This is a genomic window from Aromatoleum sp. (assembly GCF_036675785.1).
Taxonomy (GTDB): domain Bacteria; phylum Pseudomonadota; class Gammaproteobacteria; order Burkholderiales; family Rhodocyclaceae; genus Aromatoleum.
Genome location: NZ_JAKFEF010000042.1, coordinates 1 through 53,086 on the forward strand (window position 1 = coordinate 1; position 53,086 = coordinate 53,086).

Here is a 53,086-nt window from a genome sequence, read left to right on the forward strand (position 1 = left end):
CGCGCGGCTGCGCGTCGCGGACACCCGCGCGGCGCCGCCGGGGCTCGAGGCGCTGCGCGCCGCGGCCCCGTCGGCCGAAGTCGTCGCGGGTCCGTTGTCCGACGCGCTGCTCGACGGCATCGATCTCGTCGCGCTCAGTCCCGGCATCGACTCGCGCATCGCGCTTCTCGCCGCAGCACGCCGGCGCGGCGTCACGATCGTCGGCGAGATGACGCTGTTCGCGGACGCGCTCAACGCGCTCGGCGTGCGCAAAAACACGTGCATCCTCGCGATCACCGGCACGAACGGAAAGACGACGACGACGACGCTTGCGGCTGCGCTGTGCAAAGCGGCCGGCGTGGACGCCGTTGCCGCCGGCAACATCAGCCCGGCTGCGCTGACGGTGCTGATGGACCGCCTCGACGGCGGAGGTCGCCTGCCCGAATGCTGGGTGCTCGAACTGTCGAGCTTCCAGCTCGAGACGGCCGGGGGTCTGGACGCCGACGCGGCGACCGTCCTCAACGTCACCGACGACCATCTCGACCGGTACGCCGATCTCACGGCTTATGCGGCGGTGAAGGCGCGGATCTTCGCCGGCGACGGCGTGCAGGTGCTCAACCGGCAGGATCATCGCGTCATGGCGATGCGGCTTCCCGGCCGGCAGGCGGTGTCCTTCGGGACCGACACGCCGCCGGGTCCGGATGATTTCGGCGTCGCCGCGGCCGAAGACGGCGTCTGGCTCGTACACGGGGACGAGCGCCTCGTGCGGATGGACGATTTGAAGATCGCCGGGCTGCACAACGCCGCGAATGCGCTCGCCGCGCTCGCGCTCGGAACGGCGATCGGTCTGCCGCGCGACGCGATGATCGCCGGCCTGAAGGCGTTCCGGGGCCTGCCGCACCGGGTCGAGCCGGTTGCTCGGCGCGCCGACGGAGTCGTGTTCTACGACGACTCGAAGGGCACGAACGTCGGTGCGACCCTCGCCGCGCTCGAAGGGCTCGGGCGGGCCGTCGTGCTGATCGCCGGCGGCGACGGCAAGGGGCAGGATTTCGCGCCGCTGCGCGACGCGGTTGCGCGTCATGCGCGCGCGGTAGTGCTGATCGGCCGTGACGCGCCGCTGATCGAAGCGGCGCTCGACGGCTCCGGCGTCCCGGTCGAGCGCGCCGCCGACATGGACGCGGCCGTTTCGCGGGCCGCCGTCAGCGCGCAACCCGGCGATGCCGTCCTGCTGTCGCCGGCCTGCGCAAGCCTCGACATGTTCCGCAACTACGCGCATCGGGCGGAAGTGTTCGTCGCCGCGGTGCGACGCGTGCCGGGAGTCGCGGCGGAATGAAGCTCGTCTCGACACTTTCCGGGCTGTTTGCGGCACGCGAGACGAACGGCGGCGTACAGACCAGCCGCGCGGTCGACCGGCTGACGCGTCCGTCCGAGGCGCTGCGCGAACTCGATCCATGGCTGATCTGGTCGTCGGCCGGCTTGCTGCTGATCGGCATGGTCATGGTCTATTCGTCGTCGATCGCGATGGCCGAGGGCAGCAAGTTCACCGGCTACCAGTCGCATTACTTCCTCACGCGCCACGCGCTCTTCCTCGCGGTCGGCGTCGGCGCCGGGCTCGTCGCGTTCCAGCTGTCGATGCGTCAGTGGCAGCGGTTCGCGCCGTGGCTCTTCCTCGCAGGAGTCGTGCTGCTCGCGGTCGTGCTGATCCCCGGCGTCGGGCGCGAAGTCAATGGCGCGCAGCGCTGGCTGCCGCTCGGCTTCGTCAACCTGCAGCCGTCCGAACTGATGAAGCTCTTCGTCGCGCTCTACGCGGCGGACTACACGGTGCGCAAGCTCCCCGACATGGGGAGCTTCCGGCGCGGCTTCCTGCCGATGGCGATCACGATCGTGCTCGTCGGCTTCCTGCTGCTGCGCGAGCCCGATTTCGGCGCCTTCGTCGTCATCACCGCGATCGCGTTCGGCGTGCTGTTTCTCGGCGGTATCAACGTCCGTGTGTTCGCGCTGCTCGCGCTCGTCGCGCTGATCGGCTTCGTGCTGCTCGTATGGCTGTCGCCTTACCGGCGCGACCGCCTGTTCGGCTTCATGGACCCGTGGCAGGACGCATTCGGCAAGGGCTACCAGCTGTCGCACGCGCTGATCGCGTTCGGCCGCGGCGAATGGGTCGGCGTCGGACTCGGCGCGAGCGTCGAAAAGCTCTTCTATCTGCCCGAAGCGCACACGGACTTCCTGCTCGCCGTCATCGCGGAGGAACTCGGCTTCGCCGGCGTGCTGCTCGTGATCGCGCTGTTCGCGATCCTGATCCATCGCGCGCTGATCATCGGCCGCGAGGCGGTGAAGCTCGAGCGTTACTTCCCGGGCCTCGTCGCGATGGGCATCGGCCTGTGGATCGGCGTGCAGTCCTTCATCAACATGGGCGTCAACATGGGCCTGCTGCCGACGAAGGGCCTGACCCTGCCGCTGATGAGCTTCGGCGGCTCCGGCATCGTCGCGAACTGCCTCGCGCTCGCGATCCTCCTGCGCATCGACTGGGAGAATCGCCAAGTCATGAGGGGGCGCTCATGACGACCCTGCTCGTGATGGCGGGCGGCACCGGCGGGCATATTTTCCCCGGGATCGCGGTTGCCGAAGAACTGCGCAAGCAGGGGTGGCGCATCGTCTGGATGGGCAACCCGGACGGGATGGAAGCGCGCCTCGTGCCGCAGCGCGGCTATGACGTCGCGTGGGTCCGGTTTGGCGCGCTGCGGGGCAAGGGCCTGCTGCGAAAGCTGCTGCTGCCGGTGAATCTGCTGCATGGGTTCTGGCAGGCGCTCGTCGAACTGCGCCGGATCCGGCCGGACGTCGTCCTCGGCATGGGCGGCTACGTGACCTTTCCGGGCGGCATGATGGCCGCGCTCCTCGGGCGACCGCTCGTGCTGCACGAACAGAACTCGGTGGCGGGGCTCGCGAACCGCGTCCTTGCGGGCGTAGCCGATCGCGTGCTGTCGGGGTTTCCGAAGACCTTGAAGAAGGCCGGCTGGGTCGGCAATCCGGTGCGGGCCGACATCGCCGCGGTCGCCGAACCCGCCGAGCGTTTCAAGGGGCGCAGCGGGCCGCTGAAGCTGCTGGTCGTCGGCGGGAGTCTCGGGGCCGCGGTGCTGAACGAAACCGTGCCGCAGGCGCTCGCGCGGATGCGGCCGCAGGCACGGCCGCGCGTCACGCATCAGGCGGGCGCGAAGCAGATCGATGCGCTGCGCGCCGCGTACGCGGCTGCGGGTGTGGAGGGCGAACTGGTGGCGTTCATCGACGACATGGCGTCGAAGTACGCCGAGGCCGATCTCATCGTCTGTCGCGCCGGGGCGCTGACGGTCGCGGAACTGGCGGCGGTCGGGGCGGCGAGCCTGCTGGTGCCGTTTCCGTACGCGGTCGATGACCACCAGACCGGCAACGCGCGCTTCCTCGCCGATCGCGGCGCCGCATATTTACTGCCGCAGCCGGAACTCGACGCCGAACGGCTCGCGGGCATTTTCGAGACTCTCGACCGCGCGCGGCTGCAGGACATGGCGACGAAAGCGCGCGCGCTGGCGAAGCCGCATGCCGCCGAGGCCGTCGCGCGCGTCTGCGAGGAACTCGCTTCCGGCACGAGGCCGGGGAGAAAACCGTGAAACACAAGGTCAAGCACATCCATTTCGTCGGCATCGGCGGCGCCGGCATGAGCGGGATCGCCGAAGTGCTGGTGAACCTCGGCTATACCGTCAGCGGTTCGGATCTCGGTGAGAACGCGGCGACGCGGCGGCTGCGGGCGCTGGGCGCGCGCGTCCTGACCGGCCACTCCGCTGAGAACATCCTCGACGCCGACGCCGTTGTGATCTCGACGGCGGTGCGCAACGACAACCCCGAGGTCGTCGCGGCCCGCGCGCGCCACGTCCCGATCGTGCCGCGCGCGCAGATGCTCGCCGAGCTGATGCGCCTGAAGCACGGGATCGCGATCGCGGGCACGCACGGCAAGACGACGACGACTTCGCTCGTCGCGAGCATCCTCGCGGAAGGCGGCATGGACCCGACTTTCGTGATCGGCGGCAAGCTCAACGCCGCGGGCGCGAATGCGCGGCTCGGCAAGGGCGACTTCCTCGTCGCCGAGGCGGACGAATCCGACGCGTCGTTCCTGCTGCTGACGCCGGTGATCTCAGTCGTGACGAACATCGACGCCGACCACATGGACACCTACGGCCACGACTTCGCGCGGCTCAAGCAGGCGTTCGTCGACTTCCTGCAGCACCTGCCGTTCTACGGCGTCGCCGTGCTGTGCGACGACGACCCGCACGTGCGCTCGATCATGCCGCTCGTGTCGAAGCAGATCGTTCGCTACGGCCTGTCGGAGAGCGCGACGATCCGGGCCGAGAACGTGCGCGCCGAAGGCGGACGCATGCTGTTCGAAGTCGTGCGCGTCAACGGGTCCGAAACCCGGCTCGCGATCGAACTGAACCTGCCCGGGATGCACAACGTGCTGAATGCGCTCGCCGCGATCGCGGTCGCGACCGAACTGCAGGCGCCGGATGACGCGATCGTGAAGGCCCTGGCGGAATTCCGCGGCGTCGGCCGCCGCTTCCAGCGCTATGGCGAAGTCGCGCTGCGCGACGAGCGCGGCGTCGAGCGGGGCAGCTTCACGCTGGTCGACGACTACGGCCACCATCCGGTCGAGATGGCGGCGACGCTCGCCGCCGCGCGCGGGGCCTTCCCCGGGCGCCGGCTGGTCCTCGCCTTCCAGCCGCACCGCTACACGCGCACGCGCGACTGTTTCGAGGACTTCGTCAAGGTGCTGTCGACGGTCGACGCGCTGTTGCTCGCGGAAGTCTATGCCGCGGGCGAAGCGCCGGTCGTCGCCGCCGACGGGCGTTCGCTCGCGCGCGCGATCCGCGTCGCCGGCAAGGTCGAGCCGGTGTTCGTCGAGGATATCGACGAGATGCCGGCGACGATCCTTGCGGCGGTCCAGGACGGCGACGTGGTGATCACGATGGGGGCCGGTTCGATCGGAGCCGTGCCCGGGAAATTGACGAGTGGCGAGGAGCCGGCGTGAGCGGCGCCGGGGTTGCGAACGGAATGACGATGAACCGCAAAGTGGGAAAGGTGGCGGTGCTGCTCGGCGGCACGTCGGCGGAACGCGACGTGTCGCTGATGTCGGGCAACGCGGTGCTCGCCGCGCTGCAGGCCGCCGGGGTCGACGCGCACGGATTCGACCCGGCGGAGCAGGATCTGCACGTGCTGAAGGAGCAGGGTTACGAGCGCGCCTTCATCGCGCTCCACGGTCGCGGCGGTGAGGACGGCACCGTTCAGGGCATGCTCGAACTGCTGAAGATTCCCTACACCGGCAGCGGCGTGATGGCGTCGGCGCTCGCGATGGACAAGTGGCGCACGAAGATGGTGTGGGCGGCGTGCGGGCTGCCGACGCCGCGCTACGCGATTCTGACTGCCGACACCGACTGGAATGCGGTCGTCGCCGACCTCGGGTTGCCGATCTTCGTCAAGCCGGTGCACGAGGGTTCGAGCATGGGTGCGACGAAGGTCGTCGAGGCCGGCCAGCTGAAGGCCGCGTGGGAGCTCGCCGCGCGCTTCGACGATCTCGTGATCGCCGAGGAATTCATCAGGGGCGCCGAACTGACGATTCCGTTCCTCGACGACCGCGCGCTGCCGGTGATCCGCATCGAGGCGCCGGGCGGCAAATACGATTACCAGAACAAGTACTTCACCGACGACACGCGCTACCTGTGCCCGAGCGGCCTGCCGGCCGAACAGGAGCAGGCGCTGCAGGCGCTCGTGATGAAGAGCGCGCAGGTCCTGGGCTGCCGCGGCTGGGGGCGCGCCGACCTGATGCTGACCGACGACGGCCTTCCGTACCTGCTCGAGATGAACACCTCGCCGGGCATGACCGGTCATTCGCTCGTGCCGATGGCGGCGAAGGTCGCCGGCATGGACTTCGCCAAGCTGTGCCTCGCGATCCTCGACGGTGCGCGCCTTGGCTGACTACCGCCCCCGCTCCGCGACCGCCGAAGGCGGATCCGACATCCGCCGGGCGCCGTCGCGCGCGCGCGAACGCGAGGGCCTGTGGCACAAGCCGGGGGTGCTGAATCTCGTCTCCGACCTGCTGATGCTCTTCGCGGCGGTCGCGCTCGGGTATGCGCTCGTCGTCTGGTTCATGTCGCGGTCGCTGTTTCCGCTGCGCGAAGTCGTCGTGCTGACGCCGACGGCGCAGGTCACGAGCTCGCAGCTCGAATACGCGGCGCGCACGGCGATCCGGGGGAACTTCTTCTCGGTCGACCTCGAAGCGGCGCGGGCGAAATTCGAGAAGCTGCCGTGGGTACGGCGCGCCGAGGTACGGCGGCGCTGGCCGGACGTCCTCGAACTGCGGCTCGAGGAGCATCAGGCGATGGCGTACTGGACGGTGTCCGACAGCGGCGAATCGCAGCTCGTGAATAAGCAGGGCGAAGTCTTCGTCGCGGCGAGCAACGCCGACATGCCTGCGTTCTCGGGCCCGCAGGGGTCGGCCGCTTACCTGCAGGCGAAATACCACGAGTTCAACCAGACGCTCGCGCCGCTCGGCGTCCGCCTCGTCGGTGTCGCATTGTCCGCGCGCGAAGCGTGGCAGCTGCAGCTCGCCGACGGCATGGTCATCGTCCTCGGCCGCGACCAGGAAAAGGCCCCGATCGACGAACGGCTCGAACGCTTCGTCTCGGCGTGGCCCCAGGCGCAGGAAAGCATCGGTGTACAGGTCGCGATGGCGGATCTGCGCTATCCGAGCGGATTCGCCCTCACTCCCGTGGCGGAAGAAAAAGGATCGAAAGGCAAGAAATGACGAAGGAATACAAGGACCTGATCGTCGGACTCGATATCGGCACCGCGAAGGTCACCTGCATGGCCGCCGAGGCGCGGCCCGACGGGCGCCTGAACGTGATCGGGCTCGGGACGCAGCCGACGAGCGGCCTCAAGCGCGGCGTCGTCGTAAACATCGAGGCGACCGTGGACGCGATCTCGCGCGTCATCCAGGAAGTCGAGCTGATGGCCGAATGCAAGATCCGCGACGTCTACACCGGGATCGCCGGCAGCCACATCAAGAGTTTCAACTCCAACGGCATGGTCGCGATCAAGGACAAGGAGGTCACGCCGATGGACGTCGAGCGCGTGATCGAGGTCGCGCGCGCGATGCCGATTCCGGCCGAACAGCAGATCCTCCACATCCTGACGCAGGAATTCATCATCGACGGCCAGGGCGGCGTGCGCGAGCCGATCGGCATGAGCGGCGTGAAGCTCGAGGTCAAGGTGCACATCGTCACCGGCGCGGTGTCGGCGGCGCAGAACGTCATCAAGTGCGTGCGCCGCTGCGGGCTCGAAGTGATGGACCTGATCCTGCAGCCGCTCGCATCGAGCTACGCGGTGCTGACCGAGGACGAGAAGGACCTCGGCGTGTGCCTCGTCGATATCGGCGGCGGCACGACGGACATCGCGGTGTTCACGCACGGCGCGATCCGGCACACCGCGGTGCTGCCCGTCGCCGGCGACCAGATCACCAACGACATCGCGATGGCGCTGCGCACGCCGACGTCCGAGGCCGAGGAAATCAAGATCCGCCACGGCGTCGCGATGCACACGCTCGCCGATCCCGAAGAAATGATCGAGGTGCCCGGCGTCGGCGACCGGCCGCCGCGTCCGCTGTCGCGGCAGCGGCTCGCGGACGTCATCGAGCCGCGCGTCTCCGAGCTCTTCGAACTCGTGCAGGCCGAGCTGCGCCGCAGCGGCTACGAGGAGCTGCTGTCGTCGGGCATCGTGCTGACCGGCGGCTCGTCGGTGATGGCCGGCATGGTCGAGCTGGGCGAGGAAGTGTTCCACATGCCGGTGCGCGTCGGGTCGCCGCAGTACGCGGGCGGACTGGCAGATGTCGTGTGCCACCCGCGCTACGCGACGGCGATGGGGCTCGTGTTGGAGGGGTATGCGCAACGCCGGCGCGGGATTCTCGCGCGGGAGACGCGCAGCGTCCGGCAGATGTTCGGGCGCATGAAATCGTGGTTCGAGAAGAATTTCTGACAGGGCGGACGAGTGGTCCGAAAAATTTGAAATGAGTACCTGGGGCGGGCCCGCATTTAGTAATAAGATGCGCGGTTTCTACTAGATATGTGCCCGGTCGGGGATTCAGGTCGCAACAGCAGTATTACAGGAGGCGCGGCAAATGTTTGAAATCGTTGAGAAGGAGCAGACCGGCACGATCATCAAGGTGGTCGGCGTCGGCGGGGCCGGCGGCAATGCCGTCGATCACATGATTCGCGAGGGCGTGCACGGCGTCGAATTCATCGTCGCGAACACCGACGCGCAGGCGCTCAAGCGCTGCCTCGCGCCGAACAAGATCCAGCTCGGCAGCTCCGGCCTTGGTGCCGGCTCGAAGCCCGAAGCCGGCCGCGCCGCGGCGCAGGATTCGCGCGACGCGATCGCCGCCGCGCTCGACGGTGCGCACATGTGCTTCATCACCGGCGGCATGGGCGGCGGCACCGGCACCGGCGCGGCGCCGGTGGTCGCCGAGATCGCGCGCGAGATGGGCATCCTGACCGTCGCGGTGGTCACGAAGCCGTTCGACTTCGAGAACCGCCTGCGCGTTGCCGAGAGCGGCGTCGAGGAACTGACCCGCCACGTCGACTCGCTGATCATCGTTCTCAACGACAAACTGCTCGAAGTCTATGGCGACGACGCCGGCTTCGAGGACTGCTTCCGCTCGGCCGACAACGTGCTGCGCAGCGCCGTCGGCGGCATCGCCGAAATCATCAACGTGCCCGGCCTCGTCAACGTCGACTTCCAGGACGTCCGCACCGCGATGGGCGAGATGGGCCGCGCGATGATGGGTTCGGCCGAAGCGTCGGGTATGGACCGCGCACGGATCGCCGCCGAGCAGGCCGCGGTGAGCCCGCTGCTCGAAGGCACCGAACTGTCGGGCGCGCGCTGCGTGCTAATCAACATCACCGCGAGCCGCTCGCTGAAGATGTCGGAGGTGCGCGACGCGGTGAAGACCGTGCAGGCCTTCGCCGCGCCGGAAGCCTTCGTCAAGTACGGCACGGTGTTCGACGAGTCGATGGAAGACACCGTCCGCGTGACCGTCGTCGCGACCGGTCTGGGCGCGCCGCGCTCGGCGCGTCAACCGGTGATGCAGATCGTGCAGGGCACCGGCACATACGGGCCGGCGATGGGCACGATGAATACCGCGAACCTCGACGTCCCCGCGGTAATCCGCAGTGGCCGCCGCACGACGGTCGAAGCGATGAGCGCGAACGGCATGGGCACCTACGACATCCCGGCGTTCCTGCGCAAGCAGGCCGACTGAGTCGGCCGGCCCTCGCGCCCACGGGCGCCTCGATGCGGATCGCTGCCTCCGGTCCGCACCGGGCGCCCGTCGTCATTTCCCCCGGCGTCGTGCTGCCGGCGCAACGCAGTGTTGCGCTTTGAGCTGCAACGGACGGCGATCCGGCAGGTCGAACCGGCGTGATAAACTGCTGGCGTGAAACAGGAAATTAACAAATGATGCGGCAGCGAACCCTCAAATCGATCGTCAAGGCTACCGGCGTCGGACTGCACGGCGGACGCAAGGTCCAGCTCGTGCTGCGCCCCGCGGCGCCGAACACCGGGATCGTCTTCCATCGCGTCGACGTGACCCCGCCGATCGACCTGCCTGCCGATCCGTACGCGGTCTGCGACACCCGGATGTGCTCGGGACTCGAGCGCGACGGCGCGAAAGTCGGCACCGTCGAGCACCTGATGTCGGCACTGGCCGGTCTGGGTATCGACAATCTCCATGTCGACGTCGACGCCCCCGAGATTCCGATCCTCGACGGCAGCGCCGGGCCGTTCGTCTTCCTGCTGCAGTCGGCCGGCATCGAGGAACAGAAGGCGCCGAAGCGCTTCCTGCGCGTGAAGAAGGCCGTCGAATACCGCGAAGACGACAAGTGGGTCCGGCTCGAACCATACGACGGCTTCCGCCTCACCTTCTCGATCGTCTTCAATCACCCCGCGATCGACAAGACGTCGACGAGCGTGACCGTGGATTTTGCCGAGCAGTCATACGTGCGGGACGTCGCCCGCGCACGGACTTTCGGCTTCATGCAGGATGTCGACATGATGCGCGCCAACGGCCTCGCGCTCGGCGGCAGTCTGGACAACGCGATCGTGATGGACGAATACCGCGTGCTGAACGCCGACGGGCTGCGCTACGTCGATGAGTTCGTCAAGCACAAGGTGCTCGATGCGATCGGCGACCTCTACCTGTGCGGTCACCCGCTGCTCGCGGCCTACAGCGCACACAAGTCCGGTCACGCGCTGAACAACCAGATCCTTCGGGTGCTGCTCGAGGATCGTTCGGCGTGGGAGATCGTCACGTTCGAAAAGACGGCCTCGACGCCCCCGGCAGTGACCCATCAGTTCGAACTGGTGCCCGCAGGCTGAGCGGGCCAATGCTCGTCATCCGGCTGTTCGGCGTCCTCGCGCTGATCGGAATCGGCGGTTCGCTGATCGCCTGGATGCTTACAGGCAACCTGCGCTATCGCCTGTGGGCGTGGAATTTCTTCCGCGCCGGGCTGATCGTCGTGTTCGTGTTTCTCGCACTGTTGGCGCTGGAGCGGGTCTTTCTTCCGCTCGCGTGAGCGTTTCAGCCGGCGCGACTGCGCGCGATCAACCGTTCGAGCGATTCGCGCAGCGGTGAATCCGCCGGCAACGACTCCGAAAAATCGGCAAGACTGCGGCGCCCGGCGTCCGACAGCTTCCGCTCGGGCGGCGGGCGCAGCGCGTCCTGCTGCTCGATGATCCTGACCTTGACCTGCACGCTCTTGACCGGCAGTCCGGCGGCGGCAAACTGCTCCGCCAGCGTCGGCGCGATCTGCTTCAGTCGCGCGGCGACGGCGCCGCCGTCGGCGAGCAGCACGAGCATGTCCCCCTTCAGGTTCGCGACCGAGCACGCGGCCGCGAGCGACGGCGGCACGTGCTGTTCGAGCACCGTCTGCAGCCGCCGCAGGCGGGCGGCATGGTCGCGAAGCCGCGCGAGCGCGTCGCCGCTGCCGAGAAAACGGTGGATCAACTGAGTCATCGATGGGTGTCCATATCGCCGCCGATGGTAGGGACCGCGCGGCCCCGGCGCAAGCGTTCATAAGGCACACGCCGCTTGACGTAGCGCACCGTCCGCAACCGGCCCGGATACGACCCCCATGCTAAACTGCTGCCTTTGCCGAATCGACCCACCGACACCCCATGATCTCCGGCCTTCTCAAGAAAATCTTCGGCAGTCGCAATGACCGCCTGATTCGCCAGTATTCGCAGACCGTCCGCGCGATCAACGCGCGTGAGCCGGAGATCTCGGCGCTCTCCGACGAGGCCCTGAAGGCGAAAACCACGGAGTTCAGGCAGCGTGTGGAGAACGGCGAGTCGCTCGACAGCCTTCTGCCGGAGGCCTTCGCGGTCGTGCGCGAAGCCGGCAAGCGCGTGCACGGCATGCGGCATTTCGATGTGCAGCTGATCGGCGGCATGGTGCTGCACAACGGCAAGATTTCCGAGATGCGGACCGGTGAAGGCAAGACGCTCGTCGCGACGCTGCCCGCTTATCTGAATGCACTCACCGGCAAGGGTGTCCACGTCATCACGGTGAACGACTACCTCGCGAGCCGCGACGCGGACTGGATGGGACGGATCTACGGCTTCCTCGGCCTGACGACGGGCTGCAACCTGTCGCGCATGGCGCACGCGGAGAAGCAGGCCGCGTACGCGGCCGACATCACGTACGGCACGAACAACGAGTTCGGCTTCGACTATCTGCGCGACAACATGGTGTATTCGGTCGGCGAACGGGTACAGCGCGGGCTGAACTTCGCGATCGTCGACGAGGTGGATTCGATCCTGATCGACGAGGCGCGCACGCCGCTCATCATTTCCGGTCAAGCCGAAGATCACACGGAGCTCTACCTCAAGTTGAATCAGGTCCCGTCGACGCTGACGCAGCAGGAAGGCGAGGGCGACGACGTAACGAAACCGGGCGACTACACGCTCGATCTGAAGGCGCGGCAGGTGCTGCTGACGGAGCAGGGGCACGAAAACGCCGAGCAGATCCTGACCCGCATGGGCCTGCTCGCCGAGGGCACGAGCCTCTACGACCCGGGCAACATCCTGCTGGTGCATCACCTGTACGCCGCGCTGCGGGCGCACGCCCTGTATCACCGCGACCAGCACTACGTCGTGCAGAACAACGAAGTCGTGATCGTCGATGAATTCACCGGCCGCCTGATGGCCGGGCGCCGCTGGTCGGACGGCCTGCACCAAGCGGTCGAGGCAAAGGAAGGCGTGCGCATCCAGGCGGAGAACCAGACGCTCGCGTCGATCACCTTCCAGAATTACTTCCGCATGTACGGCAAGCTCGCCGGCATGACAGGGACGGCCGACACCGAAGCATTCGAGTTCCACTCGATCTACGGCCTCGAAACCGTCGTCGTGCCGACCAATCGGGCGATGGTCCGCAAGGACGAGAACGACAAGGTCTATCGCACCGCGCAGGAGAAGTGGGACGCGGTGATCGCCGACATCCGCGGCTGCGTCGAGCGCGGTCAGCCGGTGCTGGTCGGCACGACGTCGATCGAGATCAACGAGTTCCTGTCGGGCGAGCTGAACCGCGTTAAGCTGCCGCACCAGGTCCTGAACGCGAAGCAGCACGAGCACGAAGCCGAAATCGTCGCGCAGGCCGGCCGCCCGGGCGTCATCACGATCGCGACGAACATGGCCGGCCGCGGCACCGACATCGTGCTCGGCGGCAGCATCGAACGGCAGATCGCGGCGATTCGTGCGGACGCGGCGCACGGCGACGAGCAGAAGGAATCGCGCATCGCGGCGATGCGCGACGACTGGAAGAAGGTGCACGAGCAGGTGCTCGCCGCGGGCGGCCTGCATATCATCGGCACCGAACGACACGAGTCCCGCCGCATCGACAACCAGCTGCGCGGCCGCGCCGGCCGCCAGGGCGACCCGGGCAGCTCGCGCTTCTACCTGTCGCTCGAAGACCCGCTGATGAAGATCTTCGCCGGCGAGCGCCTGAATGCGATCATGGTGCGGCTGAAGATGCCCGAGGGCGAGGCGATCGAGCACGCGATGGTGACGCGTTCGCTCGAATCCGCGCAGCGCAAGGTCGAGCAGCGCAACTTCGACATCCGCAAGCAGCTGCTCGAATACGACGACGTCGCCAACGACCAGCGCAAGGTGATCTACCAGCAGCGCAACGAGCTGCTCGCCACCGACGACATCTCCGAGACGATCCGCGCGATGCGCCAGGGGGTGCTGCACGACACCTTCCGGATTCACGTTCCGGCCGAGACCGTCGAGGAGCAGTGGGACGTCCCGGCGCTCGAACAGGCGCTGGCCGCGGAGGTCCAGCTGCGCGTGCCCGTCGGCCAGTGGATCAAGGAGGAGCCCAACCTCGACGACGAGACGATCCTCAAGCGGATTCTCGAAGCCGGCGAGGAGGCGTACGCGACGAAGGTCGCGCAAGTCGACGCGGCCGCGTGGCATCAGTTCGAGCGCAACGTGATGCTGCAGAGCCTCGACACGCACTGGCGCGAGCACCTTGCGGCGCTCGACCACCTGCGGCAGGGTATTCACTTGCGCGGCTACGCGCAGAAGAACCCGAAGCAGGAATACAAGCGCGAAGCGTTCGAACTCTTCGAAACCCTGCTCGACACGGTGCGGGCGGATGTTTCGAAACTGCTGATGACGGTCCAGGTGCGCACGGAGTCGCAACTCGAAGAAGTCGAGACGCCGCCGGAGCTCGACAACGTGCAGTATCAGCATGCGGACTACGATGAGGCGCTCGGGGGGGGCGACGGTCGCGCCGCCGTCGCCGTCGCGCCGACCCATGTCGGCCCGAAAGTCGGTCGCAACGACCCGTGCCCGTGCGGATCGGGCAAGAAGTACAAGCATTGCCATGGCAAGCTGAGCTGACACGTCATGATGAACGCAGCGGGGCGGCACGGCCGTCCGGATGGCCGACACGGCGCCGCTCCCCGAGGCGACAGTTCCGGGTTCGAGCATGGCGAAAGGCGCTGACGAGGTTCCGCACAAGCCGGGCCCGGCGCTGTACCCGGAACTCTCGCTCGGCGTACCGGAGGGGGCGCTGCCGGCCGGCCGGCGCGAGAAGCGGACACTCGCGCATTGGGTCACCCATATCCGCGAGCAGGAAATGCCTGCGCTCGGCGCGACCGTCGCGCTGATCCACGCGGTGGCCGACGACGAAAAGGCTTCGACGAACCGCCTCGCGCAAGTCATCCTGCAGGATGCGGCGATGACGGCGAAAGTGCTCAAGCTCGCGAACAGCGCGCTGTACAACCCCTCACGCCAGTCGGTAAGCACGATTAGCCGGGCGATCGTGGTCCTCGGATTCAACGCCGTGGTCGAAATCGCGGTCGCGATCCGGCTCGTCGACGCGCTGCTCGCCGGAGGCGTCCGCAAGCGCGTGATCGAGGAGATGGCACGCGGCTTTCACGCCGCCGTCCAGGCCCGGTCGCTCGCCGGAATGCGTCGGGACGGGCGGAGCGAAGAAGTGTTCATCGCCGCGCTGCTGTCGCGGGTGGGCGACATGGCGTTCTGGTGTTTCGGCGGCGGCGCCGCGCAGCGTCTCGACGAGGTTCTGAACGCGGGTGGCCAGACGGTGGACGAAGCACAGATGAGCGTGCTCGGCTTTCGTCTGCGCCAGCTCACCGCGGGCCTCGCGCGTGAGTGGAAACTGGGGCCGTTGCTACTGTCTGTCGTCGAGGGCGGCGGTCGCGGCGGGTCGGAGCAGGCGATCGTCTTCGGCCAACGACTGGCGATCGAAGTCGAGAGCGGTTGGGATGCGCCCGGAACGCGCAAGCTGATCGAGGAAATGTCCTCGTTCGCCGGCGCGTCGCCGGAGGCGTTGCGCGAGACGCTCGCCGAGAACGGCATGGAGGCCGCGCGGATCGTCAGCTATTTCGGCGCGCCCGAGGTCGCGCACCGTATCCCGCAGGCGGGGCCGGTCGCGGCAGAAGAGCCGGTCGCGGCCGAAGACGCGTTGGCGCCCGATCCGCATCTGCAACTCAGGATCCTGCGCGAAATTTCCGGGCGGATCGCCGCCGGGGCGAACCTCAACGAGATCCTGAACCTCGTCCTCGAAGGCATTTACCGCGGAGTCGGTTTCGACCGGGTCCTGTTCGCGCTGTTGTCCCGGAACCGTCTGCAGCTGATCGGCAAGACAGCGCTCGGCGCCGGCGCCGAAGCGCTGCGCCAGCGCTTCATCTTTTCGCTCGACGACACGCCCGGCGACCTGTTCAACGAGTTCTTTCACAATCCTCGCGCGCTGTGCCTCGGCCCGGGGCAAAGTCCTGCGACGCTCCGCGTCGATCGATTGCAACTCGTCACGACCACCACCCTTGCCTGCATCGCCCCGATCCAGGTCCAGGGGCGCGCGATCGGCATGTTCTACGCCGACCGGCTGAACCCCGGGGGCAGTCTCGATGACGAAACCTTCGAAGCTTTTCAGTTGTTCGCACAGCAGGTCTCGCTCGCCGTGACCGCAGCGGCTTCGACGCGACAAACCTAGTAAGACGTTGCCGCCGCGGGGCGGCGCCATGAATCGACCTTCCCAATCCGGGGTTTCCGCGAAACCTCGACCAGAACATGGAGAACTGCCGTGCCCGTCAATCTGCCCGCCTTGCAGGCTGCCGACCTCCTCCCGGTCCCGGGCGTCCGCCTCGGGGTCGCCGAAGCCGGAATCCGGAAAGCGAACCGACGCGACCTCACGCTGATCGAACTCGCTGCCGGCAGCCGGGCGGCGGGCGTCTTCACGCTCAACCGTTTCTGCGCGGCGCCCGTGCAGTTGTGCAAGCAGCACCTTCCGGGCGGCGGGATCCGTGCGCTGGTGATCAATACCGGCGTCGCGAACGCGGGCACCGGCGAGCAGGGCCTCGCGAACGCGCACTCGACGTGTGTCGAGGTCGGGCGCCTGCTGGGCATCGCCCCGGCGCAGGTGCTGCCGTTCTCCACCGGCGTGATCCTCGAGCCGCTGCCGGTCGACCGGCTCGTCGCCGGGCTGCCCGCGGCGCTGGCGGACTTGCGCGGCGACGGCTGGTTCGACGCGGCGCACGCGATCATGACGACCGACACCGCGCCGAAGGCGGTGTCGCGCCAGATCCGGATCGGTGGGCGCACGGTGACCTTGACCGGCATCAGCAAGGGCGCCGGCATGATCAAGCCGAACATGGCAACCATGCTCGGTTTTCTCGCGTGCGACGCTTCGGTCGCCCAGCCGCTGCTCGATTCGCTCGCGAAAGAGGCCGCAGAGGTGTCGTTCAACAGCATCACGATCGACGGCGATACCTCGACCAACGACTCGTTCATCCTCATCGCGACGGGCCAGGCCGGCAACGACGAAATCGCCGACCCGCTCGGTCCGGATTTCCACACGCTGCGCGAAGCAGTCATCGACGTATCGATCCGGCTCGCCCAGGCCATCGTGCGCGACGGCGAGGGCGCGACGAAGTTCATCACGATCGCTGTCGAAGGCGGAGCGGACCGCGACGAGTGCCGCAAAGTGGCCTACGCGATCGGGCAATCGCCGCTCGTCAAGACGGCGTTCTTCGCGTCCGACCCCAACCTCGGCCGGATCCTCGCGGCGATCGGCTATGCGGGCATCACCGATCTCGACGTGGACGGCTTGCGCGTCTGGCTCGGCACGGCGAACGAGGAAGTGTTGGTTGCCGAACGGGGCGGGCGCGCGGCGACCTATCGCGAGGAGGACGGCGCGCGCGTCATGAAGGAGGCCGAAATCACGATTCGCGTCGATCTGGCACGCGGCCAGGCCGGCGCGATCGTCTGGACCTGCGACTTCTCGTACGACTACGTGAAGATCAACGCGGATTATCGCAGCTAGGCAAAGAAGCTCGCCGGTTCCGCGGCTTGCGAAACTCCGGGGCGAGGCGGAATTCCCGCAAATGCCGCGCCTGTTACAGCCGGGTGAGGTCGAGCATCTTCCGGTCGCCGAGCCAGGCCCGCTCGAATTTGCGACGGATCACGCGGCTGCTCGCCGCGTCGCCCTGCTGCTCGTAGCTCTTCATCAGCGCGAATAGCGCCCAGCCGTTATTCGACGCGCGGGCGAGGCTCGAACGCAGCACGAGCTCCGCGCGCTCGGGCTCGCCGGCGAGCAGCAGCGCAGCACCGAGCGACTGCCGCGTCGGGTAGTACCAGTATGGCGGCTCGGTGTAGGCGAGCGAATCCTCGAGTCTCACCGCTTCCTCGAAATGCCCGACGGCTTTGCGGTGGTCCCCTGCCGCCTGAGCCATCCGGCCGCGGACGACCTCCTCGGCGAGCTGCAGGATGTCCTTTGCCGGCACGCCGCCGGCAACGAGATCGGGGAACTCGTTGGAGCCGTTCAGATTCGCGATCGCACCCGCTTCGGCGTCGGCTCGCTCCCGCTCGCCGGCGCGCGCGAACCCGACGCCGCGCGCGTAATGCCACATCGCCTTGACGAACGGCAGTTCGGTGCCGGGGTCGGGCAGCGCGAGGATCGTCTGCGGCGGGCTGAACTGTGCGTGGGCGAAGTATGGCGCGACCTTGATCGGCTGGACCCACGACACCTGCGCCGCCGCTGCAGCCGACACGATCCGGTCGAGCTTCTCGGCCGCGGCGAGCGCGCTCTCCGCGTCGCCCGCCATCTGGGCCGACACCATCAGCGAATGCACGTTGTGCGGGTAGTAGGCCATCGGATAAATGCCGACTGGTGCGGCGCGTGCGATGTAGGCCTCGTCCACGCGCACCGCCTTGCGATTCGCCTCGACGGCTTCCTTGTACATGCCGACACGGAAGTACGTATGGAACGGCATATGGACGACATGGCCCGCACCCGGCATCAGATTGCCGAGGCGCTTCGCGTACGGCACCGCGCGAGCCGGATCGCTCGATGCTTCGGTCATGTGGATGTAGAAGTGGATGGCGCCGGCGTGGTTCGGCTGCTTCTCGAGCGAGCGCTCCAGCAGCGCGAGGATCGTCGCCGTCTCGCCTTTCGGCGTATGGCCGCCGGCTTCCCAGTGATCCCACGGCTGCAAGTCCATCAGCGCCTCAGCCGTCAGCGCGGCGATGTCGATATCCGCCGGGTAGGCCGCCGCGACCCGCTTCATCGCCTGGGCATATGCCCTGTCGAGCTCGGCACGCTCGGGCGGCGCCCCGCCGGTCGCCCCGGCAGGCGGCGCGGCGTAGCGTTGGGCGAGCGCCTCGATCAGCGCGCGTTCCTTCGGCTCCGTCTTCGCCGCAAGCGCCTGGGCGCGCGTCATCGCCTCGAACGCCGGAGCCATCGCCTGCGCAGTCATCGGAGCATTGATGTTCGGCCCCTGCACGAGCGCCTCGCCCCAGTAGCACATCGCGCAGTCGGGATCGAGGGTGCGCGCCTTGCGGAACGCCCGCAGCGCCTCGCCGTGGTTGAACCCGTAGCTCAGGCGAAGGCCCTGGTTGAAATACTGCTGCGCTTGTCGCACGGATGTCGTAATCGGAAAGTGCAGCGTGCCGAGGTCCTTTCGGAGCTCCGGGTTGGCGTCGGCCGGCTGGGCGGTCGAGGCCTCCGCGACCGCGCGGCTGAACGGGCCCACTTCGGTCTTCGGGGGCGGCGCGACGGCCGGCGACTGCGCGGCGGCGAGGCGGAAGAATGGCGACCAGGCGTAGCGGACGCCGCCCATCGCGGTGCAAACCGACGCGTCGAGCGCCGCACGCTGCGGGTCGGTCCTTTCGCTGTAATAGCCGTCGAACGCGGCGGCGCCGATGCCGATCAGCGCCGTGGCGATTACGCTGCGAGAGAACATGGCTCCTCGTCCAGAAAGGCAGGGAAGGCCGAGCTCACCGCCGTGTGGAAATGCGCTCGAAGCGTTGCCGCTCAAGACCATGACTTTGCGGCCGGTTTTCAACATAGACCATGCTCGCCCGACTGCCAGGTGCTTTTTTCGTGCCCTCGGCCGAGTCTCCTTGTCTCGCCGCGCGCGGCCCGGATTTGCTCATATCGGTTATCAATCGGAACTCATGCTTGGTTTCCGACTCTCCGCTCCTTCGGCACGGCATGCCCGCCATGCCCGTGCCCGGGGGCGCGGCCCGTCGCGACGGGCGCGATATAATGACACCAGCAAATAACGGGCAGGGAGAAGTCGTGAGCAACTTTCCATTCTTGCATCAGGCGGGAGCCCGGGGCGGACTCGAGCCGCTGTTCGATGCGATGCTCGAAGGCGTGATCGTGCGCGACGGAGAAGGGCGGCTCCTTGCGTCCAACTCGGCGGCTCACCGCATTCTTGGGCTGCCGCGCGGGGTGCTGCAGCAACACGACATCCAAAGTCTGCCGGTGAGCTACCTGCGCGAGGACGGGTCGCCCTTCCCGGCGCATCTGCATCCGGCCCTCGTCACGCTTCGCTCGGGGCAACCCCAGCGCAAGGTCGTGATGGGCGTCGTGCAAGGCGACCGGGAGCCGGTGTGGGTTCTCGTGAATAGCCAGCCGATGCGGGACGCGTCGGGCCGCATCGAGGCCGTCGTGACGACCTTTGCCGACATCACCGGAATGAAGCACGCCGAGTCCGCGCTGCGCGCGACGGAAGCCCGCGGCCGCACGCTCGCCGAGGCAATCGCGCAGTCGGGCAGCGCCGTCATCATCACCGACCGCGACGGCTGCATCGAGTACGTGAATCCCGCGTGTTGCGCGGCGTACGGATACTCGGAGCAAGAACTCATCGGTGCGTCGCCGAGACTTTTCAAGTCCGGTGAAACGCCGACGGAGGTCTACGCGGCGCTGTGGAGCACGATCCTCGCCGGACAATCATGGCGCGGCGAATTGTCCAATCGCAGCCGTGACGGCCGTTTGATCCGGGAGACGGTCTCGGTGTCGCCGGTGCGGGATGAGCGCGGTGTCGTGCGGCACTTCGTCGCGGTGAAGGAGGACATCACCCAATTGCGCGAAGACGAACGGCGACGCCACGAGTTGTTCGAGCGTGTCGCGCGGCTTGAGCGGGTCGAACTCGTCAGCACCCTGACGAGCGGAATCGCGCATGATTTCAACAACATCCTCGCAGCCATTCTCGGTTATTCGCAACTCGCCGAAACCCAGATCAGGGCGGACGGGCGCCTGCCCCAGGTCGCGCGCCACCTCGAGGAAATCCGCACCGCCGGACAGCGCGCGCGCGAGCTCATCCAGCAGTTGCCCGGGTTCAGGCAGACGGGATCCTCTTCCGGTCGGTCCACGCGTCTCGACGGCCTTGCCCGCGAAGTCGCCGGCCTGCTGCGGGCGACGTTGCCCGATACGGTCGCGCTCGTCACGGACATCGATCCGGCGCTGCCGTCGTTATCCGTCGACCCCGGCCACGTCCATCAGCTTCTTATGAATCTTCTCGTCAATGCGAGGGATGCGATCAACGGATCCGGCACCGTTCGCCTTTCGGCCCGCCGCGAATCCGTGACGGCGCTTGCCGCCTGCGATTCGTGCCGATGCGAATTGGCGGGCGACTGGGTGGCGATCTCGGTGAGCGACGACGGACCCGGAATCGCCCCGGAACTGCGGGCGAGGCTTTTCGAGCCGTTTTTCACGACGAAGAATATCGGGCAGGGCACGGGAATCGGGCTCTCGGTCGTGCACAGCGTCGCGCATCTCTACCAAGGACATGTTCGCGTCGTTTCGGCGCCGGGAGCGGGTTGCGAGATTCGGGTGCTGCTCCCGGCGTCGATCCTGGTCGGGGAATCGGTCGCGGGCACGCGGGAAATGTACGAGGGCGCGGACCTCGGCCGACCTGCCGGGGCGGATGCCGATTGCGGTGCGCGGTGGACGTTCCTCAGTGCAGGACCCGCGGCATCGCGAGCATGAAAGCGGGAATTTCGGCTTCGAAGCGGTGCCCGTCGTCGGCTGACATTTCATAGCTGCCATGCATCGTCCCAACCGGCGTTTCGATCACCGAGCCGCTCGAATAGGTGAACTGCTGGCCCGGCGCGAGTGTCGGCTGTTCGCCGATCACGCCCAGCCCGCGGACTTCCTGCGTCTTGCCGGTACCGTCGGTGATGATCCAGTGACGGCTGATCAGCTGGGCGGCCACGGTGCCGACGTTCGTGATCGTGATGTGATAGGCAAAGACGTAGCGGTCGTCTTCGGGAGCCGACTGGCCGGCAACGAACTCGGCCGTGGCCTCGACCTTGATGCGGTATTTTTCCGATTCAGTCATGAGTTCTCTCTGACGCAGGTTGAGGTCCTGCTGCGGCGACGCAGGCCCGTCGGCTATTCGAACAGGCCACGGTAGCGCGGACGCTCGGCGGGTGGTCCGGAGAGGTAAAATAGCACTTTTGCCGGAAATCCCGTTATGTCCGTTTCGTCCCTCATGGCCCTTTCCCCCCTCGACGGCCGCTACCACGGCAAGGTCGCGGGTCTGCGCGACCATTTTTCCGAGCACGGCCTGATTCGCAACCGCGTCAGGGTGGAAATCGCTTGGCTGAAGGCGCTCGCGGCGGAGCCCGGACTCGTCGAGGTCGCACCGTTCTCGGCCGCGACCGTCGCGGAGCTCGATTCCGTCGTTGCGAAGTTTTCGCCAGCCGACAGCGATGCGGTGAAAGCGATCGAGGCGACGACGAATCACGACGTCAAGGCGATGGAGTACTGGCTCAAGGAGCGGCTGGGACACAACGCGGAAGTGACGAAGGTGTCCGAGTTCATCCATTTCGCCTGCACCTCCGAAGACATCAACAACACGTCGCACGCGCTGATGCTGCGCGAGGGGCGGGATGCGGTGCTGCTGCCGGCGCTCGACGCGGTCATCGCGCGCTTTCGCGAGCTCGCGCATCAGCTCGCCGACCTGCCGATGTTGTCGCGCACGCATGGCCAGCCGGCGAGTCCGACGACGCTCGGCAAGGAGATGGCGAACATCGCCGCACGCCTCGTCCGCACGCGCGCGGCGATCGCGCGGGTCTCGCTGACGGCGAAATTCAACGGCGCCGTCGGCAACTACAACGCCCACCTGTCCGCGTGGCCGGCTTTCGACTGGGAAGGATTCAACCGCGCGTTCATCGAATCGCTCGGCCTCGAATTCAACCCGTACACGATTCAGATCGAGCCGCACGACGCGATGGCCGAACTGTTCGATGCGATGGCACGGACGAACACGATCCTGATCGACGCCTGCCGCGACCTCTGGATGTACATCTCGTTCGGCTATTTCAAGCAGAAGCTGAAGGAAGGTGAGGTCGGCTCGTCGACGATGCCGCACAAGGTCAATCCCATCGACTTCGAGAATGCCGAAGGCAACTTCGGGATCGCGAACGGCGTGCTGCGTCATTTCTCCGAAAAGCTGCCGATCTCGCGGATGCAGCGCGACCTCACCGACTCGACCGTCCTGCGCAACATGGGCGTCGGCTTCGGTCACACCTTGCTCGCGCTCGACTCCTGCCTGCGCGGACTGAACAAGCTCGAAGCCGACCCGGCCCGCGTCGCGACCGATCTCGATGGCGCGTGGGAAGTGCTTGCCGAGCCGGTGCAGACCGTGATGCGCCGCTTCGGCATCGAGAACCCCTACGAGCAGTTGAAGGCGATGACGCGCGGCAAGGGCATCACTCGCGAGGCGTTGCAGGATTTTGTCCGCACGCTCGCGATTCCCGCAGCGGACCGCGAACGCCTGCTCGCGATGACGCCGGCGAGCTATATCGGCAAGGCGGTCGAGCTCGCGAAACGCATTTGACGCGCCGAACGTTGTCGACGGAACGCCGCCCGCGCGTGGCGTTTCCACTCGGAGGGAAAGAACGGAAATGGCATTCGCCGACAATCTCAAGCAACTGCCGAAAGTGTCGCATCTGGCCGCGCTGAACCTGCTTGACGCGAACGAGGCGATCGTCGCGTCGATCGAGAACAAGCCGGGGCAGGCCGGTTCGCTCGTCGTCTATAACCACCTAGCGCAGCTGTACGGCGCGATCGGGCCGGAGGCGGCGAAAAAGGGGCTCGAGCTGTACGCCGAGCACGTCGACGCTGCGCGGGCGAATCCGGGCAAACACCCGAACATCGACCGGCTGATCGGCCTCATCGAACGACGCGAGACCTTGCGTGTGAAACAGGTGTTTGAAGTCTAGGCGAGATCCAGTATTCGACTTGACACTCCGGCGCGCGGGTAGCCGGTGATCACCCCCCGCCGAGCCCGAAGAAGTCCCGGATGCCGAGCATGCCGATCTGGAAACCGATCGCGACGAGGATCAGGCCCATGAAGCGCGTGAAGATCCGTTCGACGCGCGGGGTCACGAGACGCTGGCGCGACAGCGCGAGATGCAGTGTCGCCCACAGCACGAGCGCCGATCCGGCCGCGGCGATCAGCGCGATCACCGGCAGGTACAGGCGCGAAGGGTAGGTCACCGACAGCGTGATCGCCGTCGTGATTGCGCCCGGTCCGGCGACGAGCGGCATCGCGAACGGGACGAAGATCCGGTCGCGCGGATCCTCGGGCGACGCTGCATCCTGCTGGATCATGCTCGGGCTGCCGCGCAGCATCTCGAGCCCGACGAGGATGATGACGAGGCCGCCGGCGGTGCGAAAGGCGTCGAGCGAGATGCCGAAGAGTTCGAGAACGTAGCGCCCGCCGAGCGCGGCACCGGCGAGGATCGCGAACACGGCGAGGCCCGCATGGCGGGCGGCGCGGCGCTTGCCGTCGAGCGGCAGGCCCGCGACGATGCCGAGGAACAGCGGTGCGGCGACGATCGGATTGGTGATCGCGAGCAGACTGACGAAGGCCTGCAGGAACTCGTTCATCGCCGGCGGGCGTCAGACGACCGCCTCTTCCTTTTCCTTTTTCGGCTTGACGAACTGCTCGCGCGAGACGCCGAGCCACATCACCAGCGGGCTCGCGACGAGCACCGACGAGTAAATGCCGAACAGGATGCCGATCGTCAGCGCCATCGCGAAGTAGTGCAGCGTGGCGCCGCCGAACAGCAGCATCGCGAGCACCATCATCTGCGTACTGCCGTGGGTGATCACCGTCCGCGAGATCGTCGAGGTGATCGCGTGGTTCAGCACTTCGGGCGTTGACAGGTTGCGACGCTTCCTGAACGTTTCGCGCACGCGGTCGAACACGACGACGGACTCGTTCACCGAGTAGCCGAGCACCGCAAGGACCGCCGCGAGCACCGGCAGCGAAAACTCCCACTGGAAGAACGCGAAGAAGCCGAGAATGATGACCACGTCGTGAAGGTTGGCGATAATCGCCGACACCGCGAAGCGCCATTCGAAGCGCAGCGCCAGGTAGACGACGATGCCGAAGATCACCAGCAGCAAGGCCATCGCGCCGTCGGTCGCCAGCTCCTTGCCGACCTGCGGGCCGACGAACTCGACGCGCCGCAATTCGGGCGTCGGGCCGGCGACCGATTGCAGCGTCGCCATCGTCCGCTCCGACACTCGCCCGGAGTCGAGTTCTTCACGGTTGGGCAGGCGGATCAGCACGTCGCGTGCGCTGCCGAAATTTTGCACCTGCGCGTCGGGGTAGCCGCCGTCGGCGAGCGCATTGCGGATCGGTTCGAGTTGCGGCGCTTCCGAGTACGTGACTTCGACGAGCGTGCCGCCGGTGAATTCGACCGACAGGTGCAGGCCGCGCGTCGCGAGAAAGAACACCGCGAGCACGAAGGTGACGAGCGAAATGATGTTGAAGGTCAGCGCGTGCCGCATGAACGGGATGTCGCGCTTGATGCGGAAAAATTCCATGTCTCAGGCCTTTTGTTGCGTGAGCGGCAGCGCGCGGCGCTGCCGAATACGTTCGTGGTCGTTCAGTTGCCCGGCTTCCAGATCGTCCCGATCGACAGCGAGGCGACCTTGCGCCGGCGGCCGTAGATGAAGTTCACGAGCATCCGGGAGATCAGGATCGCGCTGAACATCGACGTGAGGATGCCGAGGCAATGCACGACGGCGAAGCCGCGAACCGGCCCCGAGCCGAAGACGAGCAGCGCGATGCCGGCGATCAGGGTCGTGATGTTCGAGTCGAGAATGGTGTCGAACGCGCGCTCGTAGCCGGCGTGGATCGCCGCTTGCGGCGTCATGCCGTTGCGCAGTTCTTCGCGGATCCGCTCGTTGATCAGCACGTTCGCGTCGATCGCCATGCCGAGGGTCAGCGCCATCGCCGCGATGCCGGGCAAGGTCAGCGTCGCCTGAAGCAGCGACAACAGGGCGACGAGCAGGAGCAGGTTCGCGGCGAGCGCGATCACCGACACGAGGCCGAATAGCGCGTAGTACGCGATCATGAATACCGCGATCGCGATGAAGCCCCACAGCGTCGAGTTGAAGCCCTTCGCGATGTTGTCGGCGCCCAGGCTCGGCCCGACGGTCCGTTCCTCGATGATCTCCATCGGCGCGGCGAGGCTGCCCGCGCGCAGCAGCAGCGCGACGTCGTTCGCCTCGGCGGTCGTCATGCGGCCGGAAATCTGCACGCGCCCGCCGCCGATCTCGCTGCGGATCACCGGCGCGGTGACGACTTCGCCCTTTCCTTTCTCGATCAGCAGGATCGCCATGCGCTTGCCGACGTTCTCGCGCGTCACGTCGCGGAAGATGCGGCTGCCGGCGGCGTCGAGCGTCAGGTGCACGGCCGGTTCGTTGGTCTGGCCGTCGAAGCCGGGTTGCGCGTCGGTGAGGCGGTCGCCGGTCAGCACGACCTGCGAGCGCACGAGCAGCGGCGCGCCGCCGCGCTCGGTGTAAAGCTCGGTGCCGAACGGCACGTTGCCGGCGAGGGCGGCTTCGAGGGCGCCGGGGGTGTCATCGACCATCCGCACTTCGAGCGTCGCGGTGCGGCCGAGGATGTCCTTGGCTTTCGCGACGTCCTGGACGCCGGGCAGCTGCACGACGATGCGGTCGAGCCCCTGCTGCTGGATCACCGGTTCGGCGACGCCGAGTTCGTTGATCCGGTTGTGCAGCGTCGTGATGTTCTGTTTGATCGCGAAGTCGCGGATGCGCTGCTGGGCGACTGGCGTCAGCGTCGCGATGAGTTTCAGGTCTTCCGCGCCGTCGTCGCGGTCGGTGAGCTGGAGGTCGCTCGTGCTCGCGGTGATCGCGTTGCGTGCGGCCTCGCGCTGCGCGGCGTCGCGGAAGCGCAGCTGCACGGCGTTGCCTTCGCGCGTGATGCCGGCGTGGCGCACGTCCTTGTCACGCAGCAGCGTGCGCAGGTCGCCCGCGGTCGAGTCGAGGCGCTTCGTGATCGCGCCGGGCATGTCGACTTCGAGCAGGAAATGCACGCCGCCGCGAAGGTCGAGGCCGAGGTACATCGGCAGCGCGTGGATCGCGGTGAGCCACGTCGGCGAGGCCGGCAGCAGGTTCAGCGCGACGATGTACGAGGGGTCGGACGGGTCGGGGTTGAACCGCTTCTCGATGACGTCCTTCGCGCGCAACTGCGCATCGGGCGACTCGAAGCGCACCCGGATGCTGTTCTGGTCGACGAAAAGCCCGGAGTACGGGACCTGTTCCGACGCGAGCGCCTGTTCGACCGTTCCCGTCAGCGCCGGGCCGAGCTTTACGGTCGCCTTGCCGCTCGAGATCTGGACCGCGGGTACTTCGCCGTAGAAATTGGGAAGGGTGTAGATCAGGCCGAAGAACAGGACCAGACCGATGAGGATGTTCTTCCAGAGCGGATAGCGGTTCATGACTCGCGCGGGGTGAAAGGTGGGAGTGCGGCAGGACGCTCGCGGCGGAGGTCGGGCCTCCGGCCGCGCACCCCGGTCTCAGAGCGTTTTCAGCGTGCCCTTCGGGAGCACGGTCGCGACGGCCTGGACTTGAACGACGATGTTGACGTTGTCGGCGACTTCGACGTGCAGGTAGTTCTCGCCGATCTGCGTCACGCGGCCGGCGATCCCGCCTTGCGTGACGACCTCGTCACCCTTCGCGATCGCAGCGACCATCGCCTTGTGTTCTTTCGCGCGCTTCATCTGCGGGCGGATCATCAGGAACCACAGCACGATGAACATCAGGATCAGCGGCAGCATGCCCATCAGGCCGCCGGTCGGGTCGGCCGCGGCCTGGGCGTAAGCGTTGGAAATGAACACGTCAAACTCCGGTTGGTTGCATAAGGCGGCCGATTATAGCAGCAGCAAAAGTCGCGCTTGGCGCGCGGGAAAAGGGGGCGGGCCGGGGATCAGACCGTGCCGGTCGCGCGTTCGGCGGCGAAACGCGTGACATATTGCGCGAATTCGCCCGCGGCGATCGCCGCGCGCAGCTCCGCGGTCAGCGTCTGGTAGTAGCGCAGATTGTGGATCGTGTTGAGCATGCTGCCGAGAATTTCCCCGGCGCGATGCAGGTGGTGCAGATACGACCGGCTGAAGTTGCGGCACGTATAGCAGTCGCACGACGGGTCGAGCGGGCGCGTGTCCTGCTTGTGGCTCGCGTTCTTGATCTTGATGTCGCCGAAGCGCGTGAACAGCCAGCCGTTCCTCGCGTTGCGCGTCGGCATCACGCAGTCGAACATGTCGATGCCGGCGGCGACGCCGGCCACGATGTCTTCCGGCGTCCCGACGCCCATCAGGTAGCGCGGCTTGTCGGCCGGCAGGCGCGGCGCGGTGTGCGCGAGAATGCGCGCCATGTCTTCCTTCGGCTCGCCGACGGACAAGCCGCCGATCGCGTAGCCGGAGAAGCCGATGTCGGCGAGCGCCGCAAGGGACTCGTCGCGCAGGTCCTCGAACATGCCGCCCTGGACGATGCCGAACAGCGCGTTCGGATTCCCGACGCGGTCGAACTCGTCGCGCGAGCGCCGCGCCCAGCGCAGGCTGAGCTGCATCGACTTCTCCGCCTCGTCGTGCGTCGCCGGGTGGGGCGTGCACTCGTCGAAGATCATCACGACGTCGGAGTTCAGCACGGTCTGGATCCGCATCGACTCTTCCGGCGTCAGGAAGAGTTTGGCGCCGTCGATCGGCGACGCGAACTTCACGCCCTCCTCGGTGATCTTGCGCAGCGCGCCGAGGCTGAACACCTGGAAGCCGCCGGAGTCGGTGAGGATCGGCTGGTCCCAGCCCATGAAGCGGTGCAGGCCGCCGTGCGCGGCGATGACGTCGAGCCCCGGGCGCAGCCACAGGTGGAAGGTGTTACCGAGGCAGATCTGGGCGCCGACGTCCGCGAGCGCGGCAGGCGTCATCGCCTTCACGGTGCCGTAAGTGCCGACCGGCATGAAGGCCGGCGTTTCGACGGTGCCGTGCGCGAGGGTCAGGCGGCCGCGGCGCGCGCGCTCGTCCCGGGTGATCAGGTCAAATTGCATCGTGGCGATGGGTGACGAACATCGCGTCCCCGTAGCTGAAGAAGCGGTAGGAATGGGCGACCGCATGAGCGTAGGCGCGGCGCGTCGTTTCGATGCCGGCGAATGCCGATACCAGCATCAGCAGCGTCGACTTCGGCAGATGGAAGTTCGTGATCAGCGCGTCGACGACCCGGAAGTGATAGCCGGGCAGGATGAAGAGTTCCGTTTCGCCCGCGCCCGCGTCGAGCGCGCCGTCCTGCGCGGCCCCTTCGAGCGCGCGCAGGCTTGTCGTCCCGACCGCGATCACGCGCCCGCCGGCGGCGCGTGTCGCAGCGATCGCCTCGACGGTCTCCCGGGGAATGACGAAACGTTCGCGATGCATGCGGTGTTCGCCGAGATCGTTGACGCGGACCGGCTGGAAAGTGCCCGCGCCGACGTGCAGCGTGAGCCACGCGCCGCGCACCCCTTTTTTTGCCAGTTCGGCGAGCATCCACTGGTCGAAATGGAGGCCCGCCGTCGGGGCCGCGACCGATCCCGGCTCCCGCGCGTAGACCGTCTGGTAGCGCGACTCGTCGTGCGTATCGGCCGCGCGCTCGATGTACGGTGGCAGCGGGAGCTTGCCGTGCCGTTCGAGGAGATCGAGCAGCTCGTCCGAATCCGGGAAGCGCAGGTGGAAAAATTCGCCGACGCGGCCGAGCACCGTGACGTCGAATGCGTCGGCGAGGCGCAGTCGCGCGCCCGTGCGCGGCGACTTGCTCGCGCGAACCTGCGCGAGCGCCTCATGCGGGCCGATCGCGCGTTCGATGAGGACTTCGACACGGCCGCCGGTTTCCTTTTCGCCATAGAGCCGCGCGTGGATGACGCGCGTGTCGTTGAACACGAGGAGGTCGCCGGGGCGTACGAGGTCGGGCAGATCGGTAAATCGGCGGTCGTCCAGTTCTTCGCCCTCCACCACCAGCAGGCGGCTGCCGCATCGCTCGGGGAGGGGGGCCTGCGCGATCAGTTCGGGTGGGAGCGGGTAATCGAAATCGTCGAGAGTCAAAGACATGCGCTTGCTGCGTGCGGGGATATTCGTGGATAATGCGGCGCTTCCCAGCCGGGATGGCGGAATCGGTAGACGCAGCGGACTCAAAATCCGCCGGTGGTGACACTGTGAGGGTTCGAGTCCCTCTCCCGGCACCAGTCAGGAAGAGCCTGAACGCGCGATAAAGCCGCGGATTCTATCAGAGTTCGCGCGCCGTCGAGATCGTGTCGGCATTGTCGTCGGCGATTCTGCGCGCGGCAGCGATTCCGGTTTTGTCGCTTGGCCTTCGCGACGGTCGGGATATTTTTTCCGCATCCTGCCGCGTGCCGGCGATGCCGCCTTCATCCGTCAACGCCCCGCGGCCCGGTTGAGACCGGAGCGGCTGATCGCGAGCGTCGCGGGATGCGAGATGCGGCGCTCGACCGATATCGCGTAGTATGCCTCCCGGACGCCGTCGGCTTCGCCGAGGCGACGAACGCCGTGCTGATGGCAGATTTCGTCCGCGATCAGCGTCGTCGCCGGAAACACCCCGACGCCGCGCTCCCCGAACGCCTTCATCAGCGCACTGTCGTCGAATTCGCCGACGATCCGCGGCGCGACGCGCTGCGCTTCGAACCATTGCAACAGCGGGCGGCGCACCGCCGCGTCGGCGCCGGGGATCAGCATCGGCGCGCGATCGAGGCAGGCGGGAAACTGCGGGCCAAGGCTAGCGGCGAGCGCGGGTGCGGCGAAGAAGCTGATCGTCGATTCGCCGAGTTTGTGGCTATAGCCGCGCACGTCCATCCGGTCCGGCATGGGGCTGTCCGCGAGGACGACGTCGAGCTTGTGGATCGCGAGTTCGCCGAGCAAGCGCTCGAGCTTGTTCTCGCGACAGACGATACGGACCGCCTCGGGCAGGTCCATCGACGGCGCGAGCAGCACCGATGCGATCGCCTTCGGCACGACGTCGGCAATGCCGACACGGAACGGAATCGCGCGTCCCGCGGCGCGGCTCCTCAGCGCCTCCTCGAGTTCGCTGCCGACGCGGAAGATCTCCTCGGCGTAGTCGAGCACCATTTGCCCGGTTTCGGTCAGCACGAGGCCGCGGCCGCGGCGATGGAAGAGCGTCGTGCCGAGGCTCGCTTCGAGCGCGCCGATCTGTCCGCTTAAGGTCTGCGGCGCGAGGCCGGAGCGCTCGCTCGCGCGCACGATGCCGCCTGCCCGCGCGACGCTCCAGAAGTGATGCAGCTGCTTGTAGTTCAGCATCGATGCGTCTTCACAGTACGATAAAATCGGACAAACATTCAGTTGAACCCGTATTTTATCGAAGTGTCAGAGCCTTAGCATTCGGGACATTCGCTTGCGTCCGGCATTCAACGAAGGATAGGGTTTAACCCGGGCGCCGAACTGAAGTGCGGCATCGGATTCGCGGCGGAACGCACCGCGCGGATGCCGGTCGGTGGACGGGGCGCGACGCAGTGGCTCGGCGCCGAGATCGATGATCTCGGTGATCGCAGCGGTGCGAGACGTGCGATTTATTCGAGTAATCGTGACAACAGGAGGTAGACGTTCCATGGAAAACCGAATCGGAACGATGACCCGTTCGGAGGCTTCGGTCCTCTCGACGAACCGGGTGATTCGCAACACTTACATATTGCTGTCGCTGACGCTGGCGTTCTCCGCGGTCAGCGCCGGCGCGTCGATGGCGCTCGGGCTGCCGCATCCGGGCCTGATCATCACGCTGGTCGGCTACTTCGGCCTGCTGTTCCTGACGACTAAATTCCGCGACAGCGGGCTCGGGATCCTGTTCGTGTTCGCGCTCACCGGCTTCATGGGCTACACGCTCGGACCGATCCTGTCGGCGTATCTCGCGCTGCCGAATGGCTCCGCGATCGTGATGCAGGCGATGGGCGGCACCGCGGCGATCTTCCTCGGCCTGTCCGCGTACGCGCTGACCAGCCGCCGGAACTTCTCGTTCATGGGCGGCTTCCTGATGGTCGGCATCCTCGTCGCCTTCCTCGCCGGGCTCGGCGCGATCTTCTTCGAGATGCCGGGCCTGTCGCTGGCGGTGTCGGCGATGTTCGTGTTGCTGATGTCGGGCCTGATCCTCTACGAGACCAGCAACATCATCCACGGCGGCGAGACGAACTACGTGATGGCGACGGTGACGCTGTTCGTGTCGCTCTTCAATCTCTTCACGAGCCTGCTGCACCTGCTGGGCTTCGCCAACAACGAGTGACGCAGCGCCGCCAGGCGCTCGACCAGACGGGGCGGTTCGCGAAAGCGGGCCGCCCCGTTTGTTTGATGGAGCGGAAACAGCGGCAGAAGCCGGGGGGGGGGCCGCGGGGTCACCGGCAGGTGTGTCCCGCAACGGGGACAGGCGTCGGACGCGGACGGCGAATCGCGCGGCGTCGCGCGGAGCGATCACGGTCCCGGGTGTCGGGAAGGGCGCCACGCCGATCGCGAGCGGGGCGCGAGTTCCCTCGTCACGCGAGCGGGGCCCGGATCCTCACGAGCAACTTCCTCGCCTCGTCCAGGAACAGCGCGCTCGAGGCCACCAGCGCGCATTTCGCCCAGTCGATTCCGCTGAGGTGCGTCGTCCCGAAGATCGCCTGTGCGGGCGGCCAGTGGACGACGACGATCTGCAGCGCGAGCACGGCGCCGAGCGCGAGCCACAGCCGGCCGTTGCGCAGGAACAGCGGATTGAACGCGCTGCCGTACTCGCTGCGGGCGTTGAAGACGTTGAAGAACTGGAACAGCACGAAGGTCGTGAAGGCGACGGTCAGCGCGTGCGTCCGCCCGTTCTCGAGCAGGGCCGAGTGGAACAGCCACAGCGTGCCGACCATCATCGTCGCGCCGTAGAGCGACAGCCGGGCGAGCCGCGCCGGCGTCAGGATCTGGGCGTCCTGCGGGCGCGGCGGCGCGTTCATGATGCCGGTGCGCGGCGGTTCGACGCCGAGCGTCATCGCCGGCGGCCCGTCCATGATGATGTTGATCCACAGCAACTGGATCGCGGTGAAGGGCGAGGGCAGGCCGGTCAGGGTCGCCGCGAGCACGGTCAGGATCGCGCCGATGTTCGTCGACAGCTGGAAACGGACGAACTTGATGATGTTGTCGAAGATCACCCGGCCTTCCTCGACCGCGCGGACGATCGTCGCGAAGTTGTCGTCGGTCAGCACCATCGTCGCGGCTTCGCGCGTCACCGCCGTGCCGGCGATGCCCATCGCGACGCCGATGTCGGCGGCCTTCAGTGCGGGCGCGTCGTTGACCCCGTCGCCGGTCATCGCGACGATGTGGCCGGCGGACTTCAGCGCCTTGACGATCCTGACCTTGTGCGCGGGCGACACGCGCGCGAAGACCGTCAGCGCATCGACGCGCGCCGCGAGTTCGTCGTCGCTCAACGCATCGAGCTCCGCGCCGCTGACAACGCCGCCGGCGAGGCCCAGTTCGCGCGCAATCGCCCCCGCCGTGGCCTTGTGGTCGCCGGTGATCATCTTGACGCGGATGCCGGCCCGGGCGCAGCGCTCGATCGCCTCCGCGGCTTCGGGGCGCGGGGGATCCATCAGGCCGGCGAGGCCGAGGAAAGTCCAGTCCCCGGCCCACTGCCAGAGGTCGCCGTGCGCGTCGAATTCGTCCGCGGAGACCATTCGTCGTGCGACAGCGAGCACGCGCAGCGCCTGTCCCGCGAGATGTTCGTTTTCCGCGGCGAGCCGCGCGTGCGCGCCGGCGTCGAGCGGTGCCGCTTCGCCGTGTTCGTCGAGCCACTGTGACGAGCGCGCGACGAGCACATCGGGCGCGCCCTTGACGAACATCGCGATTCCGTCCTCGACGCGATGGAAGGTCGCCATGAACTTGTGGCCCGAGTCGAACGGGATCTCCGCGACGCGGGGCGCGGCGGCCTGTTCGGTCGGCGGATCGACGCCGCCCTTTTGCGCGAGCACCCACAACGCCCCTTCGGTGGGGTCGCCGACGAGTTCGCCTTCGCATACCTGCGAGTCGCTGCACAGCGCCATCGGCAGGAGCAGCGGAGCGAGCGTCCGGGGCTGGTCGACCGTGACCGCACCGTCGGGCCGATAACCCTCTCCCTGCACCGAGAAGCGGGCGCCGGCGAACCAACCGGCGCGCGCGGTCATCTGGTTCAGCGTCAGCGTGCCGGTCTTGTCGGAGCAGATCACCGTGGTGCACCCCAGCGTCTCGACGGCCGACAGTTTCTTCAGGATCGCGCGGTTCTGCGCCATGCGGCGCATGCCGATCGCGAGCGTCACGGTGACAACCGCGGCGAGGCCTTCGGGGATCGCCGCGACGGCGAGTGCGACCGCGCTCATCGCCGCTTCGGTCCAGGGGTGGCCGCGCATCGAGTCGAGCGCGAAAATCACCGTCACGACGACGCCGGCGATCGCCGCGAGTTTCTTGCCGAGCGTGTCGAGTTGGCGCTGCAGCGGCGTTTCGCCGTCGTTGCCGCTCGCGATCATCCCGGCGAGCCGCCCCATTTCGGTCTGCATGCCGGTCGCGACGACGATCATTTCGGCGCGGCCGCGCGTGACGACGGTGTTCATGTACAGCAGGTTCACGCGGTCGCCGAGCGGGAGGTCCGGCTCGTCGAGCGCGTCGCTGCGCTTGACGACGGTCTGGGATTCGCCCGTCAGCGCCGCTTCCTCGACTTCGAGGTTGTGGGCGGTGATCACCCGGCCGTCGGCCGGGATGCGGTCGCCGGCTTCGAGCAGCACGACATCGCCGGGAACGAGGCCAGTGGCGTCCACTTCGTTCAGCCGGCCGTCGCGCCGCACCCGCGCGCGCGCCGCGAGCATCTCCTTCAGCGCCGCGAGCGTCCGTTCCGCGCGGTGTTCCTGGTAGAAGCCGAGCGTGGCGTTCAGCACCACGACGACGAGGATGACGATCGCGTCCTTGAATTCACCGACCGCCCATGCGAGCGCGGCGGCGAACAGCAGCACGATGACGAGGAAATTCCCGAACTGGTCGGCGAACTTCAGCCACGCCGGGCGCGGCTTCGCTTCCGCGAGGCGGTTTTCGCCGTGGCGGCGGAGACGGTCTGCGACCTCGGTCGCGGACAGCCCGCCGGCCGGGTCGAGCCTGAGCGCTGCGGCCGTGGCACGCGGGGTCAGGGTGTGCCAGTCGCGGGTTTCAGGATCGATCATGAAGCAGGGGGCCCCAAGGTGGGGTTTTCATGAAAGCCGGCCTCGAACGGGCCCGGCTCGGGCGTCAGTCTGGGCGGGAGGGGTCCGGAGAGTCGACGGGCGGCGCTTCGAGGGGCTTCGCGATCCGCGTCGCGAGCACCTTGTCGATGCGCTTGCCGTCGAGGTCCACGACTTCGAGGCGCCATTCGTCCCACTGCGACACGTCTCCGGTGTGCGGCAGGCGTCCGAGCAGCCACATCACCATGCCGCTTAGCGTGTGGTAGCGGCCGCGGTCTTCCTCGGGCACGCTCTTCAGTTCGAGGCGGTCCTTCAGTTCGGGGATCGGAATCATGCCGTCGAGCAGCCACGAGCCGTCCTCGCGCTGCACGGCCCAGGCTTCCTCGAGGCCGTGCGGCTGAAACTCGCCGGTCACGGCTTCGAGCACGTCCTGCAGCGTGACCATGCCCTGGATTTCGCCGTATTCGTCGATGACGAACACCATGTGCGTGCTGGATGCGCGGAACTGGTCGAGCAACTCCATGCCAGTCAGCGATTCGGGTACATACACCGGCGGCTGCAGCTGCCGTGTGAGGTCGGCCTGGCCGCCTCTGAGCGTCTGGTTGAAGAGCTGCTTCGACGAGATGATGCCGAGGATGTCGTCGAGGCCGCCGCGACAGACCGGGAAGCGCGAGTGGTCGGATTCGGCCATCCGCGCGAGGTTTTCGTCGAGCGGGCGATTGACGTCGAGCCACACGAGGTCCGAGCGCGGCACCATCAGCGAGCCGATCTGGCGGTCGTCGAGGCGGAACACGTTGCGCACCATCTCGTGCTCGCTCTTCTCGATGATGCCGGCCTCCGAGCCTTCTTCGAGCAAGGCGTGGATTTCTTCCTCGGTCACGCTCGGCCCGCCTTCGTCCCGCTTGCCGAGGAGGCGCAGCAGCAGAGCGGTGGACCACGTGAGCAGCCGGACGAACGGCCGCGACGCGGCCGCCAACGCTTTCATCGGGCGCGCGACCAGCAGCGCGATGCCTTCGGGACTGATCTGGCCGATGCGTTTCGGCACCAGTTCGCCGACGACGATCGACACATAGGTGATGACGACGACGACGAGCACGGTCGCGCCGAACTCGCTCGACTGCTGCTCGAGGCCGAGTTCCTGCAGCCACGTCGCCAGCGGTGCGGCGAGCGCGGCTTCCCCGACGATGCCGTTCAGGATGCCGATCGACGTGATGCCGATCTGGATCGTCGACAGGAAGCGCGTCGGCTCTTCGCCGAGCTCGATCGCGACCTTCGCCGCCGCATCGCCCTCTTCGGCAAGGCGGGCGAGCCGGCCGCGCCGCGCGGTGATGAGCGCTATTTCAGACATCGCGAAGGCCCCGTTCAGCAGGATCAGCGCGATCAGAATCAGTATTTCCATTATTTCGGGAGATCCGGAACGGTCATCGACGGGCCGTGCCGCAGCAAGGGGCACGCCGCGCGTCCGCGACGCGGCAAAGCGCGGGGGAGAAGGTCGACGCGGCGGCGGGCGTGGCGCAGCCGGCCGGTGTGCGTGCCGGAACGGCGCGTGGGTTCAGGGAATCGGCGCGCGCGTTGTCGCGACCGTAATGTGCGGATAGTTGTGATGTGCGGGCAGTCGTGCCATGACGCCGCCGGGCGACCTGACGGCCACCGGCCATCCGGAGGGGAGCCGCCCGAGAGGGGAGTTCCGTCCGCGTACAACATCGGCCGCGCGCTTCGCGGGCGGTTCCGCTTCGCGCCGCGGGAATGCGCGGTTCGTCGCGACCGGCCGCGGGATATGTATTGCGACTACCCATGGTGCGGGGACGGATGGTTCCCCGCGACTCCTTGCTGTTGTTCCGACCTGGCGCATGATGCCTTATCGCCGGCGCGCATGTCACCCTTCCCGCCGGGCGAGGACGACCGCGGATCGACATTGGAACGCTTCCTCGCGTCGCGATCCGTCCGTTCCCGAAAGGCGGCGTACCGCGTGCGGGGCGCCGGAAAATGTACGCAAGTGCGTGATGCACGACGGTTTTTCGAGCGGAGGCGTTACAATACCGCACATTTTTTTTGGGACCGGGTGGATGAAGACCACTTTTCTCGATTTCGAACAGCCCGTCGCCGATCTGGAAGCGAAGATCGAGAAGCTGCGCTTCGTGCAGGACGACTCTGCCGTCGATATCTCGGAGGAGATTTCGCGGCTGGAGTCGAAGAGCCAGTCGCTGACGAAGGATCTGTACGGGAAGCTGACGCCGTGGCAGATCGCGCAGGTCGCTCGCCATCCGCAGCGGCCATACACGCTCGATTACGCTCGCTTGATCTTCACCGACTTCGTCGAACTGCACGGCGACCGCGCGTACGCCGACGACCAGGCGATCGTTGGCGGCATGGCGCGCTTCAACGGCCAGAGCTGCGTCGTCATCGGACACCAGAAGGGCCGCGATACCAAGGAAAAGATCCTGCGCAACTTCGGCATGCCGCGCCCCGAAGGCTATCGCAAGGCCCTGCGGCTGATGCGGCTCGCGGAAAAGTTCGGTCTGCCGGTGTTCACGTTCGTCGACACGCCGGGCGCCTATCCGGGCATCGGCGCCGAGGAGCGCGGCCAGTCCGAGGCGATCGGGCACAACCTCTACGTGATGGCGGAGCTCAAGGTGCCGATCATCTCGACGGTCATCGGCGAAGGCGGCTCGGGCGGCGCGCTCGCGATCGCGGTCGGCGACCAGGTGATGATGCTGCAGTATTCGACGTACTCGGTGATTTCGCCCGAAGGCTGCGCATCGATTCTGTGGAAGAGCGCCGAGAAGGCGCCGGAAGCGGCGGAAACGATGGGGATCACCGCGGCGCGGCTGAAGTCGCTCGGGCTGATCGACAAGCTCGTCAACGAACCGCTCGGCGGCGCCCACCGCGACCACCGCGCGATGGGGCAGAACCTCAAGCGGGCGTTGCAGGACGCGCTGCGCCAGGTTTCCGATCTTTCTCCGGCCGAACTTGTCGAGAAGCGTTTCGAGCGCCTGATGAGCTATGGCCGGTACAAGGAACAGAACGCCGCCTGACGCGCGGCTGACCGAGGCCGTCGCGCACGTCCTGCAGACGGCAGGCGTCGCGCCGCGGCAAACGCTCTGCGTCGCCTTCAGCGGCGGCGTCGATTCCACGGTCCTGCTCCATCTGCTTGCCGGCTTGCGCGGCCGTTTCGGTTTCGAACTCGCCGCCGCGCATGTCCACCACGGGCTGAGCACCAACGCCGACGCGTGGCTCGCCTGCTGTGCGCGGCAGTGCGCGGCGCTCGGCGTGCCTTTCCATCCGTTCCATGTCGCGGTTCCGCGCGATCACCCCGCCGGCCTCGAAGCGGCGGCGCGCGAGCTTCGCCACGCGGCGCTGTCCCGCGTCGCGTGCGAGTGGCTGGTGTTCGGTCATCATCTGGACGACCAGGCCGAGACGATGCTCTTCCGCCTGCTGCGCGGCACCGGCTTGCGCGGCGCGGGGGCGATGCGGGCGATCGACGGCGGCACGCCCGGCTGGCTGCGGCCGCTGCTCGGCGTGCGCCGCTCGGACATCGTCCGCTTCGCGCAGGCGGCGTTGCTCGATTGGGTCGAGGACGAAAGCAACGCCGACCCCGGTTTCGCGCGCAATTTCCTGCGGCACCGCGTCCTGCCGCTGGCCGCTGAAGCCTTTCCCGGCGCCGTGCCGGCGCTCGCGCGCGCGGCCGATCATTTCCGCGAGGCGGGCGAGCTGCTCGACGATCTGGCCGCGCTCGACGCGGCGGCCTGCGGCGAGGACTCGCTCGTGCGCGAGCGCGTCCTCGATCTCCCCGACGCGCGCCTGCGCAACCTGCTGCGCTACCGGATCCGGAGCATGGGATACGACGCGCCTCCCCGTGCGCGCCTCGTCGAAGCGGTGCGACAGCTTCGCGACGCGGGCGAGCGACCGCTCTTTCTGCCGTTGGGGGCGCTGAACTGCTGCGCGTACCGGGGCGAGGTGTGGCTGGAGGCGGGGTTCGACGGGGGCGCGGCAGAGCCCGTCGCATGGCGAGGCGAGCGGAGCCTGTCGTGGGGAAGCGGGGAAGTGCGCTTCGAGCCGGCGATCGGCGCGGGCATCGGCCGGGCGGCGCTCGAAGCGCGCGAGGCCGTGCTGATGCCGCGCTGGCCGGGTCTCACGCTGCGCGAGGCCGTGGAGCGGCCGCGCCGCACGTTCAAGAATCTTTGCCAGGAGGCCGGCATTCCCGCGTGGTTGCGACCGCGTCTGCCGGTGCTGCGCGTCGGCGGCGAAGCGGCGTGGATCGCGGAAATCGGCGTCGCGGCGGAGTTCCGCTGCGCGCCGGGCGAAGAGGGGGTGCTGCCGGCGTGGCGCCGGCGGGAGCGGCCGCGGAAAGGGCGGAAAGGATGAGCGCGCCGCGAGTGGGCGTGAGCTTCAGCCCGCGGGTTTCCCGCCGAGCAGATTGATCATCTGCGCGAGTTCGACCGCGGAGCGGACTTGCATCTTGTCGAACACTTTCGACCGGTGGGCCTCGACGGTGCGCATCGAAATGTTCAGTTCGTCGGCGATCACCTTGTTGTATTTGCCGGCGAGGATCTGGTCCATCACTTCCCGTTCGCGCGCGGTCAGCAGCGCGAGACGCGCCTCGATCGTCTCCCGGCTCGCCGCCGCCAACTGGCGTTCGGCGTCGGTTTCGAGCGCGCGCAGCACGACGTCCACGAGGTCGCTGTCGTTGAACGGCTTCTCGATGAAATCGAACGCGCCCTTCTTCAGCGCGGCGACCGCCATCGGCACGTCGCCGTGGCCGGTGATGAACACGACCGGCAGCTGGTTCCCGCGCGCGCGCAGGATGTCGAAGCATTCGAGCCCGCTCATCCCCTCCATCCGGATGTCGAGCACCGCGCAGCCGTGCCAGTCCGGCTGCACCGCGGCGAGGAAGCTTTCGGCACTGGCCCACGTGGAGCACGCGACGTTGCGCGTCTTGAACAGCCACTGCAGGGCGTCGCGGATGGCTTCGTCGTCATCGATGATGTGGGCACAGACCTGACTCATTGGGTTTCCACGGGTAGCGACAAGATGAAGATGGTACCGCCCTCGGGATTGCTTTCGAAACCCAGGCGGCCGTGATGGAGTTCGGCGATCGAGCGACAGATGTTCAGGCCCATGCCCATGCCTTCGGCCTTCGTCGTGAAGAAGGGCTCGAACAGGCGTCGCGCGGTTTCCGGGTCGATGCCGAGTCCGCGGTCGGCGACGCGCACGACGAGATTGCCGCCTTCCTCGCGCGTGCTGATCGCGACCGTGCGGCGCCCGGCGGGGTTGTCGCGCATCGCGTCCATGCCGTTGCGCAGCAGATTGACGACGACTTGCTCGATCATCACCGGGTCGGCCGCGGTCTCGGGCAGGTTCGGCGCGAGGTCGGTTTCGATCCGCATCCCGCGGCTGCGCGCGTCGGCCTCGATCAGTTCGACCGCGTCGCGGATCACCTCGTTGAGGTCGAGCGCCTTGCGCTTCGGCTTCGAGCGGCGCACGAAGTCATGCACGCGGCGGATGATCTCGCCGGCGCGACTCGCCTGGCGGCCGAGCTTGCGATGGGTATCCCGCAGCTCCTCGCGATCGATGTCCGGTTGTTCGAGGCGGTTCAGGCAGCCGGTGTTGTAGCTTGCGATCGCGGCGAGCGGCTGGTTCAGTTCGTGCGCGAGCGTCGAGGCCATCTCGCCCATCGTGATCAGGCGCGAGGTCGCCTGCAGCCGTTCTTCCTGCCGCTGGGCGAGTTCGCGCGCGCGCTTCTGCTCGGTGATGTCGAGCATCGAGCCCATCCAGCCGGTGTGGCGTCCGGCGACGTCGATCAGCGGCGCCTCGAAGATGAGCGCGTCGAGCCGCTCGCCGTTCTTGCGCCGCAGGCGCAACTCGACGCCCTCGGGCGGCGACTCGCCGGCGAGGATCATGTCATGGACTTCCTGCGTGCGTTCGAGGTGATCGGGATCCCAGTACGGAAGCGGCGGCAGGCGTCCGATCAGCTCTTCCGGCCCGTATCCGACCATCTTGCAAAACGCGGGATTGACATAGGTGATCCGGCCGGCGAGATCGCGCGCGCGCAGACCGGTCAGCAGCGAATCCTCCATCGCGCGGCGGAACAGCGACTCGCTGCGCAGCGCCTGTTCGGCGCGGTGCCGGCGTGCAAGCTGGCGGCGTAGTTGCCAGACGCTCCAGACGATGATGCCGGCGAGCAGGACGATCGAGGCGACGAGGAGCAGCGGCACCCAGCGGGTTTCGGCCCGATAGGTGGTGATCTTCAGCGCCAGTCCCTGCCCGGGCGGATCGAAGGGCATCGTGTAGCTCTGTTCGTCCGAGACCGGCGCGACCTTCGATTTCGCGACGATTTCGCGTCCGTCGGCGTCGAGCACGCTGACGCGATAGCGCTCGGAGAACCACCACGGCAGCTCGCGCAGGATCAGGTCCTGCAGCGAGTAGATGCCGACGACGGCGCCCAGAAAGGCGTCGTTCGAATACACGGGGACGTGGACCTCGAATTGATGGCTGCCGTCCGCGACTTGGTATGCCGGGCTGTAGGTCCGTCGGCCGACGGCACGCGCGAGGCGGAACACGGAGTCCGCCGGCACCGCGCCGGTCGTCTCGCCGATCAGATGGTTGTCGGACATCGGCGGCATCGCGCCCTTCGTGACGCCGTCCGGGTCGAGCCACAGCACGCGAACGAGCCCGCTCTGGGTTCGCAATATCTGCCTCACGCTCGCATCCGTCTGATCCTGGGGCCGGCCGGCCGCAAGGAGCTCGAGGCCGAGCTGCCCGAGCAGCGCGACGTTGCGGTCGAGCTGGAACTGAAGGTTCTGCTCCATCCACAGCACGTCGTTGATCAGGGCCATCCGCTGCTCTTCCTGGTCGTGCGAGCGCGTCAGCCACACGAGGGCGGCGATGACCGACAGGAACAGCGGCAGCGCGAGGTAAGGCAGCGTCGCGAGCCATTTCGCCGACGCCGGCGAATCGGACGCGCGGCGACTCGGCATCGGATGGACATCGGAGAAACGTCTTTTCGGCTCAGGGCTCATCGGCGGGCCTGACCGCAAGCGCTGTTGCGGACTTCCACAATAGGGTTCGGAGAAAGGGGGTACTAAAGTGCACTTGTATCTCGTGTCTTATAGCTTTTATCGCATAACCCGCACGGGTACGAGTCGTCCCTTAGGAGGAGAAGGTAATGAAATTTCGTGCGCTTTTCGTCGGTCTGGTTGCAATGGGCCTGTCCGCCGCGTCGGTCGCCGCCGAGCCGATCGTCATCAAGTTCAGCCACGTCGTCGCGAACGACACGCCGAAGGGCAAGGCTGCCGACAAGTTCAAGGAACTTGCGGAGAAATACACCAAGGGCGGCGTCAAGGTCGAAGTCTACCCGAACAGCACGCTGTACAAGGACAAGGAAGAAATGGAAGCGCTGCAGCTCGGCGCCGTCCAGATGCTCGCGCCGTCGCTCGCGAAGTTCGGCCCGCTCGGGGTGAAGGAGTTCGAGGCGTTCGACCTGCCGTACATCTTCGACGGCTACGACGACCTGCATAAAGTCACGAGCGGGGCGGTCGGCCAGAAGCTGCTCGGCAAGCTCGAAGCGCGCGGCATCAAGGGCCTGGCGTTCTGGGACAACGGCTTCAAGTCGTTCTCCGCGAACAGCCCGATCAAGAAGCCCGAGGATCTCAAGGGCAAGAAGATGCGCGTGCAGTCGTCGAAAGTGCTCGAGGAGCAGATGCGCACGCTGGGTTCGATCCCGCAGGTGATGGCGTTCTCCGAGGTCTATCAGGCGTTGCAGACCGGCGTCGTCGACGGCACCGAGAACCCGCACTCGAACCTGTACACCCAGAAGATGCACGAAGTGCAGAAGCACATGACGCTGACCGACCACGGCTACCTCGGTTACGCGGTCATCACGAACAAGAAGTTCTGGGACGGTCTGCCGGGCGAGATCCGCACGCAACTCGAACAGGCGATGAAGGAGTCGACCGAGTTCGCGAACCATATCGCGAAGGAAGAGAACGACAAGTCGCTCGAAGCGGTCCGCGCCTCCGGCAAGACCGAGATCTACAAGCCGACCGACGCCGAGAAGCTCGCGTTCAAGAAAGCGCTCGTGCCGGTGCATAAGAAGATGGAGTCGCGCATCGGCGCCGAGACGATCAAGTCGATCTACGAAGCGACCGGCTTCGATCCGTCTAAGCTGTAATCAACCATCGGCCAGAACGCCCGCCCGTCTCACATCTGAGCGGCGGGCGTTTTTGCGACGGGAGTCTCCCAATGCTGAAAGTGCTCGATCACCTCGAGGAATGGCTCATCACCTTCCTCATGGGGGCGGCCACGCTGATCATCTTCGTGTCCGTCATCCACCGTTATGGCTCCGGGTTGTCGATTCCCGGGCTGCAGGACTGGCTGCTGTCGCTGAACCTCGGCTGGGCGCAGGAGCTGACCATCATCATGTTCGTGTGGATGGCGAAGTTCGGCGCGGCCTATGGCGTGCGCACCGGCATCCACGTCGGCGTCGACGTGCTGATCAACCGGCTGTCGGCCGCCAACCGCGCCAAATTCATCGTCATCGGCCTCGGGGCCGGTGCGCTCTTCACCGGCATCGTCGGCACGCTCGGGCTCACCTTCGTGCTCGAGAACGGCGCCGAATATCAATTCCTGACCTGGTTCGGCAGGGACGTCGGCGACCTCTACGAAGGTCCGACGACGCCCGACCTCGAATGGCCGACGTGGATCGTGTATTCCGCGATTCCGCTCGGCTCCTACCTGATGTGCTTCCGCTTCCTGCAGGTGATGGCCGGCTTCCTCCGCACCGGTGAGCTGCCGACGCACGATCACGGCCACGTCGACGGCATCGAGGAGGAGCAGATCCCGCTCGACGCGAACTACCTCGACATGGACGACAACCTGCACCCGCACGACCTGACGCACAAACAGCTGGGCGAGAACGGCAAGGGAGACAAGCAATGAGCGCCGCCATCATCTTCGTCCTGCTCCTGGTGCTGATGCTCACCGGGATGCCGATCTCGATCTCGCTGGGTCTGACGGTCCTGACCTTCCTCTTCACGATGACCGAAGTGCCGATCGAGTCGGTCGCGCTCAAGCTCTTCACCGGCATCGAGAAGTTCGAGATCATGGCGATCCCGTTCTTCATCCTCGCGGGCAACTTCCTGACCCACGGCGGGGTCGCGCGGCGGATGATCAACTTTGCGACCTCGATGGTCGGTCACTGGTACGGGGGTCTCGGCCTGGGCGGCGTGATGGCCTGCGCGCTCTTTGCCGCGGTGTCGGGCTCGAGCCCGGCGACGGTGGTCGCGATCGGCGCGATCCTCTTGCCGGCGATGGTCAAGCAGGGCTTCCCGAACAAGTTCGGCGCGGGCGTCATCACGACCTCGGGCGCGCTCGGCATCCTGATCCCGCCGTCGATCGTGATGGTCATGTACTCGGTGTCGACGAACACCTCGGTGGGCGCGCTCTTCATGGCGGGCGTCGTGCCGGGGCTGCTGCTGGCGGTGTTCCTCGGCGTCACGACCTGGTACCGCGCGCGCAAGTTCAACTACCCGCGCCAGCCCAAGGCGAGTTGGGGCGAGCGGCTGCGCGCGTTCAAGGAGTCTGCGTGGGGGCTCTTCCTGATCGTCGTCGTCATGGGCGGGATCTACACCGGCATCTTCACGCCGACCGAAGCGGCCGCGATGAGCGCGGTGTATGCGTTCTTCGTCGCGGTGTTCGTGTACAAGGACCTGCGGATGCGCGACGTGCCGCGGGTGCTCTTGAACTCGGCGAACATGAGCGCGATGCTGCTCTACATCATCACCAACGCGGTGCTGTTCTCGTTCCTGCTCACGCACGAGAACATCCCGCAGCAGATGGCGGACTTCATGATCGGCACGGGCGTCGGGATGATCGGCTTCCTGATCATGGCCAACATCCTGATGCTGATCGCGGGCAACTTCATGGAGCCGTCGTCGATCGTGCTGATCCTCGCGCCGATCCTGTTCCCGATCGCGGTCAAGCTCGGGATCGACCCGGTGCATTTCGGCATCATCATGGTGGTGAACATGGAAGTCGGCATGTGCCACCCGCCGGTGGGCCTGAACCTCTATGTCGCCTCGGGCATCACGAAGATGGGGATCACCGAGCTCACGGTCGCCGTGTGGCCGTGGCTCGTGTCCATGCTGGTGTTCCTCGTGCTCGTGACCTATTGGCCCGCGATGTCGCTCGCGCTGCCGCGCGCGCTCGGCATGATGTAACGCCTTCCTCGGGAAGCGTCCGAAAAAGCCCGCCCTTCGTGGCGGGCTTTTTTTTTGCCCGCGGCGGGGCCGGTCGCCGAGCTAGAATGGGTCGAAGAGCGCGGCGGGCGCGCCGGAGTACGAGCGCCTCGCGACCGCCGCGATGTCCGCGTGCGGTATTGCCCTCATTTTTCCGGGAAGCTCATGGCTCTTTATCTGAAGGAAGAGGAAGTCGGCAGCCTTCTCGACATGCCGACGGTGCTCGAAGCGGTCGAGCAGGTGATGGCTGCGCACGGGCGCGGCGAGACGATCGATTTCCCGCGCCAGCGCGTGCGTCTGCCGAAGACGATGACGCACATGCTGCAGGGCGGTGTGCCGTCGCTGAACCTGTCCGGCTTCAAGGTGTATACGACGGCGGGCGGCCACAACCGCTTCTGGGTGCACCTCTTCGACGCGGCGACCGGCGACCCGGTCGCGGTGCTCGAAGCGGACCGCCTCGGGATGATGCGCACCGGCGCCGCGGCCGGCGTCGCGGCGCGCTGGCTGTCGCGGCCGGAATCGCGCGTCGCGGGCGTGTTCGGCTCGGGCTGGCAGGCCCAGGGGCAGATCCTCGCGCTGTGCGCGGTCCGCCCGATCGAGCGCTTCAAGGTGTTCGCGCGCAACCAGGAACGGCTGCGCTCGTTCTGCGAGCAGATGAGCAGCGAAACCGGGTGCGAGGTCGTGCCCGCCGCGAGCGCCGAGGAGACGGTGCGCGACTCGGACATCGTCGTCACGATCACGACCTCGCCGAAGCCGCTGTTCGACGCGGAATGGCTGTCGCCGGGCACGCACATCAACGCGGCCGGTTCTAACAGCCTCGCGCGGCAGGAGCTGTCGGAGGCCGCGGTGCGGCGCGCGGACGTGATCTGCGTCGACTCCCGCGAAGTCGCGCTGCGCGAAGCCGGCGACCTGATGCCGCTGCTCGAGAAGGGGCGCACGCAGCCGGGCCGCTGGGTCGAGCTCGGCGAAGTCGTCGCGGGGGTGCGGCCCGGCCGGGCCTCGGGCGACCAGATCACGCTGTTCGAGTCGCAGGGCATGGCGATCCAGGACCTCGCGGTCGCCGCTCGCGTCGTCGCCCACGCGCTCGAACGCGGCCTCGGCACGCCACTGCCTTACTAGGAGAGCCGGTGACGCCCGTCCCGCACGCGCGAAGGCCGGCGATCGAATGCTGCGCCCGCACGGACGTGGGGCGCGTTCGCGCGCGCAACGAGGATGCGCTGGCAGTGCGTGCGGAGCGGGGCTGGGCGGTGCTCGCCGACGGCATGGGCGGCTACCGCGGCGGCGACGTCGCGTCGCGGGTCGCGGTCGGCGCGGTGCTGCAGCGGCTGGAGCGGGAAGCGGCGGCGGGGCGGCTGGAAGACGTCGACGGCGTGCGGGAAGCGCTTGCCGGCGCGGCCCGGGGCGCGAACGACGCGATCCTCGTCGAAGCGCGCGCGCAGCCGAAGCTCGCGGGCATGGGTTCGACGCTCGTCGCGGCGGTCTTTCTCCCGGGCCGCGTCGTGTCGGCCAACGTCGGGGATTCGCGACTTTACCGGCTGCGCGCCGGCCTCTTCGAGCAGCTGACCCGCGACCACACGATGTTGCAGGAGCAGATCGACGGCGGCATCCTGAGCGCCGCCGACGCCGCCCGGATGGAGTTCAAAGGCATGCTGACCCGCGGCCTCGGCGTTCTGCCGGAGGTCGAGCCCGACGTCGGCGTCCACGTCGCGCGGGCCGGCGATCTCTTCCTGCTGTGCTCGGACGGCCTGACCGACATGGTCCGTGACGACGACATCGCTGTCGCGCTCGACCCGGCCGGACCGCTCTCCGCTTCTGCCGAGCGGCTCGTCGAGCGCGCGAATCTGAACGGCGGTCGCGACAACATCTCGGTCGTGCTGGTCCGGATGTCGGGCTGACCGGGCGTCCGCGCGGCGCCGCGTCTTTTTTTGGAAATGGAACGATAGCAATGCCGAAGCTGATCCTCAGCATGGACGGGCTGGTGCTCAAGGAGATCCCGCTCGACCGCGAGCGCATCACGGTCGGGCGCAAGCCGGTGAACGACATCCAGATCGACAACCTCGCGATCAGCGGCCAGCACGCGGTGATCACGACGATCCTCGACGACGCGTTCCTTGAGGACCTCAACAGCACGAACGGCACCTACGTGAACGGCCAGCCGGTCAAGAAGCACGTGCTGCGCAACAACGACATCATCGAACTCGGCAAGTACCGGCTGAAGTTTCTCGCCGACGCGCCGCGCGCCGCGTCCGCCGGGTACATCGACCCGGTCCTCCATGCCGCCTCGTCGCCGGACGCCGCGCCGGCGAAGCCGGCCGGCCACGACAGCGGACGGACACGACCGGAGCCCGTGGGGGCACCGCCGCACGCTGCGCGGCAGCGCCCCGGGGAGGGTGCGCCGGCCTGCATCCGCATCGTGAGCGGACCGGCCGCCGGGCGCGAACTCGACCTCGCGAAGCCGATGACGACGCTGGGCAAGCCGGGCCAGCAGGTCGCGGCGATCACGCGACGACAGCAAGGATATTTCATCGCGCATGTCGAAGGCGACGCGTATCCGCTCGTCAATGGCGCGCCGATCGACGCGCAGGGACGCCTGCTGCGCGAGCACGACGTCGTCGAGGTCGCCGGGATCCGGATGCAGTTCTTCCTCCGCGGCTGATCCCGCGTTTCGCCCGCGCGGCGACGTGCGGTAATGCACCGACCGCGCGGGAACGCGATGTTAGGGTGGCGACACTGACGAAAACCACGCTGCGGCGCGCCGGACGGCGACGCAGCGGCGCAACGACTGGAACTCATGAAGCTCAAGGTGCTCGGCTGCAGCGGCGGAATCGGCGGGCGCCATGCCCGCACGACCGCCTTCCTTGCCGACGACGACATACTGATCGACGCCGGCACCGGCGTCGGCGACCTCGAGCTCGACGACCTCGCGCGCATCGATCACATCTTCGTGACGCATTCGCATCTCGATCACATCGCGTCGATTCCGCTCCTCGTCGACTCGGTCGGCGACCTGCGCACCGTCCCGGTCACGATCCACGCGACGCCCGAGACGATCCGCATCCTCCGGGCGCACGTCTTCAACTGGCTGATCTGGCCGGACTTCAGCGTGATTCCGGACGAGCATCGCCCCTACATGCGCTTCCACCCGCTGACGGTCGGCGAGCCGGTGAAGCTCGGCACCCGCACGATCACGCCGTTGCCCGCGCTGCACACCGTGCCCGCGGTCGCGTACTGTCTCGACAGCGGGCGGGGCAAGCTCGTCTATACCGGCGACACCGCCTATTCGGCCGAGCTGATCGCGGCGATCAACCGACTCGACGACCTGCGCCACCTGATCATCGAGACCGCGTTCAGCGACAGCCAGCACGGCCTCGCGGTCGCCGCCCGTCACCTTTGCCCGGCGACGCTCACGGCGATGCTGCAGGATCTCGCCGTCTCGCCCGAGGTCTTCGTGACGCATCTCAAACCGGGCCAGGTCGAGCGGATCCTGAGCGAGATCGCCGACCGCGGCGAGGGCCCGCCCCCGCGCGCGCTCGAGCAGGGGCAGGTCATCGAGTTCTGATTTTCCGCATCACGCACGGATCGCTAGAATGCGCCGGCGCTCCAATGAACATTCCCGTTTGCAGGATCCCGAATGCCGACTACCGGAACTTCCGGAAAGGCGGGGGCAGGCAGTGACGTCGCCGGCCGCCTCGCGTTCTTCAAGGGCCTTCAGGCCATCACCGCCCGCATCCACGCGACGCAGGACGTGGACGAGATCGTCTTCGAGCTGGCGCGCGAACTGTGCGCGCTGTTCGAGGCGGAAAGGCTGTCGTTCTTCACCGTCGACGAATCCGGCTCGGCGCTCGTCGCCCGCGTGAAGACCGGCGCTGCCGCGCTCGGCGGCGTCCGCCTGCCGATCGACGAGAGCAGCATCGCCGGCTACGTCGCGCTCTCCCGGCATCCGGTGAACATCCGCGACGTCTACGACGCCGCCGGCCTCGCCGCGATTTCGCCCGGGCTCGCGTTCCGCAAGACCGGGGACGAGCGCAGCGGCTACCGCACGCGGCAGATGCTGGCGGCGCCGGTCGTCGATCCCGAAGGCGGCGCGCTGTACGCCGTGATCCAGCTCATCAACACGCGCCACGACGGCGAGTTTTCCGGCATCGCCCAGGAAGGCTTGCTCGCGCTGGCGCAGACGCTCGGCGCCGCGTTCGCGAAACGCAGCAAGGCGCCGGCGACGCTGCGCTCGCGCTATCACGCGCTGATCGCCGAAGGGCGCATCACCGCTGCGCAGCTCGAGGACGCGGTGCGCCGCGCGCGCGAAGCCGGCCGGCGGGCCGACGACGTTCTCGCGGACACTTTCGGCCTCACGCTCGCCGAGCTCGGCGAGGCGGCCGCCCGCTTCTACCACGTGCCATACGAGCCGTTCCGCCAGGAGCGCGTCAGGCAGATGGACCTGCTGCGTCACATCAAGCGCGAGTACGTCGAGCAGAACCTGTGGCTGCCGCTCGAGGAGACAAACGAGGGGATCGTCGTGCTCGCGGTCGATCCGGAGCGCGTACGCGCGTCGCGCATCGCGCAGAACGTGTTCCCGAAGAGCCGACTCGTGTTCCGCGTCACGACCGCGGCGGAATTCGATCGAACCGTCGACCAGTTCTTCGAGCCGTCGATGGGGCTCGGCTCGGTGTCGGACCTGCTGCACGATCTCCTCGAAGAGGAGCAGGAGATCTCGGTCGCCGACGACGTCATGGCCGCGGCGGACAACGAACTCGTCAAGCTCGTCAACAAAGTCATCATCGACGCGTACCGGCAGGGCGCCTCCGACATCCACATCGAGCCGCGCCCCGGCAAGGAAAAGACGCAGATCCGCTTCCGCAAGGACGGCACGCTCGTGCCGTATATCCAGGTGCCGGCGAGCTACCGCAACGCGCTCGTGACGCGGATCAAGATCATGTGCGACCTCGACATCTCCGAGCGCCGCAAGCCGCAGGACGGCAAGATCAAGTTCCGCAAGTTCGCGCCGCTCGACGTCGAACTGCGCGTCGCGACGGTGCCGACCGCCGGCGGCCTGGAAGACGTCGTGATGCGGCTGCTCGCGAACAGCGAGCCGATCAAGCTCGACAAGCTGGGCCTGACCGCGCACAACCTCGAACGGCTGAAGAAGGTCATCACGAAGCCGTACGGGCTGTTCTTCGTCTGCGGCCCGACCGGCTCGGGCAAGACGACGACGCTGCACTCGATCCTCGGCCACATCAACACACCCGAGACGAAGATCTGGACCGCCGAAGACCCGGTCGAGATCACGCAGAAGGGGCTGCGCCAGGTGCAGGTGAACCGCAAGGCCGGGCTCGACTTCGCGACGATGATGCGGGCGTTCCTGCGCGCCGACCCGGACGTCATCATGGTCGGCGAAATGCGCGACCTCGAGACGGTGTCGGTCGGCATCGAAGCGTCGCTGACCGGCCACCTCGTGCTGTCGACGCTGCACACCAACAGCGCGCCGGAGTCGATCGTGCGCCTGCTCGACATGGGCATGGACCCGTTCAACTTCGGCGACGCGCTGCTCGGCGTGCTCGCGCAGCGGCTCGCGAAGCGGCTGTGCGAGCATTGCAGGACGGCGTATCGGCCCGACGAGGCGGAAGTGCTGCAGTTGCTCGACGAATACTGCGAGGACATGCAGGCGACGCCCAATTTCCGCGAGGACCCGGCGGCCGCCCGCGCGGCGGTGTTCGCGAGGCTGCGCGCAACGCACGCCGACGAGGACGGCCACTTCACGCTGTATCGCGCGGTCGGCTGCAGCGAGTGCAACGTGGGATACAGGGGACGCGTCGGGCTGCACGAACTGATGCTCGCGTCGCCGGAGGCGAAGCGCCTGATCCAGGAGCGCGCGCGCGTGTCGCAACTGCTCGGCGTCGCGCTCGCCGAAGGGCTGCGGACCTTGCGCCAGGACGGCATCGAGAAGGTTCTGGCCGGCATCACGGACATGGCGCAGGTGCGGCGCGTCTGCGTGCGCTGAGCAGGCGCCCGGTTTCTCGCAGCCGGATCGCGCGAAGCGAACGCGGGCCGCGGCGACCGAGACCACTGGCCGAAACGGGCCGACCGGTGCCCGACGCGACGCCGAATGGACGGTGGTCGGGTGCGAGCGGGTAGAATCCGGGCTCGGGACCCCCAGGAGAAACCCATGTACCGCATCGCTCCCAGCCTGCTTTCAGCCGATTTCGCGCGGCTGGGCGAAGAAGTCCGGAACGTCGTCGCCGCCGGTGCCGACTGGATCCATTTCGACGTGATGGACAACCACTACGTCCCGAACCTGACGATCGGCCCGCTGGTCTGCGAGGCGATCCGCCCGCACACGACCGCGCCGATCGACGTCCACCTGATGGTGAAACCGGTCGACCGCATCGTGCCGGACTTCGCGAAGGCCGGCGCGAACATCATCACTTTCCACCCGGAAGCGTCCGAGCATGTCGACCGCACGCTGCAGCTGATCCGCGACTGCGGCTGCCAAGCCGGCCTCGTGTTCAACCCGGCGACGCCGCTGCATTACCTCGACCACGCGCTCGACAACATCGATCTCGTGCTGCTGATGAGCGTGAACCCCGGCTTCGGCGGGCAGAAGTTCATCCCGGGCACGCTGAACAAGCTGCGGGCGACGCGGGCGAAGCTCGACTCGTACGAGGCCGAGACGGGTCGCCGCATCCTGCTCGAGATCGACGGCGGCGTGAAGGTCGACAACATCGCCGAGATCGCCGCCGCCGGCGCCGATACCTTCGTCGCCGGCTCCGCGGTGTTCGGCGCCGCGAGCGACGCCGACGCGCACCGCTACGACACCGTGATCGCGGCGCTGAGGTCCGAACTCGCGAAGGCGGGGGACTGAGATGAAGCGCTTCGCGGTGCGCGCGGTGCTGTTCGATCTCGACGGCACGCTGCTCGATACGATCGCCGATCTCGCCGAGGGCGCGAACCGGATGCTCGTCGAACTCGGCCGCTCGCCGCGGCCGCTCGCCGAGATCCATTCCTTCGTCGGCAAGGGCATCCCGAATCTCGTGTGGCGCTGCATGACCGAGAACGCGCACGCGACCGACGCCGAAGTCGAGCACGCGATCGCGGTCTTCCGTCGGCACTATGCCGCGGTCAATGGACAGAACGCGACCGTCTACCCCGGCGTGCCCGAGACGCTCGACGCGATGCGCGCGCTCGACCTGCGCCTCGCGTGCGTGACGAACAAGGCGCAGGACTTCACGCTGCCGCTGCTCGAACACATGGGCCTGACCGGCTATTTCGGCGCGATCGTCAGCGGCGACACGCTGCCGGTGAAGAAGCCCGACCCCGCAGTCCTGCATCACGCGTGCGCCTTGCTCGGCGTCGAGGCGTCGCAGGCCCTGATGATCGGCGACTCCGCGAACGACGCGCTCGCGGCCCGCGCGGCGGGGATGCCGGTGCTGCTCGTGACTTACGGTTATAGCGAAGGCATGCCCGTGGACACCATCGAATGCGATGGGCTACTATCGGTCGCCACCGGGGCGCTCGAACTCATCGACGCGATCTGACGGTTTCCCCGCCGACTTCACTCACTACCGCGAATCGACGTGACGCACGACAACCGGATTCCGGACAAGGAACGCATCGAGCCCGCCGCCACGCGCTGCTGCTGGCGGCGTTGGTGCTCGTGGCCCGCGGGCCACTAAAACGCGACCGCTTTCGCGGGCTGCCGATGCGCCCGCACCCCCTTGTTCCGATCGAACCGTTTCCCGTGGAGTCACGATGCTCGAACATGAATTCAACGCGCTGGCCGCGCAGGGCTACAACCGCATCCCGGTCACGCTCGAAACCTTCGCCGACCTCGACACGCCGCTGTCGATCTACCTGAAGCTCGCGAACGAGCCCTACAGCTACCTGCTCGAATCGGTGCAGGGCGGCGAGCGCTTCGGCCGCTATTCGATGATCGGGCTGGCCGCGTCGACGCGGATCGAAGTCTATGGCCGCTCGGCGCTGCTGCTGACCGGCAACCGTCTCGTCGAACGACGCGACTACGGCGATCCGCTGAACTACGTCGCCGAGTTCATGGCGCGCATCAAGGTGCCGCCGCGCGACGGGCTGCCGCGCTTCGCCGGCGGGCTGGTCGGCTGCTTCGGCTACGACACCGTGCGCTACATCGAGCCGCGCCTCGCGAAGACCGAGAAGGCCGATACGATCGGCACGCCGGACATCCTGCTGCTGCTGTCCGAGGAAATCGCGATCGTCGACAACCTGTCGGGCAAGCTGACGCTCGTCGTCTATGCCGAGCCGGAAGTGCCTGGCGCGTTCAAGCGCGCGAAGAAGCGCCTGCGCGACCTGCTCGCGCGGCTTCGCGCGCCGGCGGTGATTCCCGAGGACGTGCACGCCGAATCGCAGCCCGCGACGTCGAGCTTCGGCGAGGACGCGTTCAAGGTCGCGGTGAACCGCGCGAAGCAGTACATCATCGACGGCGACATCATGCAGGTCGTGCTGTCGCAGCGCATGAGCAAGCCGTAC

Annotated in this window: 43 protein-coding genes, 1 tRNA gene and 1 pseudogene; 31 read left to right on the forward strand and 14 right to left on the reverse strand. The window is 67.3% G+C overall.

Features of this window, described 5'->3' with window-relative positions; all coding sequences use genetic code 11:
- The 10 genes from murD to V6M37_RS10050 all read left to right on the forward strand — a co-directional run.
- The coding region (gene murD / locus V6M37_RS10005; RefSeq protein ID WP_332672824.1) for a UDP-N-acetylmuramoyl-L-alanine--D-glutamate ligase at positions 1 to 1,312 on the forward strand (1,312 nt) is incomplete at its 5' end.
- Complete coding sequence (ftsW, locus tag V6M37_RS10010) at positions 1,309 to 2,538, forward strand: putative lipid II flippase FtsW (RefSeq protein WP_332672826.1); 1,230 nt, start codon at positions 1,309 to 1,311, stop codon at positions 2,536 to 2,538. The genes murD and ftsW, both read left to right, overlap by 4 nt.
- A complete protein-coding gene (murG, locus tag V6M37_RS10015) occupies positions 2,535 to 3,617 on the forward strand; it encodes an undecaprenyldiphospho-muramoylpentapeptide beta-N-acetylglucosaminyltransferase (RefSeq protein ID WP_332672828.1) in 1,083 nt (360 codons plus the stop codon). Before ftsW ends, murG begins: the two co-directional genes overlap by 4 nt.
- Positions 3,614 to 5,029 (forward strand): UDP-N-acetylmuramate--L-alanine ligase, encoded by a 1,416-nt coding sequence (gene murC / locus V6M37_RS10020; protein ID WP_332672830.1) that lies wholly within the window; start codon positions 3,614 to 3,616, stop codon positions 5,027 to 5,029. Before murG ends, murC begins: the two co-directional genes overlap by 4 nt.
- Positions 5,030 to 5,058: 29 nt before the next feature.
- Positions 5,059 to 5,973, forward strand: coding sequence for a D-alanine--D-alanine ligase (locus tag V6M37_RS10025; RefSeq protein WP_332672832.1), 915 nt, complete (start codon positions 5,059 to 5,061; stop codon positions 5,971 to 5,973).
- Complete coding sequence (locus V6M37_RS10030) at positions 5,966 to 6,802, forward strand: cell division protein FtsQ/DivIB (RefSeq protein WP_442881010.1); 837 nt, start codon at positions 5,966 to 5,968, stop codon at positions 6,800 to 6,802. Before V6M37_RS10025 ends, V6M37_RS10030 begins: the two co-directional genes overlap by 8 nt.
- Complete coding sequence (gene ftsA / locus V6M37_RS10035) at positions 6,799 to 8,028, forward strand: cell division protein FtsA (RefSeq protein ID WP_332672836.1); 1,230 nt, start codon at positions 6,799 to 6,801, stop codon at positions 8,026 to 8,028. The genes V6M37_RS10030 and ftsA overlap by 4 nt, the downstream gene beginning before the upstream one ends.
- Before the next feature lie 142 nt (positions 8,029 to 8,170).
- A complete protein-coding gene (gene ftsZ, locus V6M37_RS10040) occupies positions 8,171 to 9,310 on the forward strand; it encodes a cell division protein FtsZ (protein ID WP_332672838.1) in 1,140 nt (379 codons plus the stop codon).
- A gap of 194 nt (positions 9,311 to 9,504) precedes the next feature.
- Positions 9,505 to 10,425: a UDP-3-O-acyl-N-acetylglucosamine deacetylase gene (lpxC, locus tag V6M37_RS10045; protein ID WP_332672840.1), complete on the forward strand. Its 921-nt coding sequence runs from the start codon at positions 9,505 to 9,507 to the stop codon at positions 10,423 to 10,425.
- 8 nt (positions 10,426 to 10,433) lie between these two features.
- Positions 10,434 to 10,622, forward strand: a complete 189-nt coding sequence (locus V6M37_RS10050) for a hypothetical protein (protein WP_332672842.1) — start codon at positions 10,434 to 10,436, stop codon at positions 10,620 to 10,622.
- 5 nt (positions 10,623 to 10,627) lie between these two features.
- Here the strand turns inward: V6M37_RS10050 and V6M37_RS10055 are convergent, their stop codons facing one another.
- Positions 10,628 to 11,062, reverse strand: coding sequence for a DciA family protein (locus tag V6M37_RS10055; protein WP_332672844.1), 435 nt, complete (start codon positions 11,060 to 11,062; stop codon positions 10,628 to 10,630).
- A gap of 161 nt (positions 11,063 to 11,223) precedes the next feature.
- Between V6M37_RS10055 and secA the strand changes: the two genes are divergently transcribed.
- From secA to argJ, 3 genes are all read left to right on the forward strand, one after another.
- A complete protein-coding gene (gene secA / locus V6M37_RS10060; protein ID WP_332672846.1) occupies positions 11,224 to 13,950 on the forward strand; it encodes a preprotein translocase subunit SecA in 2,727 nt (908 codons plus the stop codon).
- A gap of 88 nt (positions 13,951 to 14,038) precedes the next feature.
- Positions 14,039 to 15,565: an HDOD domain-containing protein gene (locus V6M37_RS10065; protein ID WP_332672848.1), complete on the forward strand. Its 1,527-nt coding sequence runs from the start codon at positions 14,039 to 14,041 to the stop codon at positions 15,563 to 15,565.
- A 90-nt stretch (positions 15,566 to 15,655) separates the two neighbouring features.
- Positions 15,656 to 16,894: a bifunctional glutamate N-acetyltransferase/amino-acid acetyltransferase ArgJ gene (gene argJ, locus V6M37_RS10070; RefSeq protein WP_332672850.1), complete on the forward strand. Its 1,239-nt coding sequence runs from the start codon at positions 15,656 to 15,658 to the stop codon at positions 16,892 to 16,894.
- 73 nt (positions 16,895 to 16,967) lie between these two features.
- Here the strand turns inward: argJ and V6M37_RS10075 are convergent, their stop codons facing one another.
- Positions 16,968 to 18,812: a hypothetical protein gene (locus V6M37_RS10075; protein WP_332672852.1), complete on the reverse strand. Its 1,845-nt coding sequence runs from the start codon at positions 18,810 to 18,812 to the stop codon at positions 16,968 to 16,970.
- A gap of 338 nt (positions 18,813 to 19,150) precedes the next feature.
- On the opposite strand from V6M37_RS10075, the gene V6M37_RS10080 reads away from it, so the two are divergent.
- A complete protein-coding gene (locus V6M37_RS10080; protein ID WP_332672854.1) occupies positions 19,151 to 20,845 on the forward strand; it encodes a PAS domain S-box protein in 1,695 nt (564 codons plus the stop codon).
- On the opposite strand, the gene apaG is transcribed toward V6M37_RS10080, so the two are convergent.
- Positions 20,814 to 21,197 (reverse strand): Co2+/Mg2+ efflux protein ApaG, encoded by a 384-nt coding sequence (gene apaG, locus V6M37_RS10085; protein WP_332672856.1) that lies wholly within the window; start codon positions 21,195 to 21,197, stop codon positions 20,814 to 20,816. The genes V6M37_RS10080 and apaG overlap by 32 nt on opposite strands.
- A 135-nt stretch (positions 21,198 to 21,332) precedes the next feature.
- Between apaG and purB the strand changes: the two genes are divergently transcribed.
- Positions 21,333 to 22,700 (forward strand): adenylosuccinate lyase, encoded by a 1,368-nt coding sequence (gene purB, locus V6M37_RS10090; RefSeq protein ID WP_332672858.1) that lies wholly within the window; start codon positions 21,333 to 21,335, stop codon positions 22,698 to 22,700.
- A gap of 67 nt (positions 22,701 to 22,767) precedes the next feature.
- Positions 22,768 to 23,085 carry a DUF2322 family protein gene (locus V6M37_RS10095; protein ID WP_332672860.1) on the forward strand — a complete coding sequence of 106 codons (318 nt, stop codon included), beginning with the start codon at positions 22,768 to 22,770 and terminating at the stop codon, positions 23,083 to 23,085.
- A 49-nt stretch (positions 23,086 to 23,134) separates the two neighbouring features.
- Here the strand turns inward: V6M37_RS10095 and V6M37_RS10100 are convergent, their stop codons facing one another.
- From V6M37_RS10100 to queA, 6 genes are all read right to left on the reverse strand, one after another.
- Positions 23,135 to 23,755, reverse strand: coding sequence for a MarC family protein (locus V6M37_RS10100; protein ID WP_332672862.1), 621 nt, complete (start codon positions 23,753 to 23,755; stop codon positions 23,135 to 23,137).
- Positions 23,756 to 23,767: 12 nt separating this feature from the next.
- Entirely contained in the window at positions 23,768 to 24,700 is a 933-nt protein-coding gene (gene secF, locus V6M37_RS10105; protein ID WP_332672864.1) for a protein translocase subunit SecF, read from the reverse strand.
- A 62-nt stretch (positions 24,701 to 24,762) separates the two neighbouring features.
- Positions 24,763 to 26,622 carry a protein translocase subunit SecD gene (secD, locus tag V6M37_RS10110; protein WP_332672866.1) on the reverse strand — a complete coding sequence of 620 codons (1,860 nt, stop codon included), beginning with the start codon at positions 26,620 to 26,622 and terminating at the stop codon, positions 24,763 to 24,765.
- Positions 26,623 to 26,700: 78 nt separating this feature from the next.
- The gene (gene yajC, locus V6M37_RS10115; RefSeq protein WP_332672868.1) at positions 26,701 to 27,021 is read right to left on the reverse strand and encodes a preprotein translocase subunit YajC; all 321 of its coding nucleotides are present in this window, start codon (positions 27,019 to 27,021) and stop codon (positions 26,701 to 26,703) included.
- 89 nt (positions 27,022 to 27,110) lie between these two features.
- Positions 27,111 to 28,223, reverse strand: coding sequence for a tRNA guanosine(34) transglycosylase Tgt (tgt, locus tag V6M37_RS10120; protein WP_332672869.1), 1,113 nt, complete (start codon positions 28,221 to 28,223; stop codon positions 27,111 to 27,113).
- A complete protein-coding gene (queA, locus tag V6M37_RS10125; RefSeq protein ID WP_332672871.1) occupies positions 28,213 to 29,250 on the reverse strand; it encodes a tRNA preQ1(34) S-adenosylmethionine ribosyltransferase-isomerase QueA in 1,038 nt (345 codons plus the stop codon). Before queA ends, tgt begins: the two co-directional genes overlap by 11 nt.
- A gap of 47 nt (positions 29,251 to 29,297) precedes the next feature.
- On the opposite strand from queA, the gene V6M37_RS10130 reads away from it, so the two are divergent.
- Positions 29,298 to 29,384 (forward strand) — tRNA-Leu (locus V6M37_RS10130).
- 190 nt (positions 29,385 to 29,574) lie between these two features.
- On the opposite strand, the gene nhaR is transcribed toward V6M37_RS10130, so the two are convergent.
- Complete coding sequence (gene nhaR / locus V6M37_RS10135; RefSeq protein ID WP_332672873.1) at positions 29,575 to 30,471, reverse strand: transcriptional activator NhaR; 897 nt, start codon at positions 30,469 to 30,471, stop codon at positions 29,575 to 29,577.
- Positions 30,472 to 30,778: 307 nt separating this feature from the next.
- Here nhaR and V6M37_RS10140 point away from each other — a divergent pair, with 307 nt between their 5' ends.
- Positions 30,779 to 31,444, forward strand: a complete 666-nt coding sequence (locus V6M37_RS10140) for a Bax inhibitor-1/YccA family protein (protein WP_332672875.1) — start codon at positions 30,779 to 30,781, stop codon at positions 31,442 to 31,444.
- 247 nt (positions 31,445 to 31,691) lie between these two features.
- Here V6M37_RS10140 and V6M37_RS10145 read toward each other — a convergent pair whose 3' ends face one another.
- On the reverse strand, positions 31,692 to 34,361 hold the full coding sequence (locus V6M37_RS10145) for a cation-translocating P-type ATPase (protein WP_332672877.1): 2,670 nt from the start codon (positions 34,359 to 34,361) through the stop codon (positions 31,692 to 31,694).
- 64 nt (positions 34,362 to 34,425) lie between these two features.
- Positions 34,426 to 35,757 carry a hemolysin family protein gene (locus tag V6M37_RS10150; RefSeq protein WP_332672879.1) on the reverse strand — a complete coding sequence of 444 codons (1,332 nt, stop codon included), beginning with the start codon at positions 35,755 to 35,757 and terminating at the stop codon, positions 34,426 to 34,428.
- A 667-nt stretch (positions 35,758 to 36,424) separates the two neighbouring features.
- Here V6M37_RS10150 and V6M37_RS10155 point away from each other — a divergent pair.
- On the forward strand, positions 36,425 to 37,393 hold the full coding sequence (locus V6M37_RS10155; RefSeq protein WP_332672881.1) for an acetyl-CoA carboxylase carboxyltransferase subunit alpha: 969 nt from the start codon (positions 36,425 to 36,427) through the stop codon (positions 37,391 to 37,393).
- On the forward strand, positions 37,362 to 38,723 hold the full coding sequence (gene tilS, locus V6M37_RS10160; RefSeq protein WP_332672883.1) for a tRNA lysidine(34) synthetase TilS: 1,362 nt from the start codon (positions 37,362 to 37,364) through the stop codon (positions 38,721 to 38,723). Before V6M37_RS10155 ends, tilS begins: the two co-directional genes overlap by 32 nt.
- A 24-nt stretch (positions 38,724 to 38,747) precedes the next feature.
- Here the strand turns inward: tilS and V6M37_RS10165 are convergent, their stop codons facing one another.
- Entirely contained in the window at positions 38,748 to 39,365 is a 618-nt protein-coding gene (locus V6M37_RS10165) for a response regulator transcription factor (protein ID WP_332672885.1), read from the reverse strand.
- Positions 39,362 to 41,335 carry a sensor histidine kinase gene (locus V6M37_RS10170; RefSeq protein WP_332672887.1) on the reverse strand — a complete coding sequence of 658 codons (1,974 nt, stop codon included), beginning with the start codon at positions 41,333 to 41,335 and terminating at the stop codon, positions 39,362 to 39,364. Before V6M37_RS10170 ends, V6M37_RS10165 begins: the two co-directional genes overlap by 4 nt.
- A 188-nt stretch (positions 41,336 to 41,523) precedes the next feature.
- Between V6M37_RS10170 and V6M37_RS10175 the strand changes: the two genes are divergently transcribed.
- The 11 genes and pseudogenes from V6M37_RS10175 to V6M37_RS10225 all read left to right on the forward strand — a co-directional run.
- On the forward strand, positions 41,524 to 42,528 hold the full coding sequence (locus V6M37_RS10175; protein WP_332672889.1) for a TRAP transporter substrate-binding protein: 1,005 nt from the start codon (positions 41,524 to 41,526) through the stop codon (positions 42,526 to 42,528).
- A gap of 71 nt (positions 42,529 to 42,599) precedes the next feature.
- Positions 42,600 to 43,295, forward strand: a complete 696-nt coding sequence (locus V6M37_RS10180; protein ID WP_332672891.1) for a TRAP transporter small permease — start codon at positions 42,600 to 42,602, stop codon at positions 43,293 to 43,295.
- A complete protein-coding gene (locus tag V6M37_RS10185; protein WP_332672893.1) occupies positions 43,292 to 44,575 on the forward strand; it encodes a TRAP transporter large permease in 1,284 nt (427 codons plus the stop codon). Before V6M37_RS10180 ends, V6M37_RS10185 begins: the two co-directional genes overlap by 4 nt.
- A gap of 183 nt (positions 44,576 to 44,758) precedes the next feature.
- On the forward strand, positions 44,759 to 45,712 hold the full coding sequence (locus tag V6M37_RS10190; protein ID WP_332672894.1) for an ornithine cyclodeaminase family protein: 954 nt from the start codon (positions 44,759 to 44,761) through the stop codon (positions 45,710 to 45,712).
- Between the two features lie 8 nt (positions 45,713 to 45,720).
- Positions 45,721 to 46,488 carry a PP2C family protein-serine/threonine phosphatase gene (locus tag V6M37_RS10195; RefSeq protein ID WP_332672896.1) on the forward strand — a complete coding sequence of 256 codons (768 nt, stop codon included), beginning with the start codon at positions 45,721 to 45,723 and terminating at the stop codon, positions 46,486 to 46,488.
- A gap of 50 nt (positions 46,489 to 46,538) precedes the next feature.
- Positions 46,539 to 47,249: an FHA domain-containing protein gene (locus V6M37_RS10200; RefSeq protein WP_332672898.1), complete on the forward strand. Its 711-nt coding sequence runs from the start codon at positions 46,539 to 46,541 to the stop codon at positions 47,247 to 47,249.
- A gap of 135 nt (positions 47,250 to 47,384) precedes the next feature.
- A complete protein-coding gene (locus tag V6M37_RS10205; RefSeq protein ID WP_332672900.1) occupies positions 47,385 to 48,152 on the forward strand; it encodes a 3',5'-cyclic-nucleotide phosphodiesterase in 768 nt (255 codons plus the stop codon).
- A 72-nt stretch (positions 48,153 to 48,224) separates the two neighbouring features.
- Positions 48,225 to 50,588, forward strand: coding sequence for a GspE/PulE family protein (locus V6M37_RS10210; protein ID WP_332672902.1), 2,364 nt, complete (start codon positions 48,225 to 48,227; stop codon positions 50,586 to 50,588).
- 165 nt (positions 50,589 to 50,753) lie between these two features.
- Positions 50,754 to 51,449: a ribulose-phosphate 3-epimerase gene (gene rpe / locus V6M37_RS10215; protein WP_332672903.1), complete on the forward strand. Its 696-nt coding sequence runs from the start codon at positions 50,754 to 50,756 to the stop codon at positions 51,447 to 51,449.
- 1 nt (position 51,450) lies between these two features.
- Entirely contained in the window at positions 51,451 to 52,122 is a 672-nt protein-coding gene (locus tag V6M37_RS10220; protein WP_332672904.1) for a phosphoglycolate phosphatase, read from the forward strand.
- Positions 52,123 to 52,336: 214 nt separating this feature from the next.
- Positions 52,337 to 53,086: pseudogene (locus tag V6M37_RS10225) on the forward strand (anthranilate synthase component I); the annotation flags it as partial.

Bases quoted from the DNA above. Each gene is read 5' to 3' on its own strand.
- ftsW (WP_332672826.1), top strand. From the start codon at position 1,309: ATGAAGCTCGTCTCGACACTTTCCGGGCTGTTTGCGGCACGCGAGACG.
- murG (WP_332672828.1), top strand. From the start codon at position 2,535: ATGACGACCCTGCTCGTGATGGCGGGCGGCACCGGCGGGCATATTTTC.
- V6M37_RS10025 (WP_332672832.1), top strand. From the start codon at position 5,059: ATGAACCGCAAAGTGGGAAAGGTGGCGGTGCTGCTCGGCGGCACGTCG.
- ftsA (WP_332672836.1), top strand. From the start codon at position 6,799: ATGACGAAGGAATACAAGGACCTGATCGTCGGACTCGATATCGGCACC.
- ftsZ (WP_332672838.1), top strand. From the start codon at position 8,171: ATGTTTGAAATCGTTGAGAAGGAGCAGACCGGCACGATCATCAAGGTG.
- lpxC (WP_332672840.1), top strand. From the start codon at position 9,505: ATGATGCGGCAGCGAACCCTCAAATCGATCGTCAAGGCTACCGGCGTC.
- V6M37_RS10050 (WP_332672842.1), top strand. From the start codon at position 10,434: ATGCTCGTCATCCGGCTGTTCGGCGTCCTCGCGCTGATCGGAATCGGC.
- V6M37_RS10055 (WP_332672844.1), bottom strand. From the start codon at position 11,062: ATGACTCAGTTGATCCACCGTTTTCTCGGCAGCGGCGACGCGCTCGCG.
- secA (WP_332672846.1), top strand. From the start codon at position 11,224: ATGATCTCCGGCCTTCTCAAGAAAATCTTCGGCAGTCGCAATGACCGC.
- V6M37_RS10065 (WP_332672848.1), top strand. From the start codon at position 14,039: ATGGCGAAAGGCGCTGACGAGGTTCCGCACAAGCCGGGCCCGGCGCTG.
- V6M37_RS10075 (WP_332672852.1), bottom strand. From the start codon at position 18,812: ATGTTCTCTCGCAGCGTAATCGCCACGGCGCTGATCGGCATCGGCGCC.
- apaG (WP_332672856.1), bottom strand. From the start codon at position 21,197: ATGACTGAATCGGAAAAATACCGCATCAAGGTCGAGGCCACGGCCGAG.
- purB (WP_332672858.1), top strand. From the start codon at position 21,333: ATGTCCGTTTCGTCCCTCATGGCCCTTTCCCCCCTCGACGGCCGCTAC.
- V6M37_RS10095 (WP_332672860.1), top strand. From the start codon at position 22,768: ATGGCATTCGCCGACAATCTCAAGCAACTGCCGAAAGTGTCGCATCTG.
- V6M37_RS10100 (WP_332672862.1), bottom strand. From the start codon at position 23,755: ATGAACGAGTTCCTGCAGGCCTTCGTCAGTCTGCTCGCGATCACCAAT.
- secF (WP_332672864.1), bottom strand. From the start codon at position 24,700: ATGGAATTTTTCCGCATCAAGCGCGACATCCCGTTCATGCGGCACGCG.
- secD (WP_332672866.1), bottom strand. From the start codon at position 26,622: ATGAACCGCTATCCGCTCTGGAAGAACATCCTCATCGGTCTGGTCCTG.
- tgt (WP_332672869.1), bottom strand. From the start codon at position 28,223: ATGCAATTTGACCTGATCACCCGGGACGAGCGCGCGCGCCGCGGCCGC.
- queA (WP_332672871.1), bottom strand. From the start codon at position 29,250: ATGTCTTTGACTCTCGACGATTTCGATTACCCGCTCCCACCCGAACTG.
- nhaR (WP_332672873.1), bottom strand. From the start codon at position 30,471: ATGCTGAACTACAAGCAGCTGCATCACTTCTGGAGCGTCGCGCGGGCA.
- V6M37_RS10140 (WP_332672875.1), top strand. From the start codon at position 30,779: ATGGAAAACCGAATCGGAACGATGACCCGTTCGGAGGCTTCGGTCCTC.
- V6M37_RS10145 (WP_332672877.1), bottom strand. From the start codon at position 34,361: ATGATCGATCCTGAAACCCGCGACTGGCACACCCTGACCCCGCGTGCC.
- V6M37_RS10150 (WP_332672879.1), bottom strand. From the start codon at position 35,757: ATGGAAATACTGATTCTGATCGCGCTGATCCTGCTGAACGGGGCCTTC.
- V6M37_RS10155 (WP_332672881.1), top strand. From the start codon at position 36,425: ATGAAGACCACTTTTCTCGATTTCGAACAGCCCGTCGCCGATCTGGAA.
- tilS (WP_332672883.1), top strand. From the start codon at position 37,362: ATGGCCGGTACAAGGAACAGAACGCCGCCTGACGCGCGGCTGACCGAG.
- V6M37_RS10165 (WP_332672885.1), bottom strand. From the start codon at position 39,365: ATGAGTCAGGTCTGTGCCCACATCATCGATGACGACGAAGCCATCCGC.
- V6M37_RS10170 (WP_332672887.1), bottom strand. From the start codon at position 41,335: ATGCCGAGTCGCCGCGCGTCCGATTCGCCGGCGTCGGCGAAATGGCTC.
- V6M37_RS10175 (WP_332672889.1), top strand. From the start codon at position 41,524: ATGAAATTTCGTGCGCTTTTCGTCGGTCTGGTTGCAATGGGCCTGTCC.
- V6M37_RS10180 (WP_332672891.1), top strand. From the start codon at position 42,600: ATGCTGAAAGTGCTCGATCACCTCGAGGAATGGCTCATCACCTTCCTC.
- V6M37_RS10185 (WP_332672893.1), top strand. From the start codon at position 43,292: ATGAGCGCCGCCATCATCTTCGTCCTGCTCCTGGTGCTGATGCTCACC.
- V6M37_RS10190 (WP_332672894.1), top strand. From the start codon at position 44,759: ATGGCTCTTTATCTGAAGGAAGAGGAAGTCGGCAGCCTTCTCGACATG.
- V6M37_RS10200 (WP_332672898.1), top strand. From the start codon at position 46,539: ATGCCGAAGCTGATCCTCAGCATGGACGGGCTGGTGCTCAAGGAGATC.
- V6M37_RS10205 (WP_332672900.1), top strand. From the start codon at position 47,385: ATGAAGCTCAAGGTGCTCGGCTGCAGCGGCGGAATCGGCGGGCGCCAT.
- V6M37_RS10210 (WP_332672902.1), top strand. From the start codon at position 48,225: ATGCCGACTACCGGAACTTCCGGAAAGGCGGGGGCAGGCAGTGACGTC.
- rpe (WP_332672903.1), top strand. From the start codon at position 50,754: ATGTACCGCATCGCTCCCAGCCTGCTTTCAGCCGATTTCGCGCGGCTG.
- V6M37_RS10220 (WP_332672904.1), top strand. From the start codon at position 51,451: ATGAAGCGCTTCGCGGTGCGCGCGGTGCTGTTCGATCTCGACGGCACG.